The sequence below is a fragment of the Comamonas sp. genome, from assembly GCF_009360615.1.
In the GTDB taxonomy this organism is placed as follows: Bacteria; Pseudomonadota; Gammaproteobacteria; order Burkholderiales; family Burkholderiaceae_C; genus Comamonas.
On record NZ_SPEY01000108.1, the window covers coordinates 1 to 45,037 of the forward strand.

Consider the following 45,037-nt stretch of genomic DNA (forward strand, 5'->3'; position numbering starts at 1 on the left):
AGCGTCGACGACATGATCAACGAGGGTGTACGCCGCGCCTACAACCTGCCTGAGAACGTCCTGCGCGCCTCGATCCTGGCCGACCCGGCCGGTGCCCGCAAGAACACCAAGGACAACACCCCAGCGGTGATCCACTACTCCATCGTTCCCGGTGACAAGGTGGAAGTGGATGTCGCGGCCAAGGGCGGCGGCTCCGAGAACAAGTCGAAGATGGCCATGCTCAACCCGTCCGACTCGATCGTCGACTGGGTCCTGAAGACCGTCCCGACCATGGGCGCCGGCTGGTGCCCGCCGGGCATGCTCGGCATTGGCATCGGCGGTACTGCCGAAAAAGCGGCAGTGATGGCCAAGGAAGTGCTGATGGAGCACATCGACATCCACGAGCTGCAGGCCCGTGGCCCTCAAAACAAGATCGAAGAGCTGCGTCTGGAGCTGTTCGAGAAGGTCAACCAGCTGGGCATCGGCGCCCAGGGCCTGGGCGGCCTGACCACCGTGCTCGACGTGAAGATCATGGATTACCCGACCCACGCAGCTTCGCTGCCGGTGTGCATGATCCCCAACTGCGCCGCCACCCGTCACGCCCACTTCGTGCTCGACGGCTCCGGCCCGGCATCGCTGGAAGCCCCGGATCTGGACGCCTACCCGGAAATCGTCTGGGAAGCCGGCCCGAGCGCACGTCGCGTCAACCTCGACACCCTGACCCCGGAAGACGTGCAGAGCTGGAAGCCGGGCGAGACCGTCCTGCTCAACGGCAAGATGCTCACCGGCCGCGACGCTGCGCACAAGCGCATGGTCGACATGCTCAACAAGGGCGAGCAACTGCCGGTGGACCTCAAGGGTCGCTTCATCTATTACGTCGGCCCGGTCGATCCGGTCGGTGACGAAGTGGTTGGTCCGGCTGGCCCGACTACCGCCACCCGTATGGACAAGTTCACCCGTCAGATCCTCGAGCAGACCGGCCTGCTCGGCATGATCGGCAAGTCCGAGCGCGGCCCGATCGCCATCGACGCAATCAAGGACAACAAGGCCGTGTACCTGATGGCCGTCGGCGGCGCCGCCTACCTGGTGGCTCAGGCGATCAAGAAGTCCAAGGTCCTGGCCTTCGAAGAGCTCGGTATGGAAGCCATCTACGAGTTCGAAGTCAAAGACATGCCGGTGACCGTCGCGGTCGACACCAAGGGTGAGTCCGTGCATATCACGGGACCTGCGATCTGGAACAAGAAGATCGCCGAAAGCCTGGCGGTGGAAGTGAAGTAAGCGTCAACGCTGCAAAGCAGAAGCCCGGCCAGGTGCCGGGCTTCTTCGTTTTCAGGCGCGACGCGCATCGCTCCTACGATCTTGCATCAACCCTCGCCCGAACCCTGTAACAGTTGCCGACCACGCGCCAGGTAGCTGTCCATCTCCGCCTGCGGCACCATGCTGCCACCCGTGGCCCAGACCAGATGGGTCGCCTGCGCCATGCGCTGCGGCGTAAAGCCCATGCGCTGGCGATAGCCCTGCTGCTCGCCAAGCACGCGCAGCACACCCGGCATGCCGGCCAGGGCCGAAGGTTCCAGGCGCTGGCCCTCGGTCTGCTCCAGCAACGCCAGGTAGCGGAACATCTGTTCATCGCTGACCGTGTAATAACCATCGATCAGGCGCTGCATGGCGCGGCCGACGAAACCGGATGGCCGCCCCACGGCAAGCCCGTCGGCAGCCGTGCGGTTGTCGATGCCAAAATCCTGCACCGCCAGCTCCTCATGTCGCCCGGTGTGGACGCCGAGCAGCATGCAGGGTGAATGCGTCGGCTCGGCGAACAGGCAGTGCACCGCATCGCCGAACGCCAGCTTCAGCCCGAAGGCCACGCCACCCGGCCCGCCACCGACGCCACAGGGCAGGTAGACGAACAGCGGATGCTCGGCATCGACCACAACGCTGGCTGCCGCCAGTTGCTGCTTGAGACGCTCGCCGGCCACCGCATAACCGAGGAACAGGTGCCTGGAATTCTCGTCATCGACGAAATGGCAGCGCGGATCAGCCTCGGCCTGACGCCGCCCCTGCTCCACCGCGACGCTGTAATCGCTGGCGTACTCGACCACGGTCACGCCATGAGCACGCAGCTTGTCCTTCTTCCATTGGCGCGCATCGGCGGACATATGCACCGTGGCCTGGAAACCCAGACGCGCACTGATGATACCGATGGACAGCCCCAAGTTGCCGGTAGAGCCGACGGCTACCTGATAGCCACCGAAGAAGGCGCGCATCGCATCGCTGTCGAGGCAGGCGTAATCGTCCTCTAGACTGAGCAGCCCGGCAGCCAGTGCCAGGTCCTCGGCATGCTTGAGCACCTCGTAGATGCCGCCACGGGCCTTGATCGAACCGGAGATGGGCAGGTGGCTGTCGCGCTTGAGCCACAGCGCGCCGATTCCCTCTTCCGTCTGCGCCTCTTCACCGAGCAGCGCCTGCATCTGCGGCAGGGGCAGGATGTCCGATTCGATGATCCCGCCACTGACGGCCGTCTGCGGGAACACCCGGGCCAGGTAGGGCGCGAAGCGCGCGAGGCGTGCGCTGGCATCGGCCACATCCGCGGCGCTCAAACCCACATCGCCCAGCGCCTCACTGACAGGTGCAACAGCTGGGTTGAACCAGCTGGTTTCTTGCAGGGCGATCAGCTCATCGAGCAGCGGATATTGCGCGCGCCACTGGGCGAGCGACTGGCCAAGGATCATCGGCAGTTTCCTCATTGCAGGCAGTTAACGGCGCCTATTAGATGATGCCCGTCGCCATCTGGCAAAGGCCGCAACCAGCAGCCAAGCGGAACGATACCCACCCAGACGAGGCCTAACGCGGAAATTGCCAAGGAGTTGCCATGACCTTTTCCATCGTTGCGCGCTGCCCACGTACTGGACAGTTCGGCGTCGCGGCGGCCACTGCGATGCCCGCCGTCGGCAAACTGCTCAGCCATGCCGCCGCCGGTGCAGGAGCGGTGGCGACCCAGGCGCAGGTCAACCCCTATCTGGGGCTGGATGGCCTGGCGCTACTGCGTCAAGGGTTATCGGCGAAAGAAGCGCTCGAGCGCCTCAAAGGCACCGATCCCTGCATGGAACTGCGTCAGTGCGCGTTGATCGACGCCCAGGGCGACAGCCTCTGCTGGACCGGCGAAAAGTGCATTCCCTGGGCCGGTTCGCTGGTCGGCGAACAGTTCTCCGTACAGGGCAATCGCCTGGTCGGCCCACAGGTGCTGGATGCAGTAGCCGAAGCCTTCCGCCATGCTGAAAAGCACCCGCTGATCGAACGCCTGATCGAAGCCCTGGCCGCTGGCGACCGCTGCGGCGGCGATCGTCACGGCGAGTCGTCCGCAGTGATCTATGTGGTCGATCAGGAGGAGTATCCGCTGTGGGACATCCGCGTCGACCATCACCTCGACCCGGTGGCCGAGCTGCGCCGCCTGCACAAGGTATTCGCTCGCGACGTGCTGCCCGAAATTCTCGCCATGCCGACACGTGACAATCCGGCGGGCCTGGCAGCGGAGGATTCGGTCTAGGCCTGCCGGCCAACAGGGGGCCCGAAACGCTCCAGTTGCATCTCACGCAGACGACTCAAGGTGCGGCGGAAGGCAAAACCGAGATAGCCCTGGGTATAGAGCTCCTCAAGGGCCACCGCGGCCTCGATATACAGTGGCACGCGACGGTCGTAGCACTCGTCGACCAGGGCAATGAAGCGGCGTACCGCATCGTCGTTGCGCGCCAGCGTCGGCAGTTGCCTATCCCCGGCATCGACCAGCTCGGCACCGTCCTCGGTGCCACGAGCGATACGCCCCTCGCGTTGCTCGCCACCCAGGCATGGCACTTCACCGAGCAGGATGGTCGAGAAGCGCTCGCACAGTTCCATGAAGTCGGGAGCCGCCAATGGCTGTTCACACAGATCCCGGAAGCGGCACCAGAGCGCTGCTGAACTATGACCGAGGGTTTCGATACGGCGATGGCTGAGTTCGACCGGCTCGCGACTAATGGTTTGCCCCTCACTCAGACGAGCGAAAAGCTCACCCAGCACCTGCGGCTGCTGCACCCAGTAGCGTTGCACCTCGGTACCGGGATGCAGACGATGATCCTGCTCGCCGTCCACGGTCACTACCTGCATGTGTGCCTCGAGCGCAGCGATGGCCGGCAGGAAACGCTCGCGGTTGTAGCCATCGGCATACAGCTGATCCGGCGGCTGGTTGGAGGTTGCCACCAGTACCACCCCCTGCGCCACCACCAGGCTGAGCAGGCGACCGAGCAGCATGGCGTCGCCGATGTCGCTGACGAACAGCTCGTCGAAGCACAGCACACGCACCTCGCGCCCCAGCTCCTCAGCCAGCATGCGCAGCGGGTCGGCGTTGCCGGTGAGCTGGAACTGGCGGCGATGCACCCACTGCATGAAGTGATGGAAATGCTGCCGCCGCGCCGGCACGCGTAGCGTGTTGTAGAAGCTGTCCATCAGCCAGGTCTTGCCACGACCGACCGGCCCCCAGAGGTACACGCCGAGCGGGCGCTCGCCGCGATGCACAGCCTCATGACAGTGCTGCAGCGCCTCGACCGCACGGAGCTGCGCTGCATCGGCGACAAAACCACCCGCTAGAGCACGGCGATAAGCGGCCAGCGGCGAGTCCGGCGCTCCCCGCTCGAAGCCGCTCAACGCAGCACCAGCCGGCCGTCGTCGAACTGCCGCGGCCAGTCGCGGCGGGTGAACACCTGGCCTTGCTCGCGTACGCGGCGCACTTCATCCAGGTCCAGTTCGCAGATCAGCCAGTGGCTACGCGTGGGGCACAACTCCTCGCTCTCGGCGACGATACCGCTGGCCGGCATGCCGTAGTCCGACGGCACGTACAGCGAGGCGCGACCGTAGCCTTCGTCGAGCGATGGCGACCAGGGCGCCAGGCCGACGGTGGGCGAATGCAGCACGGCGATCTGGTTCTCCAGCGCACGGGCCTGGGCGCCGATGCGTACACGGTGAAAACCGGCCACGGTGTCGGTGCAACTGGGCGCGAGGATCAGATCGACGCCCGCCTCAGCCAGGGTATGGGCCAGCAAGGGGAATTCGTTGTCGTAGCAGATCAGGATGCCCAACTTGCCCAGCGCGGTATCGAACACCTTCAGCCCGCTACCCGCCGCGATATGCCACTGCTCCAGCTCGAAGCGGGTCATGATCAGCTTGTCCTGAGTGCCCAGGCAGCCGTCCGGGCCGAACAGCCAGGCGCGGTTGCGGTAGATGCCGTCGTCATCCAGCACGGCCACCGAACCGGGTTGCAGGTAGAGATTCAAGCGCCGCGCCAGGCCCTCGCACAACTCCAGCCAGCGCGGCAGCAGCGGCTGGATACCGGCGATGGAGCCGTGTAGGTCTCCACGCTCGGCTTCCGATAACTGGCCGGTCAGCACCAGGCCGGCGTACTCCGGCAGCAGCAACAGTTCAGCGCCCTGCCCGGCAGCTTCCTCGCACAAGGTGGTGAGGTGCTCGGTGTAGGCATCCCAGGAGGTGAACAACTCGATGTGGTACTGGCAGGCAGCAACCTTGATCATGAGGCAAGCTCCTTCAACCAGAACGACATGGGCTTGGCCGATTCTTCGGCTTCGTCCAGGTCGCGCCAGTGGTACTGGGTGTGCAACTCGGGGTGATGACGGTAGCCGCGGCGTGCCCAGAAGGCATCCAGCGGCTGGTAATCGGCGGGCCAGCGCGGGTGATCGGCCGCGCGCTGCACGGCGCAGAAGGCGCACCAGTCGAAACGGCCCAGGCGCCGTGCGTGGGCCTCGCGCTCGGCGAAGAAGCGCACGCCCAGGCCACGGCCGCGCCAGGCCGGCAACACCACCGACTCGGCGCAGTAGAAGATCCGCGCCGGGTTCCAGCCCGCGGCAACGAACGGCTGCTGGAATTCCTCGGTTTCATCCTGCAGCGGCAGCGCGGTGGAAGCGCCGACCACACGGCCCTCGTCACGCACCAGCACGCACAGGCTATCGGCACTGCGCACATAGGTGGCCAGGTACTCGGCCTCGTAGTCGAGGTTGCCGTCGTAGAGGTAGGGAAACTCGCGGAACACCTGGATGCGCAGACGCGCGAGGTCGTCGATATGGGGTTCGATCTCCGCTCCCCGCAACAGTCGGATATCCATTGCAGTCGCTCGCCAGCAACAGGGTGACGCCAGCAGCTATACCAGCGGTAAACGGCGAACTTATCATGCGGGCCAAGCAACCACTAACCACGCTACGAAAGGAACTTAGCCATGACCGCCACCGAACTGGTTCAGGCCTACTACGCCGCCTTCAACGCCGGCGACATGCCCACCTTCCTCGACCTGCTGGCCGAGGACGTGGTGCACGACATCAACCAGGGCGAGCGCCAGGTCGGCAAGGCCACCTTCGCCACTTTCATGGACAAGATGAACCGCTGCTACCGCGAGCGCCTGGCCGATATCGTGGTGATGCAGAACGCCGCCGGCGACCGCGCCGCCGCCGAGTTCGTGGTGCACGGTGAATACCTGGCCGACGACGAAGGCCTGCCGCCGGCCAATGGCCAGACCTATGTGCTGCCGGCCGGCGCCTTCTTCGAGATCAAGAATGGCAAGGTCGCGCGCATCAGCAACTACTACAACCTCAATGACTGGATTGCGCAGGTCGGCTGAATATCCTCAGGCCCGGGGGCCGAGCCTGCCAGCCGCTCGGTGCCCTGATGCACAACCCCCTCCCAGCTCAGTGAACCCAGTACAGCCCACGTTGCTCGGCCAGCCGCGCTCGCTCCCGATCCAGCTCGGCTCGTAGCTCTTCTTCACTGGGTAACACCAGCTTGTATTTGCTGGCGAACAGTTGCTCGCTGCCCTGCAGCACCGAATAACGCACCACGGACGCATCCCTCTGCGCACAGAGGATGATGCCCACGGTCGGGCCGTCTTCCGGGCCGCGCCTGAGGTCATCGAACATGCGCACGTACATGTCCATCTGGCCGATGTCCTGATGGGTCAGCTCGCCGCGCTTGAGATCAAAAATGACGAAGCACTTGAGCAGGTAGTTGTAGAACACCAGGTCGATGTAGAAATCCTTGCTCTCGGTGCTGATGCGCTGCTGCCGGCCGACGAAGGCGAAACCCTTGCCCAGTTCCAGCAGAAAGCTCTGCAACTGGTCGATCAGCGCCTGCTCCAGCTCGCCCTCCAACATGGTGCCAGCATTGGGCAGGCCGAGGAACTCCAGCAGCACCGGATCGCGCACGAACTCACGCGGGCTCTTGCCCAGGGCCTGCAGCTTGCTCGCCGCCTCCTGCTCGACCGCCGCGCGATCCTGGCTGGCCAGCAGGCGTTCGTAATACAGCGTGCCGATCTGCCGCTCCAGCGCACGGGTGCTCCAGTTCTGCGTAGCGGCTTCATTCATGTACCACTGCCGTGCACTGTCGCTGTCTACCCTGAGCAGGGTGCGATAGTGCGTCCAGCTCAATTCGTGACGCAGTGCGTCACGAATCGGAAAAGCTTGGTAGAACAGACGCATGTAGCGCAGGTTAGAGGCATCGAACCCTTACCGAACTCAGCCGTCAGCTCACTGGCCAACGTCGGCAGCAGCTTCTTGCCGTAGGCTGCACGCGCCTGCCCACCCTGCTCGAATTCAACGATATGCCAGCCGATTTCCCAGCAGGTTTGCACCTGAATCGTATCCACGGCACGCACGGCCTGCTGCCGCGCCTGGCGGATCAGCTCGGCCAGTTCGGTGAGCAGAGGTTGCAGCTTGGGGTCAGCCTTGGCTTGCGTCATTTTTCCTCCCTGAATGCCTAAAAACATTCGACTGCCGATCCTGACAGCGATGGCCTGCTCAGCGCGAACCTTATCCGCTCACCAGCCCATGAACATCAATACACATGCATTCGCGATAGCGCAGCGCCCGAAACATTTTGCAAAGTCTTAATACAGCGTTAAGCCAGCCCCTCACACAATCGCCCCCAGGTTCATCACCGAGGTTCCGAGCATGGAACTACCCTGGGCGCAGCACGATCGTCCCGTTGCCCGCATCGGGCGCGGCGACAGCTACGAACTCCACCTGGCCTCCCCTGACAGCGCACGTCGCATTGCCCTGGAGCAGTTCATCCGCCAGCGCTTCGAGCTGCAGCACGGCGCGCGCATCCGCCATTTCATGCCCTGCCTGTTCGGCCTGGAAAACCAGACCGGTCAGTTGCTCGGCGCAGTGGGCGTGCGCAGTGGCAACAGTGGGCCGCTGTTTCTCGAGCGCTATCTGGACGAGCCGATCGAGAGCGCCATCGGTGCGCGCCTGGGCAACAGCGCGCCGGGCCGTGGCGAGTTGGTGGAAGTCGGCAATCTGGCCGCCGACAGCCCCGGCGCGGCGCGCCTATTGATCGTCGCGCTGACCGATCTGCTGGTGGCCCTGGGTTTTCGCTGGGTCACTTTCACCGGCACGCCGCCCCTGCTCAACAGCTTCCAGCGCCTGGGCCTGACCCCCATCGCCCTCGGCGAAGCCGATCCGGCGCGCATGGGCGATGAGCTGCCCGACTGGGGCAGTTACTACGACAACCGTCCGCTGGTCATGGCCGGCGACATTCATGGCGGCCACCAGCGCCTGCTGCAGCTGGGCGCCTACCCCCGTCTCGGCCACCAACCACTCTATGCCCTGGAGGACATGCCCGATGTGGTCTGCAGCTGAATCCTTCTTCACCCGCCTCGGCGAGTTCGGCCCGCACATCGCCCTGGCCGAAGGCGAACGAACCCTGACCTATGTCGAACTGCTCGGCGCGGTCGCCATGCGCGGTAGGCGCCTGCGTGCCGTCGGAGCCCAGCGCGTGGCACTGGCGCTGGACAATGGCATCGACTGGGTGCTGTGGGATCTGGCGGCGCTGCATGCCGGCCTGGTCTGCGTGCCGGTACCGGGGTTCTTCTCCGCCGAGCAGCAACGCCATGTGCTCGACAGTGCCGGCATCGACTGCCTGATCGGCGCTGGTGCCCCCGGCTTCGTCAGAGCGGAAAACGATATTTATCGCCGCACGGTCGCGCAGCCTGCCGAGCTGCATCCGGGCACCTGCAAGATCACCTACACCTCCGGCACCACCGGCCAGCCCAAGGGCGTGTGCCTGGATCTGAACACTCAACTGGCAGTGGCCGACAGCCTGGTCAAGGCCAGCGCCAGCCGCGAGGTGCAACGGCACCTGTGCATCCTGCCGCTGGCGACCCTGCTGGAGAACATCGCCGGCGTCTACGCGCCGCTGCTGGCCGGCGCGCGGGTGGAGTTGATGCCGATGGCGCAGATCGGCCTGACCGGCGCCAGCGGCTTCGACCTGGCGCGCTTTCTCCAGGCGCTGCACGCCGCCCAGCCGCACAGCCTGATACTGCTGCCGCAGTTGCTACTGGCGCTGGTCAGCGCGGCCGAGCGCAAGCTGCCGGTGCCGACCTCGCTGCGTTTCGTCGCCGTCGGTGGCGGCCGGGTTTCCGTGCAGTTGCTGGAGCGCGCCGACGCGTTGGATCTACCGATCTTCGAAGGTTACGGGCTGTCCGAGTGCGCCTCGGTGGTGTGCCTGAACACGCCCGAACAGCGCCGCATCGGCAGTACCGGCCAGCCGCTTGGCCACCTGCAGGTGACCCTGGCGGACGATGGCGAAGTGCTGGTAAAGGGCGCGCGCATGCTCGGCTACCTCGGTGAACCAGCGCCGCAAGGCGAATGGCTGGGCAGCGGCGACCTCGGTCATTTCGAGCAAGGCTTCCTGGTGCTGCACGGGCGCAAGAAACATCAGTTCATTACCGCCTTCGGGCGCAACGTCAACCCGGAATGGGTCGAGTCCGAGCTGGTGCAGCAGTTGCCCATCGCCCAGGCCTGGCTGCACGGCGAGGCGCTGCCGGCCAACGTCGCGGTGCTGGTGCCGCGCTTCGCCAATACCCCCGATGCGCAGTTGCAGGACGCCGTGGACGCCGTCAATCACGGCCTGCCGGACTACGCCCGCGTGCACCACTGGCTGCGTGCCAGCGAACCCTTCAGCACGAGCAACGACCTGGCCACGGCCAATGGTCGGCTGCGCCGCGCCGCTCTGTTCACCCATTACCAAGCCGCCATCGAAGCGTTTATGGCCGAAGGAGTACACGCATGAATTTCTACGAATCCCTGCTGGAGCAGACCCAAGCCGAGCGCGACTACCTGCTCGGCGCACCAATCATCCAGCAGGCCATGACCGGCCAGGTGGCGCTGCACAGCTACATCGCCTTCCTCACCGAGGCCTACCACCACGTCAAGCACACCGTGCCGCTGCTGATGGCCTGCGGCGCGCGCCTGCCGGAACGCCTGGAGTGGCTGCGCGAAGCCATCGCCGAGTACATCGAGGAAGAAACCGGCCACCAGGAGTGGGTGCTGGGTGACATCGCCGCCTGCGGCGCCGACAAGGAAGCGGTGCGCCATGGCACCCCGCACATGTCCACCGAACTGATGGTGGCCTACGTCTACGACCGCATCGCCCGGCACAACCCGGTGAGCTTCTTCGGTATGGTCAACGTGCTCGAAGGCACTAGCATCGCCCTGGCCACCCGGGCCGCCGGCATCATCCAGGACAAGCTGCAGTTGCCGAACAAAGCCTTCAGCTACCTCAACTCCCACGGCAGCCTGGACCTGGAGCACATCGAGTTCTTCAAGAAGCTGATGAACCAACTGGACGACGACGATGACAAGGCTGCCGTGGTGCATACCGCCAAGGTCGTCTACCGCCTGTACGGCGACATGTTCCGCAGCCTGCCGCTGGCTGGCGAGGAGTAAGGTCATGCAACCAACGGATTGCCGTGCCCTGCTCACCGGCGCCAGTGGCGGTATCGGCCTGGCCCTGGCCCAACGTCTGGCCAGCGAGGGTGCCCATCTGCTGCTGGTGGGCCGTCGTCTGGAGCCCCTGCAACCGCTGTTGCAACGCTTCCCGCAGAACGTGCAAACGGTCCAGGCCGATATCGCCAGCCGCGCCGGGCGTGATGCACTGGTCGCCGCCGCGCAGAACTTCGGCGGGCTGAACTGCCTGATCAACGCGGCCGGGGTCAACCGCTTCGGCCTGCTCGACCAGCAGGACGAGCAGCAGATCGCCGAGCTGATCGGCCTCAACGTCACCGCCACGCTGCAGCTGACCCAGCGCCTGCTGCCATTGTTGCGGGCGCAACGGCGTGCCCTGGTGATCAACGTCGGCTCCACTTTCGGCACCATCGGCTACCCAGGCTTCGCCGCCTACTGCGCCAGCAAGTTCGCCCTGCGCGGTTTCTCCGAGGCGCTGCGCCGCGAGCTGGCCGACACCAATGTGCGCGTCCTCTATTTCGCCCCACGCGCCACCCGTACGCCGATGAACGCCCCCAGCGTGGTGGCGATGAACGACGAGCTGGGCGTGGCCATGGACGATCCGGAAAAAGTCGCGGCCGAATTGCTGCAAGCCATCCGCCACGAGCAGGAAGAGCGCTACCTGGGCTGGCCGGAACGCCTGTTCGTGCGCCTCAACGGCCTGCTGCCACGCGTGGTCGACCAGGCCCTGCGCAAGCAGCTGCCGATCATCCAACGCTTCGCCCGTCATAAACACTGAGGACAACCCCGTGAACGCACTGCGTACCCTGATCATTGCCACGCTTGGTTTCGCCACCCTGCCCGCCTTCGCCCTCAGTGAAGGGGGCGAAGCGCAGTTGCACCAGTTGCAGACGCGCTGGGCCGAGATCAACTACCAGACGCCGGAGAAGCAGCGCGAAGAGGCCTTCGCCAAGCTCGTCAGCCAGGTCGATGCCGCGCTGACCAGCGAGCCCAAGGCACCGGAGCTGCTGATCTGGCGCGGCATCATCCTCAGCACCCAGGCTGGCGCCAAAGGCGGTCTTGGTGCACTGGGCCTGGTCAAGGAGGCCAAAACCAACCTGGAGCAGGCGCTGGCCATCGACCCACAGGCGCTGGCCGGCTCGGCCTATACCAGCCTCGGCAGTCTCTACTACCAGGTACCGGGCTGGCCGATCGGCTTCGGCGACGATGAACAGGCCGAGAAGATGCTCAAGCAAGCCCTGGCGATCAACCCGGACGGCATCGACCCGAACTACTTCTATGGCGACTTCCTGCAACGGCAGAAGCGCTACGAGGAGTCTCGCGCCGTGCTGGAAAAGGCCCTGGCAGCCAAGGATCGCCCTGGCCGTGAACTGGCCGACCAGGGACGCCGCGCAGAAGCCGCAGCGCTTTTGCAGCAGGTGACAGGTAAACTCCAGTAACCCTCTGCAGGAGTGACCATGCGCATTCTTCTCGTCGAAGACGATCAGGCCCTGGGCGAAGGCATTCGCACCGCGCTGAAACCCGAAGGCTACACCGTGGACTGGCTGCAGGACGGCGCCAGCGCGCTGCATGCGCTGAGCCACGAGAGTTTCGAGCTGGCCATTCTCGACCTCGGCCTGCCGCGCATGGACGGCCTGCAGGTCCTCAAGCACCTGCGCGCAGCGGCCAACCCGGTACCAGTGCTGGTGCTCACCGCACGTGACGCCACCGGCGACCGCATTGCGGGTCTCGATGCTGGCGCCGACGACTACCTGGTCAAGCCCTTCGATGTCGCCGAGCTCAAGGCACGCCTGCGTGCTCTGCTGCGGCGCAGCTTCCAGCGCCCGCAACCGGCGCTGGAATACCGCGGCATCAGTCTCGACCCCGCCAGCCAGGTGGTCGAATACCAGGGCCAGGTCATCAACCTGCCGCGCAAGGAATTTCTCCTGCTGCACGAGTTGCTGATCCAGCCCGGTCGTGTGCTGACCCGCGACAAACTGCAACAGGCGCTCTACGGCTGGGATGAGGAAGTGGAAAGCAACGCCCTGGAGGTGCACGTGCATCACTTGCGCAAGAAATTCTTTCCGGAGCTGATCCGCACGGTGCGCGGCGTCGGTTATCTGGTGGACAAATGAGGCTGCTGAAAACCTTCGGCTCCATCCGTACCCGCCTGCTCGCCCTGCTACTGCTGCTGGTCGCAGCCAGCTTCGGGCTGATCAGCTACAAGATCTACAACGACTCGGTGCATGAAGTGCGCGAGCTGTTCGACGCCCAGCTTTCTCAGACCGCGCGCCTGCTCATGGGTCTGGTGCGCCATGACCTGAGTGAAAGTGAGCGCAACGAGATGCAGGCCGTGCTCGACGAAGCGCTGCTGCTGCACAACGCGCGCAACCCGGACAACCTGCTCGGCCACGAATACGAAGGCAAGCTGGCCTTCCAGATGCTCGACGACGATGGCGAGCTGCTGTTCCAGTCCGCCAGCGCCCCGCCCGGCTTGCTCAACGACATGATCGAGCAGCTCGGCCTGGCTCTGCCCAACGATGACCAGCCCATGCGTGAACGCCTGGCCCAACTGGCCCGCTACCTGATCGGCTATCACACGCTGAACATCGGCGAGCACCGCTGGCGTGTGTTCGTGCTGCATGACAGCCGCGACTACCACTGGGTGCTGGCGGGCGAGCGCGATGACGTGCGCGGCGAGCTGATCGGCAAGATCGCCCGACGCAGCCTGCAACCGCTGCTGATCGGTCTGCCCATCGTCGGCCTGCTGCTGTGGCTCACCGTGGGTTGGGGTTTGTATCCGCTCAAGCGCATGGCCGATGCCATTCGTGGTCGCGCACCGGACAACCTGGCGCCGCTGGTCTTCCCGCCGTTACCCAACGAACTGGAGCCGATGGCCGCTGCGCTCAACCGCCTGCTGATGCAGGTCAACCAACTGCTGGAACAGGAAAAACGCTTCATCGCCGATGCCGCCCACGAGCTGCGTACGCCGCTGGCGGTGCTGCGCATTCATGCGCAGAACGCACTGGAAGCACCGGATGCCAGCGACCGTGAAGAAGCTCTGAGGCAATTGGGCAGCGGTGTCGACCGCGCGACCCGCGTAGTCGCACAACTGCTGACGCTGGCACGCCTCGATCCCAACGGCATCCGCCTGAACATGGACCACCTCGACCTGCTGGCCTTCCTGCGTGGCGAGCTGGCAGAGCTGACGCCGCTGGCGCTCAATCGCGGCCAGGAGCTGATTCTCGACGCTGAGGAACCAGGCGACTACCACCTGCCGGCGGATGCCCCCAGCCTGGGTATCCTGCTGCAGAACCTGGTGAGCAATGCCGTGCAGTACACCCCGGCGGGCGGCTGCATTCAGGTACAGCTGCAGGCCACCACTCAGTACCTGCTGCTGCAGGTACTCGACAGTGGCCCAGGTGTGCCAGCGGAGTTGCGCGAGCGCTTGTTCGAGCGCTTCTTCCGCGTTGGAGAAGGCCAGGGCGCCGGGCTGGGGTTGTCCATCGTGCGCCGCGTCGTTGAATTGCATCAGGGCAGTATCGCCCTTGATGAGTCGCCGCTCGGCGGCCTGCGTGTCAGCGTGCGCTTGCCCCGGCGTCCCGGCAGCCTTGCTTGAGTGATCGCGATGGCGAACCTCAGTTTTCAGGTATAGCCATACCCAATCATCAAGATAGAGACAATCCGTTTTATCAATCGAAGCGTTTATCCAATCATGCACACCTGCTCAACAGCCACCACAGGAGTAACTTCGCATGAGCCTGATCAAACGTTTCTTCCAGCAATCCCAACCGAGCCAGCAGCCGACCACCCCGACCGTGCAGGAGCACCCGAACTTCTGGATGTACCAGTGACTCAGCCGCTCGCCCCAACCACCCTCAGTGGCACCTGACGCCCGGCCTTCTGTGCCAGGTAGCGGGTGCAACTGACACGCAGGAACGAGGCGAAATTGACCACTTCGCCGCGAAAGTCCATGACCTCGTCATGCAACTTGGCGATCAGCTGGTTGGTGGTCATGCCATCGACTTCGGCGATTTCACGCAGGATGTCCCAGAACTGATTTTCCAGACGCAGCGTGGTAACCACCCCGCGGATGCGCAACGAGCGTGAGCGCGACTCGTAGAGAATCGGATCGGCCTTCACATAGAGTTCGCACATCGGTCGTGCTCCTGAAAGGTAGGGCGGGTGCAACCCGCCACGTATGGACTGGCGGGTTGCACCCGCCCTACGTCTTGCCCGCGCCATAGCCCGGTGCAATCAGTGCGTGAATGCTGGCGATGATGCGCCCGGATTGCATCCGGGCTCCGGCTGCTCACAAGCGGATTTCAGTCCCCAGCACCTTGAGAAACGCCGCCAGCCAGGCCGGATGCGCAGGCCAGGCCGGCGCGGTGACCAGCTTGCCCTGCACGTGTGCCTGGTCCACCGGGATTTCCACGTACTTGCCGCCGGCCAACGTCACTTCCGGCGCACAAGCAGGATAGGCGCTGCACTCACGTCCCTCCAGCACCCCGGCTGCCGCCAGCAGCTGGGCACCATGGCAGACGGCAGCGATGGGCTTGTCGGCCTTGGTGAAGGCCGTCACCAGGGCGATGACGTCGGCATTTAGGCGCAAGTATTCAGGAGCACGACCACCGGGAATGACCAGAGCGTCGTAGTCTTCGGCACGGACCTTGGCGAAATCGAAGTTGAGCGCAAAGTTGTGCCCCGGCTTTTCGCTGTAGGTCTGGTCGCCCTCGAAATCGTGAATGGCGGTGCGTACCGTCTGGCCGGTTACCTTGCCCGGGCAGACCGCATGCACGGTATGGCCGACCATCTGCAGCGCCTGGAACGGCACCATGGTTTCGTAGTCCTCGGCGTAGTCGCCGACCAGCATGAGAATCTTCTTGGCAGCCATGATCGTCTCCTGAAGGTAGGTGGAACGAATGCCATTATTCGCCCCTATTTCCTCCGACAGGTAACAGCCGGGTACTACTCAGCAAACATCAAGCGTCGATACACCGACTGTGTAGAAGCGGCGCCCCGCCGCGAATCTGGCCGGTGCAGCATCGAAAAGCTTCGCCCCGGGGTGGGCTCCTGCCAAACGCGGCATTGAGCGTTTCATATGATCACTGCCGGCCTTTCAGTGCCCGCATGTGGTCTAGAGCGCGTACTTCTGCAGGTTCGCCATCATCTCCTTGAGCGCCTCGACGTTGTCGGCCGGGTGCGCAGCGCCCTCGAAATCGCAGATGCGTTGCCACTGCGCCGCGACATCCTCGGGGCTGAAACCGGCCTTGGGATCGAAGCCCGCGCCCAGGCTGCGCTCCCAGCGCACCTTGCCCACCCAGCCACCGCCGACTTCGTACAGGCCGCCGGTGTCCTGACAGGCGGCGCTACCGAGGTACACCACCAGTGGGCTGACCAGTTCGGGTTTGAGTTGTTCGAACACCTGCGGCGGGATCAACCCTTCGGTCATGCGCGTGGCACCGGTCGGTGCGATGGCGTTGACCAGGATGTTGTTCTTGCGCCCTTCGATGGCCAGTGTACGCGTCAGCCCGTACAGGCCGAGCTTGGCCATGCCGTAGTTGCTCTGGCCGAAGTTGCCGTAGATGCCGGAGGTCGACGAGGTGAAGATGACACGGCCGAAGTTCTGCTCGCGCAAGTGAGGCCAGGCCGCGTGAGTGGTCTTGTAGGCGCCTTCGACATGGACCCTGTAGACCAGATCCCAGTCGGCATCTTCCATCTTGTGGAAGCTCTTGTCGCGCAGAATGCCGGCGTTGTTGACCAGCACATCGATACGGCCGAAATGATCCAGCGCCGTCTGCACGATCTTGTCGCCATCGGTGACTGAGTCATGGTTGGCCACTGCAGTACCACCGAAGGCGCGAATCTCTTCCACCACCTTGTCGGCCGCCGAAGCGTTGGCCCCTTCACCATGGGTGCTACCGCCGAGATCGTTGACCACCACCTTGGCACCATGGCGAGCGAACAGCAGTGCATGGGCGCGGCCCAGGCCACCGCCAGCACCGGTGACTATGACCACTTGATCTTCGAAACGGATGGCATCGCTCATCGACAGCTTCCTCGGGCAGGTTGTGAATGCACCGAGTGTCAGGCAGCCCCGCGCGCTTCACAAGGCGCGCGGGACTGCTGAATGACGGCCGATAATGCGACCTTATGCGGCTCAGTTACCGGTGCCGGAACCCGAGCCGGAACCACTGCCGCCGGTGCCGCTGCCATCACCGGAACCACCCCGGTCACCACCGGGATTGCCATCGGTGTTGGGGCCCTGCACCGGCGGGATGCCGTCGCCGTCATCAGCCGGATTCATCGGCGCATCCCCTGGAGCAGAGGGCATGGTAGGACCAGGGGAGCTGGTGCCATCAGACTCGGTTTCAGCAAAGGCAGGCAGCGCCATCGCGCCCAGAATCCCGCTCAGCAGCAGTGCAGATAATTTCTTGTTCATGTTGTTCATGAGTAACCTCGACTTTCCTGTGAGTGACACAGTTACTGAGTCGCTCACGGCGCCGGAGGTTCGACAAAAATTATCGCAACGCTGACCCGCTCATCCTCGCGTACGCTCAGGCAATACGAATCAGGCTGAGGTGGTTGTAAAGGTGCAACACGTGCGCCTCGGCGTATTCGCCGTGGTCCAGCGCGCCATAGGCGAAGTGCGGCTGCAGCACACCCTGGTGCTCGGCAAAACGCTCAAAAGCCACCTGCAGTCGCTGCAAGGCCAAGGCCTGATCGGCTGGTTCAGTCAGAGCGGCTGCGCCGGGAATTGCCTCATCCAGCGGATGACGCATGGCGCCGCGCGCGCTGAACACGGCGAACGCGGCCGGTCCGAGGCTATGGCGAAACCAGGCCGGTTTCAGCTCGGGATAACCGTCGATGGAGTAATCGATGCTCTGCGCGCAGTGATTGAACACTTCGCTCGGGCTCCAGCCGCGAATGTTCTGCAGCGTCTTGCCTTGCAAGTCCGCCAGCACCTGACGTGCGCCCTCCAGGCTGACAGCCGCCGGCCGCGGCCCGACAGGCAAGGCCCAGTAGCCGGCGCCGAGTGCGGCGGCTCCGCCGAGCGCAGCGCCTTTGAGCAGGGTACGTCTACGCATGCGGGCTCCTTGCATCGCGAAACTGCAGGTAATGCTCGAGCACCGCAGCCGGCGCCTCCAACTGCGGATAGTGGCCAATGCCGTCGAGCAGAACGGTGTCGGCGTCTGCGATCAACTCACGGTAGCGCGCCACCATATGCGCACCGGAGATGGGATCGAAAGCGCCATCGATCACCCGCATCGGCAGCATCGTAGCCTGCATCGCCGTGACCCAGCGCTGCCGCTGCTGACGCCGCTCGGGCATGTAGCGAATCAGACGATGCATCACCGCCGGGCCGTTGTTGTACGCCACCAGTTGCCACAGGGCATCCAGTTCGGCTTCGCTGGCCTGGGTGTGCGGGCCGAAGATGCGGGCGAAACTCTGTGCCAGCTTGCGCCGTGAGAACAACCGCCCGATCAGCGGGCCAAGCGGCCCGAGCAGCAACTTCTGCACCCGCACCGGATGATGGGTTTCGGGGAACAGACCGCCGTTGAGGAACACACAACTCGCCAACTGCAGTTGCCCGTCCTGATGCCGCGCGATCAGCTCCTGGGCAACGCTGTCACCATAGTCGTGAGCCAGCACATGCACCGCGCGCCGTTCGCCGATATGGGCCAGCAGTGCCTGCTGCAGATCTGCCTGTTCCAGCAGGCTGTAGGCATGCCCACGCGGCTTGGCCGAGTAACCGAAGCCAAGCATGTCGCAGGCGATTAGCCGGTAACGCCCGGCCAGCGGCGCCCACAGGCGATGCCAGTCCCAGCTGGCGCTGGGAAAGCCGTGAATCAGCAGCAGCGGCTGGGCTTGCGTGTCTCCAGCAGTCCAGTAACGGATCGTGTGACCATGAAAGTGCAACGCCTGGCTTTGCGCGCGCCACTCGTCCAGGGCGATGCCTGGCAGCTCGCTCACTGGTCGTAACCTGGCATCTGCTGGTCCAGCTTGCGCAGCAGCGCTGGCCAGGGCAGCGCCCCGCCCATGCCCTGCGGCGTTTTCATCACACCGGCGATCATCGCCCGCGCGCCGTCGAGAATCTGCTGCGGAATGTGGATCAGCTCGGCACCGCCGCTCTGCGCCATGACCTGAATCTCGCAGGCGCGCTGCAGGATGAACATGCCGAGGAAGGCGTCGGCGATGCCGCCGAAAGCAGTGAGCAACCCATGGTTGGGCAGGATCATGAAGTTCTTGTCGCCCAGGTCCGCCTGCAGCCGCGCTTTCTCGTCATGATTCAGCGCCACGCCTTCATAACCGTGGTAGGCCAGGCTGGCGAGGACGAACAGTGACTGCTGCGACAGGGGCAGCAAGCCTTGTTTCTGCGCCGACACGGCGATGCCGGCAGACGTGTGAATATGCAGCACGCAGCCGACGTCGTGGCGCACCTCGTGTACGGCACTGTGAATGGTGTAACCGGCTGGATTGATGTCGAACGGGCTGTCCATCAGTTTGTTGCCCGCCAGGTCGACCTTGACCAGGCTCGACGCCGTGATTTCGTGAAACATCAGGCCATAGGGGTTGATCAGGAAATCTTCCGTACCCGGTACCTTGGCAGAGATGTGGGTGAAGATCAGATCGTCCCAGCCATAGAGGGCGATCAGCCGGTAGCAGGCGGCGAGGTCGACGCGTGCACGCCATTCGGCCTCGGAAACCAGATTCTTCACAGCGGGGAGTTTCAGCGGAGCATTCACGGCGATCACCTCGATATTCTTGTTGGTCGGTGGTGTTCGCAGTCTAGCCAGGCGCGTTGCTGGCGGTAGTTGCCCTGGCAGCCATCTTGATGGCTTTGCGGGTCACGGCGCTGGCGCGCCGCGGTGCGATAGGCAGGTATTCGCCGCTTTTATCGCCGGTCAAACCAGCTCGGGGTAATCGCGCGCCAGCAGCGGCCACTGCGCCTGAGCCTCGGCGTCATCGGCCAGCAGGCGAAAACCCTCGAACTGGAACTCCGGCGCCACAGTGCAACCGACCAGCGTATAGGCGCCCGTCGAGCGCGCCGCCTGCCAGGCATGGGCCGCTACCGCGCGCTGCGGCATCTGCCCCTCACTGGCCGGCCCGAGCAACTCGCAACGCACCGCGTTGGGGATATCGGCTACCAACAACTGCAGAGGGTCGCCCTCGTGAAAGTGCCACAGCTCGTCGGCGTCGACCCGATGCCAGCGGCTGACCGCACCACCCGGCAGCAGGAACAGAATGGCGCTGGAAGCCGCCCGGCCCTGAGCATCGCGCTGCGCCGAAACGAACAGGCGACGGTAATAACCGCCCTCGGGATGCGCGGCAAGCCCGAGGCTGTCGATCAACTGGCGAGCGCGCGGGTGCACGTCAGGCCTTCAGCGCCGCCACGAAGGCTTGCAGCCAGGGTTCGGCATCGGTTTCAGGCGTGACGGTTTCGCTGGAGTCCAGGCGCAGCATTTCCACCACTTCGCGCAGGCCCAGCTCGGCATACAACTCACGCATCAGTTCACCGCCGCCGCAGAAGGTGTCATAGCTGGAGTCGCCCAGCGCCAGCACCGCAGCCGGTTTGCCGCTCCAGGCCGGCAAACTGTCTCTGATTTCGCTGTACAGCGGCAGCAGGTTGTCTGGCAGCTCACCCATGCCAGTGGTGGAGGTGACGGTAAGGAAGGCGTCCGGCGCGAAGGCCAGCAGCTCCTCGAGGCTCACGTTCGCTTTGTGCCAGGCGTCCAACCCGGCGGTCTTGAGCTGGCGCTCGGCGTGGCGAGCGACTTCCTCGGCCGTACCGTAGACCGAGCCCGAGAGAATGGCGACTTTCATGACAACTCCGGAAACAGGAAAAACGCCGCGCATTATGCCGCAAGTGGACAGCCCGACCCGATGTTTTAGAATGCAGCCCATATCCATCGCGGAACCGGACTCATGATCAATGCCAAACTGCTGCAACTGGTAGTCGACGCCTCCAACGATGGGATCGTGGTGGCCGAGCAGGAGGGCGAAGACAATATTCTGATCTACGCCAACGCGGCATTCGAGCGCCTGACCGGCTACCCCTGCGATGACATCCTCTATCAGGATTGCCGTTTCCTGCAGGGCACTGACCGTGCACAGCTCGGCCTGCAGGCCATTCGCGAAGCGGTCAAGGCGAACAAGCCCTGCCGACAGATCATTCGTAACTACCGCAAGGATGGCAGCGCGTTCTGGAACGAGCTATCGATCACTCCGGTGCTGAACGAAAGCGACCAGTTGACCTACTACATCGGTATCCAGAAGGATGTTACCGAACAGGTCGAAGCCAAGCAGCGAGTGCGTGAGCTGGAGGCAGAGGTCACTGAGCTGAAGGCCGAGCTGGCGCGTCTCAAAAACTGACGAACGGATAAAACTATCCTTCGCCAGCGCAGTCAGATGGGTTTGACCCCGTGCAGTATTATCCCATGCAAAGCGATCCGCTGCTGACTCAGGACGAACTGGATTTCATCCAGAAGATCCTCTTCAAACCTCCGCAAAAGCGGCGCCCTAACGCAGCGCCGCCATTGGCTCTGGGCAAACGACTCAGTGAGCTTCTGGCTCGCCTGGGCAACGAAGAACAGCTAAGCCTGGATACGCATACCGACAATCAGCATCTGAGCTTCCCCCTGCACCTGATCCAAGACGACCACAGTCAGTCACGCCTGGAGCTGGGCGCCCCGCTGATCTTCGAACAAGGGGTAAGCGAACGCCCATGGCGTCTTGTCCTGCCCACGGCATTAGCACTGCTGGACGACAGCGACCAGCCCAGTGGCCTGAAGGCGCTGGAGCTATCGAACAATGGAATCCTGGTGGAATACAGCAAAACAGGCACGCCGGCCAAGGATCAGTTGCTGCAACTGCTTTTGCCCCAGGAGCGCCGCGTTCAATTGCGCGCGCGGCTCGCAAGACGCGTCAGCCAGAAGCGTTACGCTTACAGCCTGCAGACGCTACATACGGAAGATGAGCAAACTCTGCGTCAGTACCTGTTCGAACAGCACAGCGAACAACAGTCGCAGACTGCAGCAATGAGCTGAAGCTCAGTGGCCTGGACCACCTCAGGTATCGAGATGGCCAGCCAGGAACTGCTGCATACGACGCTGCATCAGGCGTCCTTCGTTACCCAGGCAAGCAATGGGCGAACCGGCCAGACTTTCCTCCGCCAGATCGGCACTGTCACCGGCCAGCAGCAACGGACACTCCAGCCTCAGCGCCAGGCGCGCCAATTGCCGCGGGAACTCCTCGCCTGGCGGCTGGTTGCTGAAGACCACCAGGGCCTGGGGCTGCATGCGTTCACAGACCAGGGCCAGATCGGTCATGGGTACGCCTGGCCCCATCACCGCCACGTCGACGTCCTGATTGCCCAGCAGCAACGCGGCAACCAGCAACTCCAGTTCCCGGCAGTGGCCAGGTAGTGCCACCAGCAGCACGCGCTCACGCGAATCATCACGCCCCAATTGCAGACGCTGCCAGCAGCGCCCACGCAGGAAGCCGTCGAGCATCAGCCACTCGCCGCGCAGGCCGACTTCGTCCTGACGCAGCAGCAATTCCTGCCAGACCGGCATGAAAATATCCTGGAACACCACCGGCAGCGGGTAGCAGGAGAAAATCTGCCCATACAGACGCTCGAGACGCGGCTCATCGAAGTTCTGCAGCGCGCTACGCACCTGACCCTGCCATTGACTACAGTCGTCATTGCTGACTTCGTTGTAGGCCGGGGTGGCGACGCTGCGACTGCTGGCGCTCTTGGCCAGGATCGAGCCAACCTTGCTGACCGCAACGCCACGTTCGATCCAGGCGAGGATGCTGCGCACCGCATCGATATCGGCCTGCGAGTAGAGACGATGGCCGCTGTCGGTACGCGTCGGTTGAATCAGGCCGTAACGCCGCTCCCAGGCACGCAGGGTGACCGGATTGACGCCGGTAAGGCGAGAAACCTCGCGGATGGGGAACAGCTCTTCCTGCTTCAAAGCGCTGGACGCAAGCGATGTGACGGAGGCGAGTTCGGGCATGGCTTCGGGCATCGTGGCAACGAATGTAGAGGGATTGTAACCCAGCTTGGCCAGGCTTACATTGTGCAAGAATTATACAAGTCAGCCACATGCACAACCCCACCTGGCCATTGACCCTCTATTTCGACGGCGACTGCCCGCTCTGCGCGCGTGAAATCCGTCTACTCAGCCGGCACGCATCGCCCCAGCGGCTACTGCTGGTGGACATCTCTGCCGCGGACTTCGATCCACTGCCATTGGGGCTGTCCCTGACTGCGATGCAGAATCGCCTGCACGCTCGCTGGGCCGATGGCACCTGGTTGCTGGGTCTTGATGCCAGCCTGTGGAGCTGGGAAGCCGCGGGCCTGGGAACCTGGGTGGCGCCCTTGCGCTGGCGACCGCTGCGCCCACTGCTGGAATGGGGCTACCGACTGTTCTGCCGTCTGCGCCCTCATCTGGCGCGGCTACCGCACCCTGACGGTGCGGCGCGCTGCCGAAAGGGCGACATCTGCTCGACTCAACGCCCGCCATCAGCTGACGCTGGCTAATTTTCGCAAAACGGGAATAATCCTTGCTGCATTGTTCGTCGAGCACATCACCCCGTGCTCGACCACGCCCAACGCCATACCCCGGCCGACGGCAACACCCGAGGAGATACACAATGTCCCCCGTTACCCTGATGGTGGCGCGCCGCGTCGCCAATGGCCGTTATCACGATTTCATCGCCTGGCTGCGTGAAGGTGAACATCTGGCCACCGACTTCCCTGGTTACCTCGGCTCCGGCGTGCTGGCACCTCCTGCCGGCGATGATGAGTTTCAGATCGTTTTCCGTTTCAGCGACGAACAGACCATGGCTTCCTGGGAGCACTCGGCCTCACGCCAGGCCTGGCTGCAGCGGGGTGCGGGCCTGTTTGCCGAACCGCAGGAGAAGCGTGCAGTCGGCCTTGACGCCTGGTTCGGCAGTGCCCATCGACAGGCTCCGCGCTGGAAGCAGAGCGTGGCGATCTGGCTGGCATTCTTTCCGGTGTCCCTGGCCTTCAACCTGCTGTTCGGCCCCTGGCTCGCCGACCTTTCGCTGGTCACCCGCGTGCTGCTGTCGACGCTGGCCTTGACGCCACTGATGACCTACTGGTTCATCCCGCTTTCCACTCGCCTGCTGGAACCCTGGCTACAAGGTAACTATCCGCAGCGGCTGAGCAGGCGAGCCGCCAGCATCGGCAAGCCCTGAAAGCATCCATTTCTACCAATCGGCCAGCCTCGTGCTGGCCGATTTCGTTCTACAAGCAGCCAATATCTGTACAAAAACATAGATTCGTACAGGTAAAGTACAAAAGCCTTTCTCGAATCCCTCAGTAAAAATCCTTAAAACTCAGCAAAATAGGCAAATTCACTCAGTCTGATAGCAAAACCACATGTCGCACATGGTTGTACAACCTGCAGCTCTGGTATAGCTTTATCCACGGTCTGGTGAGTAGCGCCTGCCACTGGTCAGGTATCCCGAGGCGATACGAGCCAGGCCTTCATTTCTTTCTCACGAGTCGCACATGAGCGCTGCCAGCTTCCCCATCCTGATCACCGGCGCCGGCCAGAGGGTCGGCCTCTACTGCGCCGAACGTCTGCTTGACGAAGGCCAGCCGGTGATCATCAGCTACCGCCAGAACCGCGACGACATTTCGCGGCTGCGTGAACGCGGCGCCATCGCTCTGCAGGCGGATTTCAGTGATGAGAGCGGCATCATGGCGTTCATCGAGCAGGTCAAGTTGCAGTGCAACGGCCTGCGCGCGATCGTGCATAACGCCTCGCAGTGGCTGGCGGAAACGCCGGGCGAAGAAGCACAAGTCTTTCGCCAGCTGTTCAGCGTGCACATGCTTGCGCCCTACCTGATCAACCTGCATTGCAGCGAGCTGTTGCTGCAGTCGGAACACGCGGACATCGTGCACGTGAGTGACGACGTGGTGCGCAAGGGCAGCGCCAATCGCCCCGCCTACTGCGCCAGCAAGGCGGGTCTGGAAAGCCTGACGCTGTCGTTCGCCGCGCGTTTTGCCCCACGCATCAAGGTCAACACCATCGCGCCAGCACTGCTGATGTTCAACGATGGTGATGACGACGCCTACCGCATCAAGACCTTGGCCAAATCGGCGCTGGGCATAGAACCCGGCCCGCAGGCCTTCTACCAGACCTTGCGCTATCTGCTGGACAACTCCTACGTAACCGGAACGACCCTTACCCTCAACGGCGGCCGCCACCTCAAGTGAAGCGACTGCTCAGGACACTGCCATGAGCCAACCTCTTTCCCAGCAATACCGCGAGATCCTCGTAGGCCTCGGTGAAAACCCGGAGCGCGAGGGCCTGCTCGACACCCCCAAACGCGCGGCCAAGGCCATGCAGTATCTGTGTCATGGCTACCAGCAGTCACTGGAGGAGATCGTCAACGGTGCGCTGTTCGAATCCGACAATGACGAGATGGTGATCGTCAAGGACATCGAGCTGTACTCGCTGTGCGAACACCACCTGCTGCCCTTCATCGGCAAGGCGCATGTCGCCTACATCCCCACCGGCAAGGTGCTCGGGCTGTCCAAGGTGGCGCGCATCGTCGACATGTACGCGCGGCGCCTGCAAATCCAGGAAAACCTCACCAAGCAGATCGCCGATGCTATCGCCCGCGTGACCAACGCCGCCGGCGTCGCGGTGGTGATCGAGGCCAAGCACATGTGCATGATGATGCGTGGCGTGGAGAAGCAGAATTCGGTGATGAGCAGCTCGGTGATGCTTGGCGCCTTCCGCGAGTCCTGCAACACTCGCCACGAATTCCTGCAATTGATCGGACGGAACAACTAATGCCGCGACTGGAACCTGGAATGGCTCGCATCCGCGTCAAGGACCTGCGCCTGCGCACCTACATCGGCATCAAGGAGGAAGAGATCAACAACAAGCAGGACGTGTTGATCAACCTGACCATCCTCTACCCCGCCGTCGATGCGGTAGAGGTCAACGATATCGAGCATGCGCTGAACTACCGCACCATCACCAAGGCGATCATCGCCCATGTCGAAGGCAATCGCTTCGCCCTGCTCGAGCGCCTGACCCAGGAAATCCTAGACCTGGTGATGACCCATCAGGCCGTGCGTTACGCCGAAGTGGAAGTGGACAAACCGCATGCCCTGCGTTTCGCCGAGTCGGTATCCATCACCCTGGCCGGCCATCGCTGACAGCGGCTTGTCGCTCTCCGGCAAGGCTCTTATCATCGCCGCCACCCATCCCCGGAGAGCCCACCATGACCGAGCAAGAACGCCTCGAACTGGAAGCTGCAGCCTTTCGCGCACTGGTGCAGCACCTGCGCAGCCGTCCTGACGTGCAGAACATCGAGCTGATGAACCTGGCCGGTTTCTGCCGCAACTGCCTGTCCAAATGGTACAAGGCCGCTGCCGACGACCTCGGTGTCGAGGTCAGCGCCGATCAGGCCCGCGAGACCGTGTACGGCATGCCCTATGCCGACTGGAAAGCCAAATATCAGAAAGAAGCCTCGGCCGAGCAGAAAGCCGCATTTGCCAAAGGAAAGCCTGAATGACCGCTCTGAATACCCTGCGCAGCCGTCTGCAGCAGGATGACTACGCCTTCAGTGAAACCCTGGCCTTCGTTGCCGCGCACTACGACTATCAGCCCAGCGCCTTCCGTAACGGTGACGTGGAGAACGCGGCCGGACACAACGAAGGCTCCTGCAAGACCCTAGGCCTGGCCCTGTTGGAAGGCTTGAGCAAGGACGAAGCGCTGCGTGCCTTCGGCGAGCACTACCGCAGCGTGCTGGCCACGCCGCAAGGCAGTGACCACGGCAACATCCGCGCGCTGATGGTGCATGGCCTTGACGGCGTGAAGTTCGAACAGCTACCGCTGAAGCCGAAAGCCTGAATCCATAGCGCAAAAACCTGCGCTACTGTCAGCAAAAGCTGACAGACATCACATCGCTGTCGCTTTATGCTGCGCGCAATAACAACATGGAACACGAGGGAACGTGTTCTGCGCGCTAGCGCCCTTCCCTCCTGTTTCGCGCTCGGCATGGAGTCGACCGATGCAGCAAACCCTGGTATGGAAACCCTGGTGCACCCCCGGCGTGGAAACCCTGCGCCTGAGTCAGGATGCCAATGGCATCCAGGCAACCAGCCACCTCATGCAGGTCATCAAGGGCAACAGCATCGTTGCCAACTACATGATCGAGTGCGATCCGCGCTGGCGCTTCCGCCGCCTCTGGCTCAAGGTCGACAACCACGGCCAGCGCAACCTCTGTCTACAGCGTGATCTGCGCGGCAACTGGCTGCTCAACGGCGAACCACGCCCTGATCTACTGCAATGCCAACATGTCATGCTCTCGGCCTCGCCCTTCACCCACACCCCAGCCCTGCAACGCAGCGCGCTGGAGACCGGGCAGAGTGATGAGATGCAGGTCGCCTATATCGACATGTTCAGCTTCAAGGTGGAACCACGCCAGCAGCGCTACCAATGCCTGCGCCGCCACCCCGGTGAAAGCCTCTACCGCAGCCAGGCCGAAGGTCATGCCCATGAAGAACTGAGCGTCGACGAACACGCGCTACTGCTCAAGGCTGACCAACAGTACCTGCGCTTGAGCCAGCGCGACCTGAAGGTCAGCGCGCTGGTATAGCGGCCTTACCACGATCTACCCGGCTAGGGTGCGCCATGCGCACCAGGCCAGCTCCGCGCCACTCAGATCGGCAGTTGCCCGAACGCCCAGCGCAGCAGGAAGAACACCAGCAATCCACCACCGATGGTCGCCAGCAAGTGCCGCGTTAAAGCGGCGATGGCAATGGCGACCAGGCCCGCCAGCAGGTAGGCGTTGTTCCAGTTCAACGCCCAGCTCTGCCCGTCCGGCATGAGCATGCCGGGCACCACGATGGCCGTCAGCACCGCAGTAGGTACGTAATGCAGCCCCTGTCTGATCAATGGCGGAAAACGCAGATCAGGGAATGCGAACAGGCTGTAGCGGGTGATGAAGGTGATCGCCAGCATGCCCAGAATCAGCAACCAGATATCCATCAGAGCAACTCCTCCTGCAGCGCCGGGTTACGCCGCTCCAACCACACGCCGACGACGATGCCACTGGCCGCAGCCGCCATCAGCCCAAGCTTGTAGGGCAAGGCATGGCACAGCAGCGCCACGGCGCCCGCAACCAGGGCGGCCGCCACTTGCGGCTGATTGCGCAGCATCGGCACGACGATGCCGATGAAGGTCGCCAGCATGGCGAAATCCAGCCCCCACTCACCGATGTTCGGCACTGCCTGACCGAACAGCACGCCGACCAGCGTGCACAGCTGCCAGTTGCAGTACATGGCCAGGGCCGCGCCGAGAAAGTACCAATGGCGATAGGCGCCCTTGTCACCACGCGCGTAGCGCTGCACCACCACCGCATAGGCCTCATCGGTGAGCCAGAAGGCCAACGGCACGCGCCAGCGCTTGGGCAGATGACGCACGTATGGCTGCAGGCTGGCGCTATACAGGGCATGGCGCAGGTTGACCACGAAGGTGGTCAGCAACACCACCGCAATACCGGCACCGCCGGTCAACAGACTGATGGCGATGAACTGCGCCGAACCAGCGAATACCAGCAAGGACATACCCTGCGTCTGCCAGGGATCGAGCCCGGCAGCGCCTGCCAGGCTGCCGAAGATGATGCCGAAGGGAATGGCGCCGAGCAGCATCGGCAGCATATCGCGGGCGCCCTGGGTGAATTCGTGATGACGGGACATGGAACCTCCTTGGGCCGACCAGCTTAACCAAGCAGCCCCAGGCAGGTCTTGAACGTTCTTGCTCTTAGTGGTCACCAATCCCTGAAGCCGCAGCCCTCGCATAAATAATCGAAAAAGCTTATGGCAGGAAAGAAATGGGCTGGCATCCAACTCACGCCCGCGACCTCTGGCCACGCCTGGCTAACGCTAATCCATCTTATTTAAATTCCGTTAGCCTGCTAATCTTGGCGCCCCGCTTTCTTGCCCGTTCGGATTGTTCCTCGATGTCGCCGCTCCAGCGCTGCCTGCTGCCCTTCATGGCCCTGACTCTGATCGCTTGCGAGCAGCAACCGCACTTCACCGCGGCGGAACCCGGCGAGGCCCTTTCTGCCGGTGCGGCGACGGTGCGCAAGTTCGATCACAACGCCTTCTCCCTGCCCTCGGCCAACCTCGCACCCAGCCGTCGCCTGGATTTCGCAGTGGGCAACAGCTTCTTCCGCAACCCCTGGGTCACGGCGCCAGCCACCACCACCGCACGTGATGGCCTGGGCCCGCTGTTCAATACCAATGCCTGCCAGAACTGCCACATCAAGGATGGTCGCGGCCATCCGCCGGGGCCAGATGCGGTCAGCGCCGCCTCGATGCTGGTGCGTCTGTCACTGCCGGCCGGCCCCGAGCATGCCGAGTTGCTGGTGCGCCAGGGCGTGGTGGCCGAGCCCACCTACGGCACCCAGCTGCAGGACATGGCCAACCCCGGCGTAGCGCCCGAGGGCAAGGTCCGCGTCACCTACAGCAGCGTGCCGGTGCGCTTCGCCGATGGCACCCTGGTGGAGCTGCGCAAACCTGAGCTGCAGATCAGCCAGCTGGGCTATGGCGCCATGCATCCGGACACCCTGTTCTCCACGCGTATCGCCCCGCCGATGATCGGACTCGGCCTGCTCGAGGCCATTGCCGAGGACGCCATTCTGGCCAATGCCGATCCGGATGACGCCGATGGTGACGGCATTTCCGGGCGCCCCAACATCGTCTGGGATCGACAGCTGCAACGTAGCGTGCTCGGCCGTTTCGGCTGGAAGGCTGGCCAGCCCAATCTCAATCAGCAGAATGCCGATGCCTTCGCCAACGACATGGGCCTGACCAGTTCGCTGATCCCCCATGACAACTGCACCCCGGCGCAAGCCGATTGCCTGGCCGCGCCCCATGGTGGCGAACCGGAGGTCAGCGACAATATCCTGGCCAGCGTACTGTTCTACAGCCGCAACCTGGCCGTGCCGGCCCGGCGTGACGTCGATGCCCCCGAGGTGCTCAAGGGCAAGAGCCTGTTCCATCAGGCCGGCTGCCAGAAATGCCATACACCCAGTTTCACTACGTCGGCCGATGCCGCCGAGCCGGAACTGGCCAACCAGCTGATCCGTCCTTATACAGACATGCTGCTGCATGACATGGGCGACGGGTTGGCCGATGGCCGCGAGGAGTTTCTCGCCAGCGGTCGCGAATGGCGCACGGCGCCGTTGTGGGGCATTGGCCTGACGCAAACGGTCAATGGTCACACTCAGTTCCTGCATGACGGCCGTGCACGCAACCTGCTGGAAGCCGTTCTCTGGCACGGTGGCGAGGCCGAAGCGGCCAAACTGCATGTGCTGAAATTCGATGCCGACGAGCGAGCAGCGCTGCTCGCCTTCCTGAATTCCCTTTGAGGAGCCTGCGATGTTGCACAAAACCCTGATCGCCTCCCTGCTCGGCCTGGCCCTGGTCGGCTGTGGCCAGCAGGACCCGCAAGCCAAGGTCAGCGCTGCGCTGACCGATGGCGTGCTGTTGCCGGCCTACAGCAGTTGGCAGGAAGCTGACCGCCAGTTGGCGGCCAATGCCGAAGCCTTCTGCGCAGGCAGCACCGATCTGAGTGCCGCTCGCCAGGCCTTTCTCGGCGCGCAAAGCGCCTGGGCCAGCCTGCAGCCATTGCTGGTCGGGCCGCTGGCCGAGGGCAACCGCGCCTGGCAGATCCAGTTCTGGCCGGACAAGAAGAACCTGGTGCAGCGCCAGGTCGAAGCATTACTGAAGAACAAGCCGCAGCTGAGTGCAGATGACCTGTCCAATGCCAGCGTGGTGGTTCAGGGCCTGACCGCCTACGAATACATTCTTTTCGACCCCAATCTGGACCTCGCCCAGGCCGAACAGAAAGCGCGCTATTGCCCACTGCTGCAAGCCATCGGCAAACACCAGCAGGCACTGGCCGCAGAGATCGTTGGCGAATGGCAGGCCAAATCTGGCATGGCCGAACAGTTGAAGACATTCCCCAACGAGCGCTACGCCGACGCCAACGAAGCGATCGCCGAGCTGTTGCGCGTGCAAGTCAGCGCCCTGGATGGCCTGAAGAAGAAACTCGGTGCGCCGATGGGCCGGCAGAGCAAGGGCATCGCCCAGCCCTATCAGGCCGAAGCCTGGCGCAGCGCCGGCAGCCTGGCCAATGTAGCGAAGCAATCAGCGAAAAAAAGAGCGGTCGCGCCGGGGACGCGCCGCAGGTCATGGGGAGCCCGCAGCGTAACCCAGCCATGACCCCCGCCAGCTAGATACAAGCACCAAGAATGCCCTGGGCAGGGGCGGTTAAACACTTGTGCACGCAGCACATGCAATATGCGAGCCAGTCGCCGGCAAACCATTGTCCAAACCTATACAGACTTTCAGACTGTTAGCGTGATTCAATGAAATCGCTTCAAAAGGAAGTGGATTGCAGGAGACAAGACGATGAAACAGCCAACCCCTTTTTCGGGCATGGTGGCCGCAGCCACGCTCGCCAGTGTGCTGACCGCCTGCGGCGGCAGCGGTGATTCAGGCCTGGGTGTCATCGAGATACGCAGCCTGTCCAACCGGGCCGACATGATCAGCGACGGCAATGCCTATATTGAAATTGTGCTGCCCAAGGGCAGCCCGCCCGGTGCGCTGAAGGTGGCGCTCAATGGCACGGATGTCACCGCCCGGTTCGCCCAGCGCGCCAATGGCCGGATTCTGGGCCGGATCGAGGGATTGAGGGTGGGCGCCAACACCCTCACCGCCACGGCGGCCGGCAGCGCGAGGGCACGGCTGGACATCACCAACCATGGCCGGGGCGATCCCATCTTCGCCGGGCCGCAGACCGCGCCGTGGATCTGCGCCACGCGCAATGGCGCGCAAGCCACCGTTTCGGTGCCCGGCACGGCACTTTCGGCGACCGTGACCACGCGCGTCAGCGGTCTCGATACCGATCCGGTGGATGTCCAGTGCAATACCAGGACCCAGTACACCTACTACTACATGCCCAAGGCCAGGCAAGGCAGCGCCTGCACGATGGGTCCGGCAGGCGCCACGCCCTGTCATGTGGCCTACGACCCATCGCAGCGCCCGGCCGACAGCGAGATCGCCGACTTCACCAACGACCGCGGAGATACGGTCAAGCACCTGCTGCGCATGGAAACTGGCGTCATGGGCCGCGGCACCTACCAGATCCTGGCCTACCATGACCCCGCGCTTGCCTGGACGCCCTGGGAGCCGCAAAAGGGATGGAACGGCAAGGTGCTGTGGCGATTCGGCGCAGCCGCTTCCGGCAATCGCTTCCAGGAGCCGGCGGTCAACCTCCTCGACCAGTTCAGCGGCAGCCTGCCGTTCGACCCCAACGCGCTCGCGGCAGGCCACATGGTCGTGAAAGCCATGCTGACCAACCACCTGCACAACAACAACGAGTTGCTGGCCGCCGAGAACATGATGCGCATCAAGGAGCACCTGATCGAGAACTACGGCGAAGTGCGCTACACCATGGGCGACGGCGACTCGGGTGGCTCCATGATGCAGACAGTGATCGCCTCCGCCATGCCGGGTCTGCTGCAGGGCATACAGACGGGGCTGAGCTATCCCGATGCGGTGTCCACCTGGATGGAAACACGCGACTGCGGCCTGCTGTCCAACTACTACAGGACGGCCGCAGGACAGGCACTGAGCGACACCGCGAAGGCCGCCATCAATGGCCATCCGGCCAGCTACTGCGACAAATGGGTAGGGAGCTTCATCGCCCCCCAGAACCCCCGGCTGCCCGACAACTGCGGCGTGGGCTTTCCCGCCTCCATCGTCTACGACCCGCGCACACGCGGCCAGGGCGTGCGCTGCTCGATCCACGACATGCTGGTCCCGGTGTTCGGGACGTTCAAGGACACCGACGGCCACACCAAGCCGCAGCTGCCGTATGACAACACGGGCCTGCAGTACGGACTCAAGGCACTGCAGTCGGGCGCCATCGACGCGGAGGCTTTCGTGCAGCTCAACGAAGGCATCGGCAGCTACACCAACGACATGGACTGGACCGGCGGCACTGCGTCCAGGCCGGCAGCCCGCGAGCGGGCCGTGGCCAGCCTGCTGCCCAGGCTCTACAGCAGTGGCCTCACCAGCAACGGCAGGAACCTGTCCCAGGTGGCCATCATCGACCTGCGGCCCGAGGGCGGCAGCGACATCCACATGACCTGGCGCAGCCTGCAGCAACGCGCACGGCTGGATGCCGCCAACGGCCACCATGACAACCACGTGATCCGCGCCAGCAAGGGCATGATCCCGCTGCTGATCGCCCCTGCCATGCGACGCGAGGCCTTTGTCATGATGGACCGCTGGCTGACCGCCGTGGAGCGCGACACCACCGGCGCGGCGCTGGCACAGAAAGTGGTGCGCAACAGGCCTTCGGATGTCAGGGATGGATGCATCGCCGCGACGGGAGCCGTCCCTTCGGATCTCGACAAAGTCCTGGCCCTGGACGACCCAGCCTGTCCCCTCAAGCCGACCCTGTCGCCACGCCAGGTAGCCGGAGGTCCGCTCGCGGAGGACATCTACCAGTGCCAGCTCAAGCCCCTTTCGTTCACCAGCCCGGAGTACGCCGGCATCACCTTCAGCCCGGCACAGCAAAAGCGCCTTGCCGCAGTGTTTGCGGCAGGAGTGTGCGACTGGAGCCAGGCCGGAACGGGCCAGAGCCAGGAGGCGGCCTTCCTGACCGATTTCAGTGCCGGCCCGGCGGGCACCAAGGCCGGGCCTGCGCCGGTCTCGCGCAACGATTGAGCTGCACCCTGCGCGAAGTCCCGCAGGGGTCCGGGGGCCGGTGATCAGGGTTTGCAGCGTGCCAATCCAGGCAATGAAGCAGCAGACTTTCATTGAAGATTTGCATCAAGCACCATGCAGCCGCCCACGATCAACGCCGTCCTCAAGTCCGCGCCCTTTGCGCCCCACCTGAGCAGGGCCCACCTGCTCAGGTTGCGGCGGGAGGTGCTGTTGCGGCACATACCGGCCGGCGCCCCGCTTTGCCACAAGACGCACCGGGCCGGCCACTGGGCCGGCATCGTCCAGGGAGCGGTCAAGATCCATGCGCTGTCGCCTACCGGGCGCAGCACCACGCTGGCCACCTTTACCCCGGGTTGCTGGTTCGGCGAGGGCACACTGCTCAAGCACGAATGCTGGCCGTTCGACGCGACGGCGATCGAGGATACGCTGGTGGCACTGATGCCGGCCAGCACCTTTCACTGGCTGCTGGAGCGCAGCCTCGGCTTCAACCGCTTCCTGCTGGACCAGCTCAATGCGCGCCTGGGCCAGTTCATCGGCCGCTGCGAGCATGCGCGGCTGCACCATTCCAGCCGCCATGTGGCGCACTGCATCTCGGAGCTGACCGATTCGAGGCTGTATCCGGACACCGGCAACCGGCACCTGGGCATGTCGCAGGAGGAGTTGGCCAGCCTGGCCGGCGTGTCGCGCCAGATCGTCAATCGCACCCTGGGAGAGCTGGAGGACATCGGAGCGGTCCGCGTCTCCTATGGGGCATTGACCCTGATCGATCCGGAGGGACTGCGGCGCTTCAGCGAATCCTTCGAATGAGGCGCGGCCCCGGCGCTCATGCGGCCTCCAGCACCTCGACGCGGTTGCGGCCCTTGCGCTTGGCCGCATAGCAGGCCATGTCGGCCGAGCGCAGCGCGCTGCTGACCGTGTGCTGGCGGGCATCGAGCACCACCATGCCGACGCTGGCGCCCATCAGGTAGCGCTGGCCCTCGTGCGCGCCTTCCCAGTCCTGCACGGCCATGCACAGGCTCTGCGCCAGCAGCATGCCCTGCTCGGCCGGGACGCCGGCCAGCAGCACGGCGAACTCGTCGCCGCCCAGGCGCGCCACCCAGCCCAAGGGCCGCACCACGCTGTCGATCAGCCGGGCCATGTGGCACAGCACCTCGTCGCCGGCCGCATGGCCTCCCTGCTGGTTGACGTGGGCGAAGTGGTCCAGGTCCAGGAACAGGATCACGCCATGGTGCGGCATGGGAGAAATGGCGACTTCGACCGCGGCCGTGGCCACGGCAGCAACCTCGGCGTCGGCTTGCGAGGAGGAGGCCTCTTCCTGCAGCGCCTCGGCGGGCAGGCGCTGGGCGGCGCTGCATTCCTGCAGCCATTCATGCAGGCGCATGGCAAAGGCCTCGCGGTTGGGCAGCAGGGTCAGCGGATCGTGCATGGCCTTCCAGCCCGGCTGCTCGCGCACCAGGCGCTGCATGGTCACGTCCTCGACCACCCAGACCAGGGTGGGATCGGCCGGCACCACGGCGCGTGGCTCCAGGCCGCGCTGCAGGCGCTGCAGGCTCTGGCCGTGCAGGCGCACCCAGATGGGGCGGCCGTCCTTGCGGACAAAGCACTGCTCGCTGTCGAACTGGCCGTACATGTCCAGGTCCTTGCGCACACGCTCCAGCAACTGTGCGTGCGCAGCGTCGGAGGCGCACAGCTGGCGTATCGCCTGCCCCTGCAGTTCGCGCGGCGGATATCCCAGCATGCGCGCGGCCTGCAGGCCCACCAGCTCCAGATGCGCCGCATGCGTGACCACCAGGCCCACGGGCGCGTAGTCCATCAGCGTTTGCAGCTGCAGTTGCAGCCGGCCGACCTCGTGGGCCTGGTCCTGGCCCATCTGGCCCAGGCGGTGCAGGGCCTGCCACAGCGTGGAAGCCTCTCCCCAGGCATGGGTCCAGGGCATGCGCCAGCCGCCTTCCTCGGCATGGCCTGGCGCCGGCTCCGGCGCGGGATCGGGCTCTTCGGCCATCAGCCGCCCCTGGCTCGCCAGCCATTGGCGTGCACTGCGATGCAAGGCGGCCATGGGTTCGGTAACCAGGATCAGCAGCAGCACCAGCAGCGCCGTGACCCCCGCGACGGCTGCCAGCAGCCACCAGAGCACGCGCGGCGCCAGGCTGGGCGCAATGGCTTCCTCGGGGGTGATCCTGACCACCAGCCACTGCGGCAGCGGCATGCCGGCCGTCGTCACCAGGTAGCCGGCGCGGCGCTGGGTATCGGGGCCCACCTGCAGGCCGCCGGCGGAAGGGTCCTGCAACCAGTCCGCGCCCAGGCCGGGCTCGGCCTCGGCGCGCGCCGTCCAGCGCGACGGATCGGAGTGGGCCAGGATCTGCCCGTCGCGCTGCATGACCAGCAGCCGCCCTGCGGAGCGCGAAGGGTCGATGCCGGGCGGCAGCAGCGCCTGGCCGGACATGCGCACGCCCGCCGAAAGCACGCCGCTGACCGTGCCGTTGCCGGCGCGCAGCGGCACGGCGTACAGCAACTCCATCATTGCGGGATCGGCCCCCTTGCGGACCATGGTGGAGACCACGGGCTTGCCATCGGCCAGGCTGCGCCGCATCACGTCGCGCACGCCTTCGTCCAGATCGACCAGGGGTTCGGAGCGGCCGCCGCGCAGGCTCAATTGCAGTTGCCCACGCGCATCGGCCAGCTGCAATGTGTCGAACAGCCGCACGGATGCGTCTCCGCGCAGCATCTCGCCCATCAGGCGGCTGGGGTCGCCGCCCCGGTCGGCCATGCCCTGGGCCAGCACCCACAGCAGGCGCTGCTGCTGCTCCAGCCGCGAGGCCAGCATGCGCGCCACGGTATCGACCTCGTCGGCCTGCCGGGCCATGGCGCGCTCCAGCGTCTGCTGGCGCATGCTGTGCGATACCCACCAGGCACTGCCCAGGCCCACCACAAGCACGGCCGCGGCGGCCAGCGCCAGCACCGTGCAGCGCATGGCGCCCCAGCCTGTGGACGCGCGCGGCCACGAGGGCGAGTCCGGCACCTGCGGAGCATCCTGGGATGCCAGCAGCGCCTGGAAAAAGGGGGATCGACGGGCGTCCAGTGACATGACGCCCTCAATATATGCAGACCCGAAAGCCGTCCCACTGGGTGGAACCCGCGAACCAGTGGATACCCCGCCCCGCAAGTCCCGGCGCTTGCAGGCCGGCACCCGTCAGCGGCGTGGGAATCAGCCTACCGCCAGCACCTCGAGCGCCGCAGGCTTGGGCAGATCGATGACATTGCCCCGGCCCGCGATGAGTCCATGTTCACGCAACTGGCGCAGCACGCGCGAGAAGGTCTCGGGCGCAATGCCGAGCTGGGCGGCGATCAGCCGCTTGCGCAGGTGCAGCGTCACGCGCAGGCCGCCCGCCTCGTGCGGCATGGCATGGCGCAGCAGCCACTGTGCGCAGCGTGCCTCGGCATCCTTGGACAGGCGGCTCACGGCCAGCTCGGTCTGGGCGCAGTAGGCCTGGGCCATGTCCTGCAGCAGTTGCTGGGCGGGAGACGGCAGTTGCGAGACGGCCTGCAGGAAGTCGGCCTGGGGCAACTGCTGCACGCGGACATCGCTGTCGGCCAGCATGTCCAGGCTGCTGCCGCGCCGCTGCAGCACAAAGGCCGCATCCAGCCAGGCCGGCCCCTCCACCACACCCAGCTGGTGGCGCATCTGCCCACCCTGGCCTATGCCCAGGAGCACGCGACCGCGTTCCAGATACATCACCGTATCCGGCGACTGCCGACGCAGCCTGAGCCAGGTACCCGCGGCCAACACCTGGGCGGAACCCGGCGCGAAGGCGAAAGCTTGCAAGGAAGACAGGGCGAACATGCACGCAACTTTGCCGGCTTTGCAGCCGCCGCGTTTTGAGCCACGTCAATCGGCCGCCAGCACGCACGCCGACAGGCGGCATACTTGTCACAAATATGTCACCAATGAAACGTAATGTATCCAACTGAAAAGTTGAGCCCATGATCGATCCCCAGATGCTCGCCAGCCTGCCCGCTGCGGCGGCCGTGCTGTCGGCCGCAGTGCGGTCCGGTGCAGGCCCCGTGGCACAGCTCATGCGCGCGGGCGGCCTGTACTGCGTCTTCCAGCCGCTGGCCGACTTGCGCAGCGGCAGCATCTATGCGCATGAGGCGCTGATCCGCGGCCCCCGGGGCATGCCGTTGCACACGCCCGACGCCTTGCTCAAGGGCGCTGCGGCCGAGGGCATTCTTCGGGAATTCGAGCTGCTGGCGGTCTGCGTGGCGCTGCAGGACTGGGGCCGCCAGGGCGCGCCGGGCCGGCTGTTCGTCAACCTCAGCGCCCAGGCGCTGGTGCAGGCCGTGGGCGTCTGCGGCCCCGGCATGGTCGGGGACACGGTGCGCGGCTTCGGCGTGCAGGCGCGGTCCCTGGTGGTGGAGATCACCGAGCACGACCATGTGACCGACATGCCCGCCGTCTGCGCCGCCGTCAAGGCCGTGCACGCCACGGGCGCGCGCCTGGCGCTCGACGACTTTGGCGACGGCCGCTCCAGCCTGCGCCTGTGGTCCGAGGCCAAGCCGGACTTCGTCAAGATCGACAAGTACTTCATCCACCAGATCGAGCAGCGCCCGGCCACGCTGCAGCTGCTGCAGGCCATCAAGGGCATTGCCGAGGTCTTCGGAACCACGCTGATCGCCGAAGGCATAGAGACCGAGGACGAGCTGCGCACCCTGCGCGACCTGGGCATTGCGTACGGCCAGGGATGGCTGCTGGGCCGGCCCGCCGAAGCCGCCCAGCCGCAGATCAGCCCGCAGGCGCTGAGCGTGGCGCAGGACCCGCGCGTGGCCGTGCTGCCCCACCAGGGCCACAGCGCCCGCCCGGGCGTGCTGCGCAACCTGATGGTGATGCAGGCGCCCTGCGTGGCACCGGCGGCCAGCAACGACGAGGTGGCCGAGCTGTTCCAGGCCGGGCAGCAGCTGCACGCCATTGCCGTCGTGGAGGCCGGCCGGCCGCTGGCCCTCATCAACCGCCAGCAGTTCATGAACCACTACGCCACGCTGTACTTCCGTGAAGTCCACGGACGCAAGCCCTGCCTGGCCTTTGCCAACGTGCAGCCGCGCATCGTGGAGCTGGACTGCGATGTGGACCAGCTCGTCGGCATCCTGACCTCGCAGGACCAGCGCTACCTGAGCGACGGCTTCATCGTCACCGACAACGGCCGCTATGTGGGCCTGGGCACGGGCGAGCAGCTGGTGCGCCGCGTGACCGAGGCCCGCATCGAGGCCGCGCGCCACGCCAACCCGCTGACCTTCCTGCCCGGCAACATCCCCATCAGCCTGCACATGCAGCGCCTGCTGGACAGCGGCGCCGGCTTCGTGGCCTGCTACGCCGACCTCAACCACTTCAAGCCCTTCAACGACCACTACGGCTACTGGCGCGGCGACCAGATGATCCGCCTGGTGGCGCGGCTGGCCGTGGCGCACTGCGACGCGCGGCGCGACTTCGTGGGCCATGTGGGCGGGGACGACTTCATGCTGCTGCTGCAAAGCGAGGACTGGCAGCAGCGCTGCGAGGACATCGTCGGCGCCTTCGCAGGCGAGGCGCGCCAGCTGTTCGACGACCAGGCGCGCGAGGCCGGCGGCATCTGGGCCGAGGACCGCCACGGCATCCGGCGATTCTTTGCCTGCACCACGCTGTCCATCGGCGTGGTGCGCGTCGCGCCGGGCAGCCTGCTGGCACCCGAGGACATCGCCAACCTCGCGGCCCTGGCCAAGCAGCAGGCCAAGGCGCAAAGCCTGCCGGGGCGCGGCGCCATCGCGCTGCACACGCCGCACGATGAAGCGCGGCATCCGGCCCTGCACGGCACCGCAGCGGCCTGGCCTGCCTGAAACAAGAAGCCCGCAGGCTCTTGCGAGACTGCGGGCGGGTGGCTGGCAGCGCATGGGCGCGGCAGGATGATCAGTTCACCGATGCACCCGATTCGTACCAGCGCTTGACCATGCCGCGCTCGTCATCGCTCAGGGCGCCCGGATTGCCGAAGGGCATCTTGCGCAGCTGCACCACCTGCTGGTAGATCTGCTGGGCATGGGCCTTGACCTGCTCGGGCGAGTCCAGGCGCACATTCTTTTGCTGCAGGGCGGCACCGTGGCAGACCACGCAATGCTGCTGCAAGAAGGGCGCGAGCTGGGCATAGCCGACGGCGCCGTCGGCAGGAGCGGCGGCAGCCGGGGACGCAGGGGCTGCAGGCGCAGCCGTGTCACCACCGGGAGCCGCTGCTGCGGGCTCGGTCGTTGCGGCAGGCGACTGCACGGCGGCGGGAGCCGGCGCAGGCGCTGCGGCAGGCGCCGGCGCGGGCTTGAGCCAGACGGCCGTGCCGACCAGCACCAGCACGCCAACCAGGGCGTAGGGCCAGGGATGGGCATTGCGGCCCAGCTTGAAGCCGTGGCGCATCACGAAGAACTGGCGGATGGCGGCGCCTGCGAACATCATCAGGATCAGCACCAGCCAGTTCAGCTCATGGCTGTACAGCCAGCCGTAGTGGTTGGACAGCATGGCGAACAGCACCGGCAGCGTGAAGTACGTGTTGTGCACGCTGCGCTGCTTGCCGCGCTTGCCGTGGATGGGGTCCACGGGCTGGCCTTCCTTCAGGGCCTTCACCACCGTGCGCTGGCCGGGGATGATCCAGAAGAACACGTTGGCGCTCATCGAGGTCGCCAGCATGGCGCCCATCAGCAGGAAGGCGGCCTGGCCCGGGAAGATGTGGCAGGCCAGGAAGGCCGCGATGCACACCAGCACCAGCACCATGGCGCCCACCGTGGCGTCGCCGTTCTTCTTCTGGCCGAAGACGCGGCAGATGCCGTCGTACAGCAGCCAGAACACGACCAGGAAGGCCAGGGCCGAGGCAATGGCCGCAGCCGAGCCCATGGCGTTGGGATCGGCCGGATTGACGAGGTAGATCTTGGCGTTCCACAGGTACGACACCGTCAGCAGCGCAAAGCCGCTGAGCCAGGTGGTGTAGCTTTCCCAGTAGAACCAGTGCAGGTGGTCCGGCAGCTTGGGCGGGGAGACATTGAACTTGACGGGGTGGTAGAACCCACCGCCGTGCACGGCCCAGAGTTCGCCGCTGACGCCCTGCTTCTTGAGATCGTCATCGACGGGCGGCGTCAGGCTGCTGTCGAGGAAGACGAAATAGAAGGAGGAACCGACCCAGGCGATGGCCGTAATGACGTGGAGCCACCGCAACAGCAGGTTGGCCCAGTCGAGAATGTAGCTTTCCATAGCTCTCAACCTTGGCAGCGTGGGGGCCGCCGGTGTTCAACCTGCTCACCACTGCGGGCGCTCTGAGCAGAAGAAAAAGGCCGCGCACCCGGTAGATATACCGCCGGTGCACCGCTGCGACCATTTCGTAGACACAAAGTGTATGCAATTTTTCGCCAGCCCATCGGCTTGCGCAGCATCAATTCACTAGAGATTTCCCTGATTCCGCGCGGACACCGCGCTGCGCCGCTGCAGAAGCTGCGCCGCCACGGCCACCGCGATCACCTCGGGCTCCTTGCCCTTGATGCCGGGCACGCCGATGGGGCAGGTCACATGGTCCAGCTCCGCATCGCTGAAGCCGCGCTCGCGCAGCCTGCGCCGGAAGGTGGCCCATTTGGTGGCGCTGCCGATCAGGCCCACATAGGGCAGGTCGCCGTGCTGGCGCTGGCGGCCCAGGCACTGGGCGACCACCTCCAGGTCCTCGGCATGGCTGAAGCTCATGATCAGCACCTGGGAGCCTGCAGGCAGATCGGCCACGGCCGATTGCACGGGGTCTGAATACTCGCACTGCACGAGCTCGTGCTCCTCCTCGGGGAAGACCGAATCGCGGCTGTCCACCCACATCACGCGGTAGGGAAGATTGCACAGCAGGCGCACCAGCGCATGGCCGACGTGGCCTGCGCCGAACAGGGCCACGCAGTCGCGCGGCGGCTGCAGCCGCTCGCGCAGCATGTCCATGCGGCCCTGGGGCACCAGCACGAACCTCAGCATCACCACGCCGCCGCAGCACTGGCCCAGGCTGGGGCCCAGCGGATAGCGGTGCTGGTGCTCGGTGGCGACCTGGCCGCCCTGGCTACCCTGCTCGCCAGGCGTTGCCCAGCCGCGCAGCAGGCTGCGGGCCCTGTCGATGGCATCGAACTCCAGGTGCCCGCCGCCGATGGTGCCGGCCACGCGGTCGGCGAACACCGCCATCCAGGCGCCGCGCTCGCGCGGCACGGAGCCTCGCGAGTCCATCACTTCGACCCAGCACAGCGGCCCCTGCGCAAGGCCCTGCTCGACTTTGTTGAACGTGTCACTCCACATGGGCGCACCTGACAGCCCGTCGTGGCGCCTGCGGGCTTCGTTGGAATTTGTTGCGGGATTGTCCGCTGCGGCACTTGAGTTTTGCGCTCCGACTGCCGGTGCCGCAGTGTTTCAGGATACGCTCGCAATCATGCCCGATTCCCCTGATTCCACGCAGCACAGTTCCGTGCAAAAGCCACGTTCCGGCCGCCCCTGGCTGTGGGCCGGCCTGATGGCCGCCATTGCCTCCCTGGTCACGGCCTGCAAGTCCCCGCCCGGCCCCGGCCCGCGCCCCGACGACGTCAGCTCCAGCGCACAGCTGCAGTACCGCAAGGTGGCCGCCAACCATCTGTACGCGCGCAATGCCGATCGCATCTACAAGGGCCAGTTGCCGCCCATGCTCTACGCGATCGGCGTGCTCCAGGTCCAGATCGACCGCAACGGCCAGGTCCAGCGCCTGCACTGGATGCGCGCGCCCGGCCATGCCCCCGAGGTGGTGAGCGAGATCGAGCGCCTGGTGCGCGCCGCCGCGCCCTTCCCCGCCCCGGCCGGCGCCGCCCGCATCACCTATACCGATACCTGGCTCTGGGACAAGTCCGGCCGCTTCCAGCTCGACACGCTGACCGAGGGCCAGCTCTGAGCCTCAGGCCGCTGCGCACGGCTGGCCGTCGGCAAAGCTTCGGGCGCTTCTGAGCAGGCAGGTCACGGCATAGAGCACCAGGTCGTCCGGTGCGTCATCGTTCACGCGATCGATGACCTCGATGGCATAGCCCAGGTCCTGCGACAGCTGCGGCAGCACGCCTGCCGAGCGGTCGCCGGCCTGCAGGCCGGCCACCGCCTGGTCAGCGCTGGCGTGGTAGCCACGCAGCAAATCACGCGCGGCACATACCATGGCCGAGCCGGCGCGTTCGGCATGCAGCTCCAGCACGCCCAGGGCCGCTCCCATATGGCACAACGCATCCACCGCCAGCACCTCCTGGTGCTGCGGTGAGGGTTCCTGATGGCTGTGGCCCGATTGCTTCACTGTCTTCATGGCATCCCTTGCGCGGGACCGTGCTGGTCCCGAAGCAACAATACCTATCAGGTCCCTTGCAGTCAATACCTTTCCGGTCCATGATTGCCGGCGATGAAACAGACCGATCCTCAGTACAAGCTGCGCCTGCCGCAGGAACTCAAGGACCTCGTCGAGGAGGCAGCCAAGCGCACCGGCCGTTCCATGAACGCCGAAGTCGTGGCCCGGCTGCAGACCACGTTCGAGGCCCCCCTGCTGGGCCGCCTGTCGGCCTCGACGGACCCTTCGCTGGAATGCGAAGAGCCCGTGAGCATCTACGACATCAAGATGAGCGCCGAAGCCGTGGAGCGCATCGAAAAGCGCCTGGAACGCATAGAGCAGGCCGTGCTCGCGCCCGCTGCGCCGCAATCCGCCAGTGAAGACGGCGCAACCGGCGGCGCCTGATCCGCCCGCACAAAAGAAAACCGGCCCGCAGGCCGGTTTCGTTCAAAGGCCCCTCAGGGCCGGGATCATTCGACCACCTTGGTGATCTTCGAGCCCTGCAGCGACACGCCGGCTTCCAGGCCCGCGTTGGTCAGCACATAGCTGGTGACGGGGCCCTGGGCGGTCGTGGTGTCCACGCTGCCATTGGCGCCCACCTTGCCTGCGGCCACCGTAGCATCGGCGCCCACGGACCAGCCGTCGCTGGCCAGGAACTTGTCCAGCGCTTCCTGGGTGTTGAACACATAGATCACAGCCTTGGACTGGCCGCCTGCCTGCCAGCCCACCGAGGCGCCCGTGGTGCTGTAGAAGCCCTTGTTCTGGCCGCCGACGCGCAGCACGCCGCGGCCATGCTCCACACCGATGACGAAACTGCCGCCGATCACCGAGGGGAAGATCAGCACGCCCTTGGAGCGGGCCACCATTTCCTTGGAGCCCGGCGCCGTCTGGTACAGCCGCTCCAGCGCAGCGTTGGCGCGCGCATTGACGGTGGTGGAATCAGCACGCGGCGCGGACTGGGTTTCCGGCTTGGTGGTGGTGCAGCCGACCATGGCCACGCTGCCGGCCGCCAGTGCAGTGGCCATCACGACGGTACGCAAAGAAAACTGACGCATGGGAAAACCTGCCTTTCTTGATTGGACGTTTTGGGGAGACCCCATCGGTTCATTGGATTGATCACCTTGCCTCCCGGTCCCGGGCACCCCTACCAGTGCTCGCAAACCGCTTCGGAGACAGGCTGGGGACGATGCTAGGCCGCTTTGCGGTACTTGTGATGAGACATGTCACAAGTTGCGCCATAGGACTACAGGCCCGCAGGAAATGTCTGAAAATCCCGTTCCGGGCCGCCACAGCCGACACCGAAAGCCCGCTGATGCCAGAATGCACCCACAGCAACACCCGGCCCACCGGGCCCATCCACATCGAGGGAGTTCATGAAGTTCTGGAGCCACTTTCACCATCCCCAGGCAGCCATGGTGCTGTTGCGCGTCACGCTTGCGGTCCTGCTGCTTTTTCATGGCTGGGCCAAGATCCGCTACGGCATAGGCAGCATCGAGCGCATGGTGGAGTCCGCGGGCGCGCCGGGCTGGCTGGCCTATGCGGTGTATCTGGGTGAGGTGGTGGCGCCGCTGCTGCTGCTGGTGGGCCTGTGGGTGGTGCCCGCGGCGCTGGTGATTGCGGTCAACATGATCGTGGCCTTCGCGCTGGTGCACACGGGCCAGGTGATGCAGCTGCACAGCTCGGGAGGCTGGGCGCTGGAGCTGCAGGCCTTCTTCTTCATCTCGGCCCTGGTCGTGGCCATGGGGCATTCCAAGGGCAAGTAGGCCGCACGCTTGCTGGAGCCCCAAAAGCAACGGCCCGCAATGCGGGCCGTTCGTCATTTCAGGTTTCACTCCAGGCCATCCCCCGACAGCCTGCGCCTGCAGTCCAGGGCTCAGGAGCCCCGGTACGTCGAATAGCTCCAGGGGCTGACCAGCAGGGGCACATGGTAATGCTGGTCTGCATGGGCCACGCCGAAGTCCAGGCTCACCTTGTTGAGGAAGTTGGGCTCGGGCAGTTGCACGCCACGGGCCTTGAAGTAGGCCGCCACATCGAAGGTCAGCCGGTAGGTGCCGGGCCTGAGGCTGTTGTTGTCGAACAGCGGCGCATCGGTGCGGCCGTCGTGGTTGAGCACCAGGCTCTTGATCAGCGTGGCCTGGTCGCCATCGGTGGAA

52 protein-coding genes and 1 pseudogene are annotated in these 45,037 nt (G+C 64.8%); 28 read left to right on the forward strand and 25 right to left on the reverse strand.

Going from position 1 to position 45,037, the window contains the following annotated elements; genetic code table 11:
• Window positions 1-1,257, forward strand: a 1,257-nt coding sequence (locus E2583_RS22640) for a fumarate hydratase (protein WP_291598916.1), incomplete at its 5' end; no start/stop codon positions are given.
• 86 nt (window positions 1,258-1,343) lie between these two features.
• Here E2583_RS22640 and dsdA read toward each other — a convergent pair.
• Window positions 1,344-2,708, reverse strand: coding sequence for a D-serine ammonia-lyase (gene dsdA / locus E2583_RS22645; RefSeq protein WP_100546948.1), 1,365 nt, complete (start codon window positions 2,706-2,708; stop codon window positions 1,344-1,346).
• A 140-nt stretch (window positions 2,709-2,848) separates the two neighbouring features.
• Between dsdA and E2583_RS22650 the strand changes: the two genes are divergently transcribed.
• Entirely contained in the window at window positions 2,849-3,523 is a 675-nt protein-coding gene (locus E2583_RS22650) for a DUF1028 domain-containing protein (protein ID WP_100546947.1), read from the forward strand.
• Here the strand turns inward: E2583_RS22650 and zapE are convergent.
• From zapE to E2583_RS22665, 3 genes are read right to left on the reverse strand one after another with little or no spacing between them, the layout of a single operon-like run.
• Entirely contained in the window at window positions 3,520-4,656 is a 1,137-nt protein-coding gene (gene zapE / locus E2583_RS22655) for a cell division protein ZapE (protein ID WP_100546946.1), read from the reverse strand. The genes E2583_RS22650 and zapE overlap by 4 nt on opposite strands.
• Entirely contained in the window at window positions 4,653-5,537 is an 885-nt protein-coding gene (locus E2583_RS22660; RefSeq protein WP_100546945.1) for a carbon-nitrogen hydrolase family protein, read from the reverse strand. The genes zapE and E2583_RS22660 overlap by 4 nt, the downstream gene beginning before the upstream one ends.
• Window positions 5,534-6,124 carry a GNAT family N-acetyltransferase gene (locus E2583_RS22665; RefSeq protein WP_100546944.1) on the reverse strand — a complete coding sequence of 197 codons (591 nt, stop codon included), beginning with the start codon at window positions 6,122-6,124 and terminating at the stop codon, window positions 5,534-5,536. Before E2583_RS22665 ends, E2583_RS22660 begins: the two co-directional genes overlap by 4 nt.
• 111 nt (window positions 6,125-6,235) lie before the next feature.
• Between E2583_RS22665 and E2583_RS22670 the strand changes: the two genes are divergently transcribed.
• Entirely contained in the window at window positions 6,236-6,634 is a 399-nt protein-coding gene (locus E2583_RS22670; protein WP_100546943.1) for a nuclear transport factor 2 family protein, read from the forward strand.
• Between the two features lie 67 nt (window positions 6,635-6,701).
• On the opposite strand, the gene E2583_RS22675 is transcribed toward E2583_RS22670, so the two are convergent.
• Both E2583_RS22675 and E2583_RS22680 read right to left on the reverse strand, forming a co-directional pair.
• Entirely contained in the window at window positions 6,702-7,373 is a 672-nt protein-coding gene (locus E2583_RS22675) for a YhcG family protein (RefSeq protein ID WP_367158610.1), read from the reverse strand.
• Window positions 7,359-7,774, reverse strand: a pseudogene (locus E2583_RS22680) (DUF1016 N-terminal domain-containing protein); the annotation flags it as partial. The gene E2583_RS22675 and the pseudogene E2583_RS22680, both read right to left, overlap by 15 nt.
• Window positions 7,775-7,958: 184 nt before the next feature.
• Between E2583_RS22680 and E2583_RS22685 the strand changes: the two are divergent.
• Genes E2583_RS22685 through E2583_RS22715 form a run of 7 tightly spaced genes read left to right on the forward strand, consistent with a single transcriptional unit; the run spans window position 7,959 to window position 14,352 of the window.
• A complete protein-coding gene (locus tag E2583_RS22685; RefSeq protein ID WP_100546942.1) occupies window positions 7,959-8,648 on the forward strand; it encodes a thermostable hemolysin in 690 nt (229 codons plus the stop codon).
• Window positions 8,632-10,080, forward strand: a complete 1,449-nt coding sequence (locus tag E2583_RS22690) for an AMP-binding protein (RefSeq protein ID WP_100546941.1) — start codon at window positions 8,632-8,634, stop codon at window positions 10,078-10,080. Before E2583_RS22685 ends, E2583_RS22690 begins: the two co-directional genes overlap by 17 nt.
• Window positions 10,077-10,736: an iron-containing redox enzyme family protein gene (locus E2583_RS22695; protein ID WP_100546940.1), complete on the forward strand. Its 660-nt coding sequence runs from the start codon at window positions 10,077-10,079 to the stop codon at window positions 10,734-10,736. The genes E2583_RS22690 and E2583_RS22695 overlap by 4 nt, the downstream gene beginning before the upstream one ends.
• A 4-nt stretch (window positions 10,737-10,740) precedes the next feature.
• Window positions 10,741-11,532: an SDR family oxidoreductase gene (locus E2583_RS22700; protein ID WP_100546939.1), complete on the forward strand. Its 792-nt coding sequence runs from the start codon at window positions 10,741-10,743 to the stop codon at window positions 11,530-11,532.
• Between the two features lie 10 nt (window positions 11,533-11,542).
• On the forward strand, window positions 11,543-12,193 hold the full coding sequence (locus tag E2583_RS22705) for a tetratricopeptide repeat protein (RefSeq protein ID WP_055986818.1): 651 nt from the start codon (window positions 11,543-11,545) through the stop codon (window positions 12,191-12,193).
• Between the two features lie 18 nt (window positions 12,194-12,211).
• Window positions 12,212-12,868, forward strand: coding sequence for a response regulator transcription factor (locus tag E2583_RS22710; RefSeq protein ID WP_055986821.1), 657 nt, complete (start codon window positions 12,212-12,214; stop codon window positions 12,866-12,868).
• Window positions 12,865-14,352: an ATP-binding protein gene (locus E2583_RS22715; RefSeq protein ID WP_100546938.1), complete on the forward strand. Its 1,488-nt coding sequence runs from the start codon at window positions 12,865-12,867 to the stop codon at window positions 14,350-14,352. The genes E2583_RS22710 and E2583_RS22715 overlap by 4 nt, the downstream gene beginning before the upstream one ends.
• 236 nt (window positions 14,353-14,588) lie before the next feature.
• Here the strand turns inward: E2583_RS22715 and E2583_RS22720 are convergent, their stop codons facing one another.
• The 9 genes from E2583_RS22720 to E2583_RS22760 all read right to left on the reverse strand — a co-directional run bounded on the left by E2583_RS22720 (window position 14,589) and on the right by E2583_RS22760 (window position 20,558).
• Complete coding sequence (locus tag E2583_RS22720) at window positions 14,589-14,891, reverse strand: ribbon-helix-helix domain-containing protein (protein WP_017675012.1); 303 nt, start codon at window positions 14,889-14,891, stop codon at window positions 14,589-14,591.
• 154 nt (window positions 14,892-15,045) lie between these two features.
• Window positions 15,046-15,627, reverse strand: a complete 582-nt coding sequence (locus tag E2583_RS22725) for a DJ-1/PfpI family protein (RefSeq protein WP_100546937.1) — start codon at window positions 15,625-15,627, stop codon at window positions 15,046-15,048.
• A 243-nt stretch (window positions 15,628-15,870) separates the two neighbouring features.
• Window positions 15,871-16,782 (reverse strand): SDR family oxidoreductase, encoded by a 912-nt coding sequence (locus tag E2583_RS22730; protein ID WP_021490249.1) that lies wholly within the window; start codon window positions 16,780-16,782, stop codon window positions 15,871-15,873.
• Between the two features lie 111 nt (window positions 16,783-16,893).
• The gene (locus E2583_RS22735) at window positions 16,894-17,184 is read right to left on the reverse strand and encodes a hypothetical protein (protein WP_072425804.1); all 291 of its coding nucleotides are present in this window, start codon (window positions 17,182-17,184) and stop codon (window positions 16,894-16,896) included.
• Between the two features lie 106 nt (window positions 17,185-17,290).
• Window positions 17,291-17,821, reverse strand: a complete 531-nt coding sequence (locus tag E2583_RS22740) for a DUF1569 domain-containing protein (protein ID WP_100546936.1) — start codon at window positions 17,819-17,821, stop codon at window positions 17,291-17,293.
• The gene (locus E2583_RS22745; RefSeq protein ID WP_100546935.1) at window positions 17,814-18,707 is read right to left on the reverse strand and encodes an alpha/beta hydrolase; all 894 of its coding nucleotides are present in this window, start codon (window positions 18,705-18,707) and stop codon (window positions 17,814-17,816) included. Before E2583_RS22745 ends, E2583_RS22740 begins: the two co-directional genes overlap by 8 nt.
• Window positions 18,704-19,480: a class II aldolase/adducin family protein gene (locus E2583_RS22750; RefSeq protein WP_100547026.1), complete on the reverse strand. Its 777-nt coding sequence runs from the start codon at window positions 19,478-19,480 to the stop codon at window positions 18,704-18,706. Before E2583_RS22750 ends, E2583_RS22745 begins: the two co-directional genes overlap by 4 nt.
• Before the next feature lie 159 nt (window positions 19,481-19,639).
• The gene (locus E2583_RS22755) at window positions 19,640-20,107 is read right to left on the reverse strand and encodes a cupin domain-containing protein (RefSeq protein WP_100546934.1); all 468 of its coding nucleotides are present in this window, start codon (window positions 20,105-20,107) and stop codon (window positions 19,640-19,642) included.
• Between the two features lies 1 nt (window position 20,108).
• A complete protein-coding gene (locus E2583_RS22760) occupies window positions 20,109-20,558 on the reverse strand; it encodes a flavodoxin (RefSeq protein ID WP_100546933.1) in 450 nt (149 codons plus the stop codon).
• A 102-nt stretch (window positions 20,559-20,660) separates the two neighbouring features.
• Here E2583_RS22760 and E2583_RS22765 point away from each other — a divergent pair, with 102 nt between their 5' ends.
• Window positions 20,661-21,107 carry a PAS domain-containing protein gene (locus E2583_RS22765; protein ID WP_100546932.1) on the forward strand — a complete coding sequence of 149 codons (447 nt, stop codon included), beginning with the start codon at window positions 20,661-20,663 and terminating at the stop codon, window positions 21,105-21,107.
• A gap of 65 nt (window positions 21,108-21,172) precedes the next feature.
• Window positions 21,173-21,781 carry a hypothetical protein gene (locus tag E2583_RS22770; protein ID WP_100546931.1) on the forward strand — a complete coding sequence of 203 codons (609 nt, stop codon included), beginning with the start codon at window positions 21,173-21,175 and terminating at the stop codon, window positions 21,779-21,781.
• 21 nt (window positions 21,782-21,802) lie between these two features.
• Here the strand turns inward: E2583_RS22770 and E2583_RS22775 are convergent, their stop codons facing one another.
• Complete coding sequence (locus tag E2583_RS22775; protein WP_100546930.1) at window positions 21,803-22,756, reverse strand: MerR family transcriptional regulator; 954 nt, start codon at window positions 22,754-22,756, stop codon at window positions 21,803-21,805.
• A gap of 89 nt (window positions 22,757-22,845) precedes the next feature.
• Between E2583_RS22775 and E2583_RS22780 the strand changes: the two genes are divergently transcribed.
• The 8 genes from E2583_RS22780 (at window position 22,846) to E2583_RS22815 (ending at window position 27,389) form a co-directional block, all read left to right on the forward strand.
• Window positions 22,846-23,283 (forward strand): thiol-disulfide oxidoreductase DCC family protein, encoded by a 438-nt coding sequence (locus tag E2583_RS22780; RefSeq protein ID WP_100546929.1) that lies wholly within the window; start codon window positions 22,846-22,848, stop codon window positions 23,281-23,283.
• A 113-nt stretch (window positions 23,284-23,396) separates the two neighbouring features.
• Window positions 23,397-23,963, forward strand: a complete 567-nt coding sequence (locus E2583_RS22785) for an antibiotic biosynthesis monooxygenase (protein WP_291598956.1) — start codon at window positions 23,397-23,399, stop codon at window positions 23,961-23,963.
• Window positions 23,964-24,279: 316 nt separating this feature from the next.
• Window positions 24,280-24,990, forward strand: coding sequence for a dihydromonapterin reductase (gene folM / locus E2583_RS22790; RefSeq protein ID WP_100546927.1), 711 nt, complete (start codon window positions 24,280-24,282; stop codon window positions 24,988-24,990).
• 22 nt (window positions 24,991-25,012) lie between these two features.
• The gene (gene folE, locus E2583_RS22795; RefSeq protein ID WP_100546926.1) at window positions 25,013-25,573 is read left to right on the forward strand and encodes a GTP cyclohydrolase I FolE; all 561 of its coding nucleotides are present in this window, start codon (window positions 25,013-25,015) and stop codon (window positions 25,571-25,573) included.
• The gene (gene folX, locus E2583_RS22800; RefSeq protein ID WP_003462464.1) at window positions 25,573-25,944 is read left to right on the forward strand and encodes a dihydroneopterin triphosphate 2'-epimerase; all 372 of its coding nucleotides are present in this window, start codon (window positions 25,573-25,575) and stop codon (window positions 25,942-25,944) included. Before folE ends, folX begins: the two co-directional genes overlap by 1 nt.
• 65 nt (window positions 25,945-26,009) lie before the next feature.
• Window positions 26,010-26,303, forward strand: coding sequence for a DUF1244 domain-containing protein (locus E2583_RS22805; protein WP_072425813.1), 294 nt, complete (start codon window positions 26,010-26,012; stop codon window positions 26,301-26,303).
• Window positions 26,300-26,641, forward strand: coding sequence for a HopJ type III effector protein (locus E2583_RS22810; RefSeq protein WP_291598957.1), 342 nt, complete (start codon window positions 26,300-26,302; stop codon window positions 26,639-26,641). Before E2583_RS22805 ends, E2583_RS22810 begins: the two co-directional genes overlap by 4 nt.
• Window positions 26,642-26,801: 160 nt before the next feature.
• The gene (locus tag E2583_RS22815) at window positions 26,802-27,389 is read left to right on the forward strand and encodes a putative glycolipid-binding domain-containing protein (protein WP_291598959.1); all 588 of its coding nucleotides are present in this window, start codon (window positions 26,802-26,804) and stop codon (window positions 27,387-27,389) included.
• Between the two features lie 62 nt (window positions 27,390-27,451).
• Here E2583_RS22815 and E2583_RS22820 read toward each other — a convergent pair whose 3' ends face one another.
• Both E2583_RS22820 and E2583_RS22825 read right to left on the reverse strand, forming a co-directional pair.
• The gene (locus E2583_RS22820; protein WP_128580019.1) at window positions 27,452-27,781 is read right to left on the reverse strand and encodes an AzlD domain-containing protein; all 330 of its coding nucleotides are present in this window, start codon (window positions 27,779-27,781) and stop codon (window positions 27,452-27,454) included.
• Complete coding sequence (locus tag E2583_RS22825) at window positions 27,781-28,491, reverse strand: AzlC family ABC transporter permease (RefSeq protein WP_100546922.1); 711 nt, start codon at window positions 28,489-28,491, stop codon at window positions 27,781-27,783. Before E2583_RS22825 ends, E2583_RS22820 begins: the two co-directional genes overlap by 1 nt.
• A 263-nt stretch (window positions 28,492-28,754) precedes the next feature.
• Between E2583_RS22825 and E2583_RS22830 the strand changes: the two genes are divergently transcribed.
• From E2583_RS22830 to E2583_RS22845, 4 genes are all read left to right on the forward strand, one after another.
• Entirely contained in the window at window positions 28,755-30,167 is a 1,413-nt protein-coding gene (locus tag E2583_RS22830) for a di-heme oxidoredictase family protein (protein ID WP_100546921.1), read from the forward strand.
• Window positions 30,168-30,177: 10 nt separating this feature from the next.
• A complete protein-coding gene (locus E2583_RS22835; protein ID WP_291598963.1) occupies window positions 30,178-31,023 on the forward strand; it encodes an imelysin family protein in 846 nt (281 codons plus the stop codon).
• Between the two features lie 189 nt (window positions 31,024-31,212).
• Window positions 31,213-33,537 carry a DUF6351 family protein gene (locus E2583_RS22840; protein ID WP_133073324.1) on the forward strand — a complete coding sequence of 775 codons (2,325 nt, stop codon included), beginning with the start codon at window positions 31,213-31,215 and terminating at the stop codon, window positions 33,535-33,537.
• A 114-nt stretch (window positions 33,538-33,651) separates the two neighbouring features.
• Complete coding sequence (locus tag E2583_RS22845; RefSeq protein ID WP_017404028.1) at window positions 33,652-34,344, forward strand: Crp/Fnr family transcriptional regulator; 693 nt, start codon at window positions 33,652-33,654, stop codon at window positions 34,342-34,344.
• A 16-nt stretch (window positions 34,345-34,360) separates the two neighbouring features.
• Here E2583_RS22845 and E2583_RS22850 read toward each other — a convergent pair whose 3' ends face one another.
• Both E2583_RS22850 and E2583_RS22855 read right to left on the reverse strand, forming a co-directional pair.
• Window positions 34,361-36,622 carry a diguanylate cyclase gene (locus E2583_RS22850; protein ID WP_291598970.1) on the reverse strand — a complete coding sequence of 754 codons (2,262 nt, stop codon included), beginning with the start codon at window positions 36,620-36,622 and terminating at the stop codon, window positions 34,361-34,363.
• Between the two features lie 120 nt (window positions 36,623-36,742).
• Entirely contained in the window at window positions 36,743-37,378 is a 636-nt protein-coding gene (locus E2583_RS22855; protein ID WP_016449769.1) for a Crp/Fnr family transcriptional regulator, read from the reverse strand.
• Between the two features lie 140 nt (window positions 37,379-37,518).
• Here E2583_RS22855 and E2583_RS22860 point away from each other — a divergent pair, with 140 nt between their 5' ends.
• The gene (locus tag E2583_RS22860; protein WP_133073326.1) at window positions 37,519-39,402 is read left to right on the forward strand and encodes a phosphodiesterase; all 1,884 of its coding nucleotides are present in this window, start codon (window positions 37,519-37,521) and stop codon (window positions 39,400-39,402) included.
• A 70-nt stretch (window positions 39,403-39,472) separates the two neighbouring features.
• On the opposite strand, the gene E2583_RS22865 is transcribed toward E2583_RS22860, so the two are convergent.
• Together E2583_RS22865 and xdhC are read right to left on the reverse strand one after the other, a co-directional pair.
• Complete coding sequence (locus E2583_RS22865; protein ID WP_133073327.1) at window positions 39,473-40,792, reverse strand: urate hydroxylase PuuD; 1,320 nt, start codon at window positions 40,790-40,792, stop codon at window positions 39,473-39,475.
• A 186-nt stretch (window positions 40,793-40,978) separates the two neighbouring features.
• Window positions 40,979-41,854, reverse strand: coding sequence for a xanthine dehydrogenase accessory protein XdhC (xdhC, locus tag E2583_RS22870; RefSeq protein ID WP_016449772.1), 876 nt, complete (start codon window positions 41,852-41,854; stop codon window positions 40,979-40,981).
• A 130-nt stretch (window positions 41,855-41,984) separates the two neighbouring features.
• Between xdhC and E2583_RS22875 the strand changes: the two genes are divergently transcribed.
• Window positions 41,985-42,473, forward strand: a complete 489-nt coding sequence (locus tag E2583_RS22875) for a hypothetical protein (RefSeq protein ID WP_016449773.1) — start codon at window positions 41,985-41,987, stop codon at window positions 42,471-42,473.
• A 3-nt stretch (window positions 42,474-42,476) separates the two neighbouring features.
• Here E2583_RS22875 and E2583_RS22880 read toward each other — a convergent pair whose 3' ends face one another.
• Window positions 42,477-42,866: a hypothetical protein gene (locus tag E2583_RS22880; RefSeq protein ID WP_017404032.1), complete on the reverse strand. Its 390-nt coding sequence runs from the start codon at window positions 42,864-42,866 to the stop codon at window positions 42,477-42,479.
• A gap of 93 nt (window positions 42,867-42,959) precedes the next feature.
• On the opposite strand from E2583_RS22880, the gene E2583_RS22885 reads away from it, so the two are divergent.
• Window positions 42,960-43,289: an Arc family DNA-binding protein gene (locus tag E2583_RS22885; RefSeq protein ID WP_016449775.1), complete on the forward strand. Its 330-nt coding sequence runs from the start codon at window positions 42,960-42,962 to the stop codon at window positions 43,287-43,289.
• A 65-nt stretch (window positions 43,290-43,354) separates the two neighbouring features.
• Here E2583_RS22885 and E2583_RS22890 read toward each other — a convergent pair whose 3' ends face one another.
• Window positions 43,355-43,939, reverse strand: coding sequence for a YSC84-related protein (locus E2583_RS22890; protein ID WP_016449776.1), 585 nt, complete (start codon window positions 43,937-43,939; stop codon window positions 43,355-43,357).
• Between the two features lie 318 nt (window positions 43,940-44,257).
• On the opposite strand from E2583_RS22890, the gene E2583_RS22895 reads away from it, so the two are divergent.
• Window positions 44,258-44,647, forward strand: a complete 390-nt coding sequence (locus tag E2583_RS22895; RefSeq protein ID WP_016449777.1) for a DoxX family protein — start codon at window positions 44,258-44,260, stop codon at window positions 44,645-44,647.
• A gap of 110 nt (window positions 44,648-44,757) precedes the next feature.
• Here E2583_RS22895 and uraH read toward each other — a convergent pair.
• A partial coding sequence (gene uraH, locus E2583_RS22900) for a hydroxyisourate hydrolase (protein WP_291598985.1) occupies window positions 44,758-45,037 on the reverse strand: 280 nt, incomplete at its 5' end.

What these genes read in the sequence shown, in the direction of transcription:
- dsdA (WP_100546948.1), bottom strand. Translation starts at nt 2,708, where the DNA reads ATGATCCTTGGCCAGTCGCTCGCCCAGTGGCGCGCGCAATATCCGCTG.
- E2583_RS22650 (WP_100546947.1), top strand. Translation starts at nt 2,849, where the DNA reads ATGACCTTTTCCATCGTTGCGCGCTGCCCACGTACTGGACAGTTCGGC.
- E2583_RS22660 (WP_100546945.1), bottom strand. Translation starts at nt 5,537, where the DNA reads ATGATCAAGGTTGCTGCCTGCCAGTACCACATCGAGTTGTTCACCTCC.
- E2583_RS22665 (WP_100546944.1), bottom strand. Translation starts at nt 6,124, where the DNA reads ATGGATATCCGACTGTTGCGGGGAGCGGAGATCGAACCCCATATCGAC.
- E2583_RS22670 (WP_100546943.1), top strand. Translation starts at nt 6,236, where the DNA reads ATGACCGCCACCGAACTGGTTCAGGCCTACTACGCCGCCTTCAACGCC.
- E2583_RS22675 (WP_367158610.1), bottom strand. Translation starts at nt 7,373, where the DNA reads ATGAATGAAGCCGCTACGCAGAACTGGAGCACCCGTGCGCTGGAGCGG.
- E2583_RS22685 (WP_100546942.1), top strand. Translation starts at nt 7,959, where the DNA reads ATGGAACTACCCTGGGCGCAGCACGATCGTCCCGTTGCCCGCATCGGG.
- E2583_RS22690 (WP_100546941.1), top strand. Translation starts at nt 8,632, where the DNA reads ATGTGGTCTGCAGCTGAATCCTTCTTCACCCGCCTCGGCGAGTTCGGC.
- E2583_RS22695 (WP_100546940.1), top strand. Translation starts at nt 10,077, where the DNA reads ATGAATTTCTACGAATCCCTGCTGGAGCAGACCCAAGCCGAGCGCGAC.
- E2583_RS22700 (WP_100546939.1), top strand. Translation starts at nt 10,741, where the DNA reads ATGCAACCAACGGATTGCCGTGCCCTGCTCACCGGCGCCAGTGGCGGT.
- E2583_RS22710 (WP_055986821.1), top strand. Translation starts at nt 12,212, where the DNA reads ATGCGCATTCTTCTCGTCGAAGACGATCAGGCCCTGGGCGAAGGCATT.
- E2583_RS22715 (WP_100546938.1), top strand. Translation starts at nt 12,865, where the DNA reads ATGAGGCTGCTGAAAACCTTCGGCTCCATCCGTACCCGCCTGCTCGCC.
- E2583_RS22720 (WP_017675012.1), bottom strand. Translation starts at nt 14,891, where the DNA reads ATGTGCGAACTCTATGTGAAGGCCGATCCGATTCTCTACGAGTCGCGC.
- E2583_RS22725 (WP_100546937.1), bottom strand. Translation starts at nt 15,627, where the DNA reads ATGGCTGCCAAGAAGATTCTCATGCTGGTCGGCGACTACGCCGAGGAC.
- E2583_RS22730 (WP_021490249.1), bottom strand. Translation starts at nt 16,782, where the DNA reads ATGAGCGATGCCATCCGTTTCGAAGATCAAGTGGTCATAGTCACCGGT.
- E2583_RS22735 (WP_072425804.1), bottom strand. Translation starts at nt 17,184, where the DNA reads ATGAACAACATGAACAAGAAATTATCTGCACTGCTGCTGAGCGGGATT.
- E2583_RS22740 (WP_100546936.1), bottom strand. Translation starts at nt 17,821, where the DNA reads ATGCGTAGACGTACCCTGCTCAAAGGCGCTGCGCTCGGCGGAGCCGCC.
- E2583_RS22760 (WP_100546933.1), bottom strand. Translation starts at nt 20,558, where the DNA reads ATGAAAGTCGCCATTCTCTCGGGCTCGGTCTACGGTACGGCCGAGGAA.
- E2583_RS22765 (WP_100546932.1), top strand. Translation starts at nt 20,661, where the DNA reads ATGATCAATGCCAAACTGCTGCAACTGGTAGTCGACGCCTCCAACGAT.
- E2583_RS22770 (WP_100546931.1), top strand. Translation starts at nt 21,173, where the DNA reads ATGCAAAGCGATCCGCTGCTGACTCAGGACGAACTGGATTTCATCCAG.
- E2583_RS22775 (WP_100546930.1), bottom strand. Translation starts at nt 22,756, where the DNA reads ATGCCCGAACTCGCCTCCGTCACATCGCTTGCGTCCAGCGCTTTGAAG.
- E2583_RS22780 (WP_100546929.1), top strand. Translation starts at nt 22,846, where the DNA reads ATGCACAACCCCACCTGGCCATTGACCCTCTATTTCGACGGCGACTGC.
- E2583_RS22785 (WP_291598956.1), top strand. Translation starts at nt 23,397, where the DNA reads ATGTCCCCCGTTACCCTGATGGTGGCGCGCCGCGTCGCCAATGGCCGT.
- folM (WP_100546927.1), top strand. Translation starts at nt 24,280, where the DNA reads ATGAGCGCTGCCAGCTTCCCCATCCTGATCACCGGCGCCGGCCAGAGG.
- folE (WP_100546926.1), top strand. Translation starts at nt 25,013, where the DNA reads ATGAGCCAACCTCTTTCCCAGCAATACCGCGAGATCCTCGTAGGCCTC.
- folX (WP_003462464.1), top strand. Translation starts at nt 25,573, where the DNA reads ATGCCGCGACTGGAACCTGGAATGGCTCGCATCCGCGTCAAGGACCTG.
- E2583_RS22805 (WP_072425813.1), top strand. Translation starts at nt 26,010, where the DNA reads ATGACCGAGCAAGAACGCCTCGAACTGGAAGCTGCAGCCTTTCGCGCA.
- E2583_RS22810 (WP_291598957.1), top strand. Translation starts at nt 26,300, where the DNA reads ATGACCGCTCTGAATACCCTGCGCAGCCGTCTGCAGCAGGATGACTAC.
- E2583_RS22815 (WP_291598959.1), top strand. Translation starts at nt 26,802, where the DNA reads ATGCAGCAAACCCTGGTATGGAAACCCTGGTGCACCCCCGGCGTGGAA.
- E2583_RS22820 (WP_128580019.1), bottom strand. Translation starts at nt 27,781, where the DNA reads ATGGATATCTGGTTGCTGATTCTGGGCATGCTGGCGATCACCTTCATC.
- E2583_RS22825 (WP_100546922.1), bottom strand. Translation starts at nt 28,491, where the DNA reads ATGTCCCGTCATCACGAATTCACCCAGGGCGCCCGCGATATGCTGCCG.
- E2583_RS22830 (WP_100546921.1), top strand. Translation starts at nt 28,755, where the DNA reads ATGTCGCCGCTCCAGCGCTGCCTGCTGCCCTTCATGGCCCTGACTCTG.
- E2583_RS22835 (WP_291598963.1), top strand. Translation starts at nt 30,178, where the DNA reads ATGTTGCACAAAACCCTGATCGCCTCCCTGCTCGGCCTGGCCCTGGTC.
- E2583_RS22840 (WP_133073324.1), top strand. Translation starts at nt 31,213, where the DNA reads ATGAAACAGCCAACCCCTTTTTCGGGCATGGTGGCCGCAGCCACGCTC.
- E2583_RS22845 (WP_017404028.1), top strand. Translation starts at nt 33,652, where the DNA reads ATGCAGCCGCCCACGATCAACGCCGTCCTCAAGTCCGCGCCCTTTGCG.
- E2583_RS22850 (WP_291598970.1), bottom strand. Translation starts at nt 36,622, where the DNA reads ATGTCACTGGACGCCCGTCGATCCCCCTTTTTCCAGGCGCTGCTGGCA.
- E2583_RS22855 (WP_016449769.1), bottom strand. Translation starts at nt 37,378, where the DNA reads ATGTTCGCCCTGTCTTCCTTGCAAGCTTTCGCCTTCGCGCCGGGTTCC.
- E2583_RS22860 (WP_133073326.1), top strand. Translation starts at nt 37,519, where the DNA reads ATGATCGATCCCCAGATGCTCGCCAGCCTGCCCGCTGCGGCGGCCGTG.
- E2583_RS22865 (WP_133073327.1), bottom strand. Translation starts at nt 40,792, where the DNA reads ATGGAAAGCTACATTCTCGACTGGGCCAACCTGCTGTTGCGGTGGCTC.
- xdhC (WP_016449772.1), bottom strand. Translation starts at nt 41,854, where the DNA reads ATGTGGAGTGACACGTTCAACAAAGTCGAGCAGGGCCTTGCGCAGGGG.
- E2583_RS22875 (WP_016449773.1), top strand. Translation starts at nt 41,985, where the DNA reads ATGCCCGATTCCCCTGATTCCACGCAGCACAGTTCCGTGCAAAAGCCA.
- E2583_RS22880 (WP_017404032.1), bottom strand. Translation starts at nt 42,866, where the DNA reads ATGAAGACAGTGAAGCAATCGGGCCACAGCCATCAGGAACCCTCACCG.
- E2583_RS22885 (WP_016449775.1), top strand. Translation starts at nt 42,960, where the DNA reads ATGAAACAGACCGATCCTCAGTACAAGCTGCGCCTGCCGCAGGAACTC.
- E2583_RS22890 (WP_016449776.1), bottom strand. Translation starts at nt 43,939, where the DNA reads ATGCGTCAGTTTTCTTTGCGTACCGTCGTGATGGCCACTGCACTGGCG.
- E2583_RS22895 (WP_016449777.1), top strand. Translation starts at nt 44,258, where the DNA reads ATGAAGTTCTGGAGCCACTTTCACCATCCCCAGGCAGCCATGGTGCTG.